The 57,671-nt window shown below is 48.5% G+C and carries 50 protein-coding genes and 1 riboswitch (2 of these 51 running past the window's edge); of the genes, 20 read left to right on the forward strand and 30 right to left on the reverse strand.

Features of this window, described 5'->3' with window-relative positions:
- On the reverse strand, positions 1-729 hold the 5' portion of the coding sequence (locus AC58QG_RS24985) for an MFS transporter (protein ID WP_497364816.1). Its footprint begins 495 nt before the window's first position; 729 of the gene's 1,224 nt are visible here — the first part of the coding sequence; the start codon lies at positions 727-729; its stop codon lies off the left edge, out of view.
- A 242-nt stretch (positions 730-971) separates the two neighbouring features.
- On the opposite strand from AC58QG_RS24985, the gene AC58QG_RS24990 reads away from it, so the two are divergent.
- The gene (locus tag AC58QG_RS24990) at positions 972-1,856 is read left to right on the forward strand and encodes a LysR family transcriptional regulator (protein ID WP_497364817.1); all 885 of its coding nucleotides are present in this window, start codon (positions 972-974) and stop codon (positions 1,854-1,856) included.
- 45 nt (positions 1,857-1,901) lie between these two features.
- Here AC58QG_RS24990 and AC58QG_RS24995 read toward each other — a convergent pair whose 3' ends face one another.
- Both AC58QG_RS24995 and AC58QG_RS25000 read right to left on the reverse strand, forming a co-directional pair.
- Complete coding sequence (locus AC58QG_RS24995; RefSeq protein ID WP_497364818.1) at positions 1,902-2,531, reverse strand: LysE family translocator; 630 nt, start codon at positions 2,529-2,531, stop codon at positions 1,902-1,904.
- A gap of 21 nt (positions 2,532-2,552) precedes the next feature.
- The gene (locus tag AC58QG_RS25000) at positions 2,553-3,476 is read right to left on the reverse strand and encodes an ornithine carbamoyltransferase (RefSeq protein WP_497364819.1); all 924 of its coding nucleotides are present in this window, start codon (positions 3,474-3,476) and stop codon (positions 2,553-2,555) included.
- Between the two features lie 248 nt (positions 3,477-3,724).
- Between AC58QG_RS25000 and dgoD the strand changes: the two genes are divergently transcribed.
- Positions 3,725-4,873 carry a galactonate dehydratase gene (dgoD, locus tag AC58QG_RS25005; protein WP_497364820.1) on the forward strand — a complete coding sequence of 383 codons (1,149 nt, stop codon included), beginning with the start codon at positions 3,725-3,727 and terminating at the stop codon, positions 4,871-4,873.
- 373 nt (positions 4,874-5,246) lie between these two features.
- Here dgoD and AC58QG_RS25010 read toward each other — a convergent pair whose 3' ends face one another.
- The 4 genes from AC58QG_RS25010 to AC58QG_RS25025 form a co-directional block, all read right to left on the reverse strand.
- Positions 5,247-7,022 carry a glycerol-3-phosphate dehydrogenase/oxidase gene (locus AC58QG_RS25010; protein ID WP_497364821.1) on the reverse strand — a complete coding sequence of 592 codons (1,776 nt, stop codon included), beginning with the start codon at positions 7,020-7,022 and terminating at the stop codon, positions 5,247-5,249.
- Positions 7,023-7,156: 134 nt separating this feature from the next.
- A complete protein-coding gene (gene glpK, locus AC58QG_RS25015; RefSeq protein WP_497364822.1) occupies positions 7,157-8,665 on the reverse strand; it encodes a glycerol kinase GlpK in 1,509 nt (502 codons plus the stop codon).
- Positions 8,662-9,243, reverse strand: coding sequence for a glycerol-3-phosphate responsive antiterminator (locus AC58QG_RS25020; protein ID WP_497364982.1), 582 nt, complete (start codon positions 9,241-9,243; stop codon positions 8,662-8,664). The genes glpK and AC58QG_RS25020 overlap by 4 nt, the downstream gene beginning before the upstream one ends.
- A gap of 170 nt (positions 9,244-9,413) precedes the next feature.
- A complete protein-coding gene (locus tag AC58QG_RS25025; protein WP_497364823.1) occupies positions 9,414-11,411 on the reverse strand; it encodes a GTP-binding protein in 1,998 nt (665 codons plus the stop codon).
- Positions 11,412-11,560: 149 nt separating this feature from the next.
- Here AC58QG_RS25025 and AC58QG_RS25030 point away from each other — a divergent pair, with 149 nt between their 5' ends.
- Positions 11,561-12,247, forward strand: coding sequence for a DNA-3-methyladenine glycosylase family protein (locus AC58QG_RS25030; RefSeq protein WP_497364824.1), 687 nt, complete (start codon positions 11,561-11,563; stop codon positions 12,245-12,247).
- A 534-nt stretch (positions 12,248-12,781) separates the two neighbouring features.
- Here AC58QG_RS25030 and AC58QG_RS25035 read toward each other — a convergent pair.
- Positions 12,782-13,360 (reverse strand): TetR/AcrR family transcriptional regulator, encoded by a 579-nt coding sequence (locus tag AC58QG_RS25035; RefSeq protein ID WP_497364825.1) that lies wholly within the window; start codon positions 13,358-13,360, stop codon positions 12,782-12,784.
- A 16-nt stretch (positions 13,361-13,376) separates the two neighbouring features.
- Positions 13,377-14,102 (reverse strand): MBL fold metallo-hydrolase, encoded by a 726-nt coding sequence (locus AC58QG_RS25040; RefSeq protein ID WP_497364826.1) that lies wholly within the window; start codon positions 14,100-14,102, stop codon positions 13,377-13,379.
- 179 nt (positions 14,103-14,281) lie between these two features.
- On the opposite strand from AC58QG_RS25040, the gene AC58QG_RS25045 reads away from it, so the two are divergent.
- The 4 genes from AC58QG_RS25045 (at position 14,282) to AC58QG_RS25060 (ending at position 17,166) form a co-directional block, all read left to right on the forward strand.
- Positions 14,282-15,358, forward strand: coding sequence for a M42 family metallopeptidase (locus AC58QG_RS25045; protein ID WP_497364827.1), 1,077 nt, complete (start codon positions 14,282-14,284; stop codon positions 15,356-15,358).
- A gap of 53 nt (positions 15,359-15,411) precedes the next feature.
- Complete coding sequence (locus tag AC58QG_RS25050; RefSeq protein ID WP_497364828.1) at positions 15,412-16,083, forward strand: DUF1961 family protein; 672 nt, start codon at positions 15,412-15,414, stop codon at positions 16,081-16,083.
- 212 nt (positions 16,084-16,295) lie between these two features.
- A complete protein-coding gene (locus AC58QG_RS25055) occupies positions 16,296-16,739 on the forward strand; it encodes a GNAT family N-acetyltransferase (protein ID WP_497364829.1) in 444 nt (147 codons plus the stop codon).
- A gap of 55 nt (positions 16,740-16,794) precedes the next feature.
- Positions 16,795-17,166: a DUF2500 domain-containing protein gene (locus tag AC58QG_RS25060; protein ID WP_497364830.1), complete on the forward strand. Its 372-nt coding sequence runs from the start codon at positions 16,795-16,797 to the stop codon at positions 17,164-17,166.
- Positions 17,167-17,713: 547 nt separating this feature from the next.
- On the opposite strand, the gene AC58QG_RS25065 is transcribed toward AC58QG_RS25060, so the two are convergent.
- The 3 genes from AC58QG_RS25065 to AC58QG_RS25075 are packed head-to-tail and all read right to left on the reverse strand — an operon-like array spanning position 17,714 to position 21,159.
- Positions 17,714-18,856 (reverse strand): HAMP domain-containing sensor histidine kinase, encoded by a 1,143-nt coding sequence (locus AC58QG_RS25065; protein ID WP_497364831.1) that lies wholly within the window; start codon positions 18,854-18,856, stop codon positions 17,714-17,716.
- The gene (locus tag AC58QG_RS25070; protein ID WP_497364832.1) at positions 18,853-19,527 is read right to left on the reverse strand and encodes a response regulator transcription factor; all 675 of its coding nucleotides are present in this window, start codon (positions 19,525-19,527) and stop codon (positions 18,853-18,855) included. Before AC58QG_RS25070 ends, AC58QG_RS25065 begins: the two co-directional genes overlap by 4 nt.
- A 51-nt stretch (positions 19,528-19,578) precedes the next feature.
- Positions 19,579-21,159 (reverse strand): MDR family MFS transporter, encoded by a 1,581-nt coding sequence (locus tag AC58QG_RS25075; RefSeq protein ID WP_497364833.1) that lies wholly within the window; start codon positions 21,157-21,159, stop codon positions 19,579-19,581.
- Between the two features lie 168 nt (positions 21,160-21,327).
- Between AC58QG_RS25075 and AC58QG_RS25080 the strand changes: the two genes are divergently transcribed.
- Entirely contained in the window at positions 21,328-21,813 is a 486-nt protein-coding gene (locus AC58QG_RS25080; RefSeq protein WP_497364834.1) for a hypothetical protein, read from the forward strand.
- A gap of 12 nt (positions 21,814-21,825) precedes the next feature.
- On the opposite strand, the gene AC58QG_RS25085 is transcribed toward AC58QG_RS25080, so the two are convergent.
- Complete coding sequence (locus tag AC58QG_RS25085) at positions 21,826-22,365, reverse strand: PadR family transcriptional regulator (RefSeq protein WP_497364835.1); 540 nt, start codon at positions 22,363-22,365, stop codon at positions 21,826-21,828.
- A gap of 117 nt (positions 22,366-22,482) precedes the next feature.
- Between AC58QG_RS25085 and AC58QG_RS25090 the strand changes: the two genes are divergently transcribed.
- Positions 22,483-23,970, forward strand: a complete 1,488-nt coding sequence (locus AC58QG_RS25090) for an MDR family MFS transporter (protein WP_497364836.1) — start codon at positions 22,483-22,485, stop codon at positions 23,968-23,970.
- A gap of 66 nt (positions 23,971-24,036) precedes the next feature.
- On the opposite strand, the gene AC58QG_RS25095 is transcribed toward AC58QG_RS25090, so the two are convergent.
- Positions 24,037-25,020 carry a Gfo/Idh/MocA family protein gene (locus tag AC58QG_RS25095; RefSeq protein ID WP_497364983.1) on the reverse strand — a complete coding sequence of 328 codons (984 nt, stop codon included), beginning with the start codon at positions 25,018-25,020 and terminating at the stop codon, positions 24,037-24,039.
- A 189-nt stretch (positions 25,021-25,209) separates the two neighbouring features.
- On the opposite strand from AC58QG_RS25095, the gene AC58QG_RS25100 reads away from it, so the two are divergent.
- Positions 25,210-25,821, forward strand: a complete 612-nt coding sequence (locus AC58QG_RS25100) for an FMN-binding negative transcriptional regulator (RefSeq protein ID WP_497364837.1) — start codon at positions 25,210-25,212, stop codon at positions 25,819-25,821.
- A 61-nt stretch (positions 25,822-25,882) separates the two neighbouring features.
- Here the strand turns inward: AC58QG_RS25100 and AC58QG_RS25105 are convergent, their stop codons facing one another.
- The 3 genes from AC58QG_RS25105 to AC58QG_RS25115 form a co-directional block, all read right to left on the reverse strand.
- A complete protein-coding gene (locus AC58QG_RS25105; RefSeq protein WP_497364838.1) occupies positions 25,883-27,703 on the reverse strand; it encodes an ABC transporter ATP-binding protein in 1,821 nt (606 codons plus the stop codon).
- 211 nt (positions 27,704-27,914) lie between these two features.
- Positions 27,915-28,310: a VOC family protein gene (locus tag AC58QG_RS25110; protein WP_497364839.1), complete on the reverse strand. Its 396-nt coding sequence runs from the start codon at positions 28,308-28,310 to the stop codon at positions 27,915-27,917.
- Between the two features lie 2 nt (positions 28,311-28,312).
- Positions 28,313-29,365: a GGDEF domain-containing protein gene (locus tag AC58QG_RS25115; RefSeq protein WP_497364840.1), complete on the reverse strand. Its 1,053-nt coding sequence runs from the start codon at positions 29,363-29,365 to the stop codon at positions 28,313-28,315.
- A gap of 226 nt (positions 29,366-29,591) precedes the next feature.
- Here AC58QG_RS25115 and AC58QG_RS25120 point away from each other — a divergent pair, with 226 nt between their 5' ends.
- From AC58QG_RS25120 to AC58QG_RS25145, 6 genes are all read left to right on the forward strand, one after another.
- Positions 29,592-31,817, forward strand: a complete 2,226-nt coding sequence (locus tag AC58QG_RS25120) for a helix-turn-helix domain-containing protein (RefSeq protein ID WP_497364984.1) — start codon at positions 29,592-29,594, stop codon at positions 31,815-31,817.
- 245 nt (positions 31,818-32,062) lie between these two features.
- Entirely contained in the window at positions 32,063-33,019 is a 957-nt protein-coding gene (locus AC58QG_RS25125) for an ABC transporter permease (protein ID WP_497364841.1), read from the forward strand.
- Between the two features lie 17 nt (positions 33,020-33,036).
- Positions 33,037-33,915, forward strand: a complete 879-nt coding sequence (locus AC58QG_RS25130) for a carbohydrate ABC transporter permease (protein ID WP_056622320.1) — start codon at positions 33,037-33,039, stop codon at positions 33,913-33,915.
- A gap of 71 nt (positions 33,916-33,986) precedes the next feature.
- Positions 33,987-35,519: an extracellular solute-binding protein gene (locus AC58QG_RS25135; protein ID WP_497364842.1), complete on the forward strand. Its 1,533-nt coding sequence runs from the start codon at positions 33,987-33,989 to the stop codon at positions 35,517-35,519.
- 55 nt (positions 35,520-35,574) lie between these two features.
- Complete coding sequence (locus AC58QG_RS25140) at positions 35,575-36,300, forward strand: SDR family NAD(P)-dependent oxidoreductase (RefSeq protein ID WP_497364843.1); 726 nt, start codon at positions 35,575-35,577, stop codon at positions 36,298-36,300.
- Between the two features lie 191 nt (positions 36,301-36,491).
- The gene (locus AC58QG_RS25145; protein ID WP_497364844.1) at positions 36,492-37,655 is read left to right on the forward strand and encodes an iron-containing alcohol dehydrogenase; all 1,164 of its coding nucleotides are present in this window, start codon (positions 36,492-36,494) and stop codon (positions 37,653-37,655) included.
- A gap of 144 nt (positions 37,656-37,799) precedes the next feature.
- Here AC58QG_RS25145 and AC58QG_RS25150 read toward each other — a convergent pair whose 3' ends face one another.
- The 4 genes from AC58QG_RS25150 to AC58QG_RS25165 form a co-directional block, all read right to left on the reverse strand.
- Positions 37,800-40,148: an ATP-dependent DNA helicase gene (locus tag AC58QG_RS25150; protein WP_497364845.1), complete on the reverse strand. Its 2,349-nt coding sequence runs from the start codon at positions 40,146-40,148 to the stop codon at positions 37,800-37,802.
- A gap of 527 nt (positions 40,149-40,675) precedes the next feature.
- Positions 40,676-42,142: a M23 family metallopeptidase gene (locus tag AC58QG_RS25155; protein ID WP_497364846.1), complete on the reverse strand. Its 1,467-nt coding sequence runs from the start codon at positions 42,140-42,142 to the stop codon at positions 40,676-40,678.
- A 127-nt stretch (positions 42,143-42,269) separates the two neighbouring features.
- A complete protein-coding gene (locus AC58QG_RS25160; RefSeq protein ID WP_028555205.1) occupies positions 42,270-42,497 on the reverse strand; it encodes a cold-shock protein in 228 nt (75 codons plus the stop codon).
- Between the two features lie 90 nt (positions 42,498-42,587).
- On the reverse strand, positions 42,588-42,788 hold the full coding sequence (locus AC58QG_RS25165) for a cold-shock protein (RefSeq protein WP_047679716.1): 201 nt from the start codon (positions 42,786-42,788) through the stop codon (positions 42,588-42,590).
- 307 nt (positions 42,789-43,095) lie between these two features.
- Here AC58QG_RS25165 and AC58QG_RS25170 point away from each other — a divergent pair, with 307 nt between their 5' ends.
- From AC58QG_RS25170 to AC58QG_RS25185, 4 genes are all read left to right on the forward strand, one after another.
- Positions 43,096-44,064, forward strand: coding sequence for a hypothetical protein (locus AC58QG_RS25170; protein WP_497364847.1), 969 nt, complete (start codon positions 43,096-43,098; stop codon positions 44,062-44,064).
- Positions 43,983-45,251 (forward strand): multicopper oxidase family protein, encoded by a 1,269-nt coding sequence (locus AC58QG_RS25175; RefSeq protein WP_497364848.1) that lies wholly within the window; start codon positions 43,983-43,985, stop codon positions 45,249-45,251. Before AC58QG_RS25170 ends, AC58QG_RS25175 begins: the two co-directional genes overlap by 82 nt.
- A gap of 24 nt (positions 45,252-45,275) precedes the next feature.
- Positions 45,276-47,393, forward strand: a complete 2,118-nt coding sequence (locus AC58QG_RS25180; protein WP_497364849.1) for a multicopper oxidase family protein — start codon at positions 45,276-45,278, stop codon at positions 47,391-47,393.
- 128 nt (positions 47,394-47,521) lie between these two features.
- Positions 47,522-47,621: riboswitch (purine riboswitch) on the forward strand.
- A 71-nt stretch (positions 47,622-47,692) separates the two neighbouring features.
- Complete coding sequence (locus tag AC58QG_RS25185) at positions 47,693-49,027, forward strand: 5'-deoxyadenosine deaminase (protein WP_497364850.1); 1,335 nt, start codon at positions 47,693-47,695, stop codon at positions 49,025-49,027.
- 1,089 nt (positions 49,028-50,116) lie between these two features.
- Here AC58QG_RS25185 and AC58QG_RS25190 read toward each other — a convergent pair.
- From AC58QG_RS25190 to AC58QG_RS25230, 9 genes are all read right to left on the reverse strand, one after another.
- Positions 50,117-50,317, reverse strand: a complete 201-nt coding sequence (locus tag AC58QG_RS25190; RefSeq protein WP_028555213.1) for a cold-shock protein — start codon at positions 50,315-50,317, stop codon at positions 50,117-50,119.
- A gap of 169 nt (positions 50,318-50,486) precedes the next feature.
- Positions 50,487-50,705, reverse strand: a complete 219-nt coding sequence (locus AC58QG_RS25195; RefSeq protein ID WP_497364851.1) for a helix-turn-helix domain-containing protein — start codon at positions 50,703-50,705, stop codon at positions 50,487-50,489.
- Positions 50,706-50,717: 12 nt separating this feature from the next.
- Positions 50,718-51,116, reverse strand: coding sequence for a pyrophosphohydrolase domain-containing protein (locus AC58QG_RS25200; protein ID WP_497364852.1), 399 nt, complete (start codon positions 51,114-51,116; stop codon positions 50,718-50,720).
- A 78-nt stretch (positions 51,117-51,194) separates the two neighbouring features.
- On the reverse strand, positions 51,195-51,737 hold the full coding sequence (locus AC58QG_RS25205; protein WP_497364853.1) for a C40 family peptidase: 543 nt from the start codon (positions 51,735-51,737) through the stop codon (positions 51,195-51,197).
- Positions 51,738-51,894: 157 nt separating this feature from the next.
- Positions 51,895-53,091 (reverse strand): response regulator, encoded by a 1,197-nt coding sequence (locus tag AC58QG_RS25210; RefSeq protein ID WP_497364854.1) that lies wholly within the window; start codon positions 53,089-53,091, stop codon positions 51,895-51,897.
- A 9-nt stretch (positions 53,092-53,100) separates the two neighbouring features.
- Positions 53,101-54,939, reverse strand: coding sequence for a sensor histidine kinase (locus tag AC58QG_RS25215; protein ID WP_497364855.1), 1,839 nt, complete (start codon positions 54,937-54,939; stop codon positions 53,101-53,103).
- Positions 54,940-55,021: 82 nt separating this feature from the next.
- Positions 55,022-55,903 carry a carbohydrate ABC transporter permease gene (locus tag AC58QG_RS25220; protein WP_497364856.1) on the reverse strand — a complete coding sequence of 294 codons (882 nt, stop codon included), beginning with the start codon at positions 55,901-55,903 and terminating at the stop codon, positions 55,022-55,024.
- A gap of 17 nt (positions 55,904-55,920) precedes the next feature.
- Complete coding sequence (locus AC58QG_RS25225) at positions 55,921-56,811, reverse strand: carbohydrate ABC transporter permease (RefSeq protein ID WP_497364857.1); 891 nt, start codon at positions 56,809-56,811, stop codon at positions 55,921-55,923.
- 101 nt (positions 56,812-56,912) lie between these two features.
- Positions 56,913-57,671 carry the 3' portion of an extracellular solute-binding protein gene (locus AC58QG_RS25230; RefSeq protein WP_497364858.1) on the reverse strand. 582 nt of this gene lie beyond the right edge of the window, so the window shows 759 of its 1,341 coding nt (coding positions 583-1,341); its start codon lies beyond the right edge, outside the window; its stop codon occupies positions 56,913-56,915.

A 57,671-nucleotide genomic window follows, 5' to 3' on the forward strand; every position in this document is an offset into this window, starting at 1 on the left:
CGTAAACGAGGACATAAAGCCGGATAACGAGCTATAGGCAAAAGCTAAAATAAACCCCACCACCGAAATGGGCAGCGCCTTGGGTTCAATAAAATCACTCCACTGCAAGCGTCGTTTCTCCCGCTCTTCAGGATCCACTGGCTGCAACGCTTCTTGGCTTTGCTTCGGCACTCGCATACCTAGCGTGAAAAGGAGCGAGAGCGCGGCAATGACGCAAATTGCCAACAGCAACACATGGATGTCCTTATCTTTCCATAAAAATAAACCCAGCGCAGGGCCTATGACCATACCGACACTCATGAACATGCTGAAATAGCCCATTCCCGTGCCCTGACGTGAATTGGGCACGAGTGACGATGCAATCGTACTCGTCGCTGTCGAAGCAATCGCATAGCTCATGCCGTGAATGAGGCGAATCACCAGAAACATGAACATCCCCTTCGCACCGAAGTAGCTGATGCAAGCCAATAAGAAAATGACCATTCCGATGATGGCCATTTTCTTTTTACCATATCGATCCACCCATTGCCCTGAGAAAGGCCTAATCAACACGCCTCCGATGACGTAAATCGTAATCGACAATCCCATCTGCTGCTGATCACCGTGTAAGCTATCCTTTACATATAGAGGAAATGCGGTAGCTAGAATATAAAAAGTGAGAAACATGAAAAAGCTGCTCATACATACAACAACGAAATTTTTTGTCCAAATTCTCTCTCTAGTCAACATATGTGCTCCATTCTCCACTTAGGTTTTCTGTATGTTGAACTAGTATAAGAGGGAAAGTCAATAAAGTATAATACATATTATATGATAGAATGATCACATCAAAGTTATGAGAAAACCTCTATCGAGGCCATTCGAAGATGGACGACCGCGTATAGATGTAAATTTTATCGCCAATCAGAAAACAGTTTTCGGTAACCGAAAACTTATACTTTCTGATGTGGTAAGCAAAGCGAGGATTCATCATGGAATTCCTACAGCTTCATTATTTTCAGACTGTCGCACGCCTTGAGCATATGACCCAAGCTGCCAAAGAACTCAATGTCTCACAGCCCTCACTCAGCAACTCCATCCAGCGGCTTGAGAAGAAGTTAGGTCTCCCTTTATTCGAGCGTCAAGGACGGCATGTGAAACTGAACGCCTTCGGGAAGACATATCTCCGCCGCGTTGAGCAAGCTTTCTTAGAGTTGAAAGAAGGCGAACGGGAGATCAAAGATATGGCTGGACTCGACCATGGCGTCGTCTCCCTTTTTGTATCGCTTCCGCATGTGCTGCCAACCCTGCTCAAGGAATTCCTGACCCTTCATCCCCAAGTAAGAGTCGTCCAGCGTCAGTTGGCTTCTGCCTTAGAGATGAAAAATGATCTCGAGAATGCCGAAATCGATTTCTGTATCTCTTCTACCCCGGTAATAGGCCCGGATATTGAATGGCTTACACTCGTCGAAGAAGAGCTGTATTTGACTGTCCCGAAGGGGCACCGATTTGCGTCCAGAGACAGTATTCGTTTAATAGAAGCTGCAGATGAACCCTTCATCTCCCTATCCTCTCAAGCGAACTTCCGAGAAATTACGGATGGCTTCTGCCGTCAGGCTGGGTTTGAACCTCGCATCGCGTTTGAGCTTGAGGAAATCAGCGCTATACAAACTTTAGTCGAAATGGGGCTCGGCATCACGTTCACACTCCCGCTATCCCTAGGGAGGAAAGCTTCTAATCCTGACATCGTTCAGTTAAAAATAACAGAACCCTACTGTCACCGCACCTTCGGCATCGCTTGGAATCGCAAGCACTACCTCTCTCAGGCAGCCATTCATTTCCGTGAGTTTGTGATTGCTTTTTTTAAGCGTGGTTAGGGACGAGAAAAGACCCGCGGCAAATTGCTACGGGTCTTTATCGTTTTATTGTCTGCGCTCGAAAGCGAGACGCACTGCCAACCCCGTCAACACACTGCCCATCAGCCACCGCTGGATCTGCAGCCATAGCGGACGCGTGCCAAACCATCCGGCGATGCGGCTTGCCGTTAGCACGATGACGAGGTTCACCGTGAAGCTCACCGTGATTTGCGTGAGTCCCAGTGTTGCGCTTTGCAGCAGTAAGGAGCCTCTAGCAGGGTCCTCGAACTGAGGCAGAAGCGATACATACAGGACCGCAGCTTTCGGATTGAGAAGGTTGGTCATGAAGCCCATCAGAAATAACTTCTTGGGCGGGTCCACGGGTAGCTCCCGAGTGGTCAGCACTGATCTAGCACCAGGTTTTACAGCCTGCCAAGCCAGCCAAAGTAAATAGGCAGCTCCGGCCAGCTTTACAGCGTCGAACACAAAGGGTGCCGCCAAAAACAACGCCGAAAGCCCTAACATCGTGGTCACGATGTAGACTAGGAAAGCAAGTACAATGCCAAACAGTGAGATGATCCCCGCCATCCGCCCCTGCGTGACCGAGCGTGAGATTAAGTAGATCATGTTGGGTCCGGGCGTGCACACCATGCCTAGCGAGACTAAGGCAAAAGCGAGAAGCGTCGTGAATGTCATGTCGTGGTATTCCTCCTTCAGCTATAGGTTCAGTAGGTGTAAAAGCAAGCTTTTTTGAACATGCATCCGATTCTCTGCTTGCTGATAAATGATAGACTGCTCCGATTCAATCACATCTTCTGCGATTTCAAAACCTGGATGAATGGGCATATCATGCATAATATAGGGTGAATACTTCCCAAGACTCCGCCTGTTGATCTGAAAAGGCATCATGATGTCAATTCGTCTATGTTTCTCTTCTTGATAATCGACATCCGAGAAAAATTCCATATCAACCCACGTATCTGTGTAGATAAAATCAGTCTTTTTCATTGCTGTAGACAAAACTTCCACCTCTTCTACCCAGCCGCTTTGATAGGCCCCCTTCATTAGTTCTTCGTCCCACGAAGCTTCATTGACAATAGGCGTGACTAGCAGAAGTTTAATTCCCAAAGTCACACAACCCACTACTAAAGAATTGACAACGTTATTGTGAATCCCAACATAGGTTAGGGTTACACCCTCGAAGGTTCCTTTCTTTTCATAAATGGTCATTAAATCAGCCAGCGCTTGGCACGGATGATACTTGTCACAGCATCCATTAATCACAGGTACCTGAGAATAGGTAGCCAATTCTAGTAAATCTGAATGCTTTTTGAGCCTAGCCATGATCACATCGCAGTTCCTTGATGCATAACGAGCTTCGTATTTAATCGGAGAGATACTAAAGTTACTAGAATCCCAATCCATATTCACCGCATAGCCGCCCATTTGATGAATCCCTGAATGAAAGGAAAGCGCCGTTCGAGTCGATGATTTCTGGAAAAGCATGAGCAGCCCTTTGCGCTCACAGTGATGGTAGTAGACCTTGGGATTGTTTTTGATCTCAATGCCTTTAATGATAATGGATAACAAGGTAGCTTTGTCGAGTTCTTGTAATGATAAAAGGTGTTGCAATTTCGTCACCGCTTTCGCATATTTATTCAATTATTTGTATTTTTATACATTTTAGACGGAGTAGAGTTATGTGTCAATAGTTAGCGCCCCATGATTACTCCCATGGTTAGGAGACCCGGTTATGTCACCCCGATTATTGGGAATCATCCTATTACACCGTGCTTTCTCGGCATGTATAGCAGGAGTTTGGCAGCGCTTCACGAAATTCAACATGTGAACTGTCAAACATTCTAGGGTAACAGGAAGAGGGCTATTCCGTGAAAATTACAAAATTAGAATTGTTTAAAGTGCCGCCAAGATGGTTGTTTTTGAAAATCGAAACGGATGAAGGCATCACAGGATGGGGTGAACCTGTCGTTGAAGGAAAAGCGGATACGGTCGCAGCAGCCGTGATGGAAATGAGCGACCATATCATCGGGAAGGACCCGATGCGAATCGAAGATATGTTTCAGGTGCTGTACCGCGGCGGGTTTTATCGTGGAGGGCCTATTCTTACGAGTGCCATTTCCGGTATCGAACAAGCACTCTGGGACATTAAGGGCAAATTCTACAACGCCCCTGTTTACGATTTATTAGGAGGAGCTTGCCGTGACCGCACACGTGTCTATTCCTGGATTGGCGGCGACCGTCCAAGTGACGTAGGTGAATCTGCTAAACAGCAAGTTAAAGCTGGCTTCACCGCGGTGAAAATGAATGCTACAGAAGAACTGCACTACATCGATTCGTTTAGCAAAGTGGATGAAGCCATTGCCCGCATTGCGGCCGTCCGTGAAGCCGTTGGCAAAGACATCGGCATCGGCATCGACTTCCACGGTCGTGTACATAAATCGATGGCCAAAATCATCGTGAAAGAGCTCGAGCCCTATCGCCCTATGTTCATAGAAGAGCCTGTTCTGCCTGAGAACAATGAGGCACTGAAGGAAATCGCTCGCTATACCTCGTGTCCCATTGCAACGGGAGAACGCATGTATACGCGTTGGGGCTTTAAAGAACTAATCGCCCAAGGTATCGTTGATATCATTCAACCTGATCTTTCGCATGCCGGAGGTATCTTAGAAACTCGAAAAATTGCCGCAATGGCCGAAGCGTATGACATTGCCATTGCACCTCACTGTCCGTTAGGTCCTATAGCTTTAGCTTCCTGTCTGCAGCTAGATATCTGCTCACCAAATGCGTTTATTCAGGAGCAAAGTTTGGGCATTCACTATAATCAAGGCAGCGATCTGCTGGACTATTTGAAAGATCCGACTGTGTTTCAATATGAAGCAGGCTTCGTGAAGAATCTAACTGCTCCCGGTCTAGGGATCGAAATCAATGAAGCAAAGGTCCGTGAAATGGCGGCCATCGGGCACAATTGGAAGAATCCGATTTGGCGTCAAGAGGATGGTACGGTGGCGGAGTGGTAGGAGAGGGAATTCACCTCTAACAAGCACAAATAAGTCGTCCTGCAATTCCTTGAGGAATTGTGGAACGACTTATTCTGTTTGAATGAAACTTAGAGGTCTTTATAAGCTAGAATCGACGCAATAGATGGAAAACCTCCAGCTAATTCCTGCGTAATTCCGCCAAATCGCAGATTAACTGGAAAAACTCCAGCTATATCAGCAGAAAGTACCCAATCCGCTGGAAATGGCTCGTTTTATCTGTAGGAATTCCAGTTAATTTCCTAAAAGGGATCATTTCAGTTAAATTAGCTACAGGAATTCCAGTTATTCCATTTGCAGCTCCGCTAACTAATGCATGGAATACGTTTATTTTACATTGGTCTTTACTAACGGCTTAGGCCTCCAGCGGATGAACCGCCTCATGGAGCAGCTGCTCCAGCTCGGCGGTGTAAGCCTTTGCCTGCGCTTCGCTCCAGCCGAAGCGCTCCGCCAGGAAGGCCGACGCTGCAGCCTTCCACTGCCTTGCCCACGCGATATCGAAGAAGAGGGCGCCCGTGCGGCGGATAAAGAAATCCGCCGGCTTCACGACCATCTCGCGCTCGATCGCGTACACGAGCGCAGCGAGCACAGCGGCAGGCATGCCCCGCCGCTCCGCCTCAACCCGGTGCTGCTCCAGCAGCGCGAATACGGTGTCCACGTTGGACCCGTATCGCTGCGCGAGCAGCATCGCCTCAGGCTCGGTCAGCCCCAGCCGCAGGCCTTGGTTGACCTTGCTGCGCAAGAACGGCGCCAGCTGTGCGGAGCCGCCCACATCGCCGCCGGATATCGGCAGCGTCTTCGTGCGGCTCGGCGGGAGCGCCGCCGAGACCTTACCCTCCGCCACCAGCATGGCGGCGATCTGGTTCACGACCGACTCCGCCATTTTGCGGTAGCCGGTCAGCTTGCCCCCGGCCATCGAAATGAGGCCGGAGTTAGACACGAAGATTTCGTCGCGACGCGAAATCTCGGAAGGGTCTTTGCCCTCCTGATGGATCAGCGGGCGCAGCCCGGTCCAGCTCGATTCGACGTCGGCCTCCGTTAAACCGAGGGACGGAAACATCTCGTTCGCGGCACGCAGCACGTAGGCGCGATCCGCTAAAGTAATACGTGGATTGGCAATATCCCCTTTGTAGTTCGTGTCGGTCGTGCCGACATAGGTTTTGCCATCGCGCGGGATCGCAAACACCATCCGCCCGTCCGGCGTATCGAAATAGATCGCCTGCCCCAGCGGGAAACGGCTCTGATCAAAAACCAAATGTACCCCTTTGGTCAAATGTAAGGTTTTGCCCTGCTTCGAGCGGTCCATTTCACGAAGGGTATCCACCCACGGCCCTGCCGCATTCACGATTTTGCTCGCATACAGCGTGTACGAAGGGGTTTGATCTTTCCCGTCTTTCCCGTCTTTCCCCTCTTTCCCTCCATCTGATCTGCCAACTTCCGTCAGCTGATCCACAACCTTCACCCCAACCAACATGCCGTCCTTCACGATCAAATCCTCAACCTTGGCATAATTCACGGCCATAGCGCCAAGCTCCACCGCTTTTTTCATAACTTCAATCGTTAAACGCGCATCATCGGTGCGGTATTCCACATAGTAGCCGCCGCCTCTGAGATCTTTTTTCTTCAACAAGGGCTCGTGCTGCAAAGTCACGTCAGGGCTGAACATTTTACGCCGCTCTGAGCGCTTGACTCCCGCCAAGAAATCGTAAACTCTTAGGCCGAGTGACGTAGACAGCTTGCCGAACGTACCGCCTTTATAGAAAGGCAACAGCATCCACTCCGGTGTCGTCACATGAGGACCATTTTCATACACAATCGCCCGTTCTTTCCCTACCTCTGCTACAACCTTCACGTCCAACTGTTTCAAATACCGCAGACCACCATGCACTAATTTCGTCGAACGGCTCGACGTTCCCGAAGCAAAGTCCTGCATCTCAATCAACGCCGTGCGAAGCCCGCGACTCTGCGCATCCAGCGCAATACCCGCCCCGGTAATTCCCCCGCCGATCACGATCACATCGAATTGTTGCTGCGCCATCGCCTCGAGTGTCTCTTTCCTTTTCAAGCCGTTAAATGGGGTATGCTGGTTCACCTGTCTATGTTGTCCCGCGTTCTCTTTACCTGTTGTCATCCCAATCTCTCCCTTATATGAAAATAGAGAAACCACAACATACCTATCACGTTTGCACGTAAAGGTCCGCTGTGGTTTCTCCTAGTCTCCAACCGAATATGAACTTGTTAGGTGTAGTATAACACTGTATGCATTTATTTAAAAGCAATTGCGGCATTTACCGCCTTTTTCCATCCACTGTATAACTTTTCTTGCAATTCTGCTTCCATTCCCTGCTCAAAAGCCCGATCCACCTGCCACTGCGCCGCAATTTCCGCCTGATCCTGCCAGAAACCAACCGCGAGACCAGCCAAATAAGCCGCTCCTAGCGCCGTCGTTTCATTGATAACCGGACGCTCAACCGTGACACCCAGCATGTCGCTTTGGAACTGCATGAGAAAGTCGTTTTTCACCACACCGCCGTCGACCCGCAGCTTCTTAAGCTCAATACCTGAATCATCTTCCATCGCTTGCAGCACATCTTTCGTCTGATACGCAAGGGATTCTAAGGTTGCCCGGATAAAGTGCTCCTTCGACGTCCCCCGTGTCAGCCCAAAAACCGCGCCCCGCACATCGCTGTCCCAATAAGGCGTCCCAAGCCCGACAAAAGCCGGAACCACGTACACGCCATCGGTTGATACGACGCGTTTGGCGTATTCTTCGGAATCCTTCGCGGATTTGATCATGCGCAGCCCGTCTCGCAACCACTGAATCGCCGATCCTGCCACGAAAATGCTTCCCTCCAGCGCATACTCAACCTTCCCGTTCAATCCCCATGCAATGGTCGTCAAAAGGCCGCTGCGCGATGGAATCGCATGGTTCCCTGTGTTCATCAGCATGAAGCAGCCGGTACCGTAGGTGTTTTTGGCCATCCCTTTTTCGAAGCATGCTTGCCCGAACAGTGCCGCCTGTTGATCCCCTGCCGCACCTGCAATCGGGATCGAGGCACCGAAGAATAAGCTCTCCTGCGTGTGCCCATACACCTCAGACGACGAGCGAACCTCCGGCAGCATCGCTGCGGGGATGTCCAAATGCCCCATCAGCTCCTCGTCCCACTTCAGCTCGTGAATGTTGTAGATGAGCGTCCGCGAGGCGTTCGAATAATCCGTGACATGAGCTTTGCCGCCCGTCAGCTTCCAGATGATCCACGTATCCATCGTGCCAAAGAGCAAATCCCCCTGCTCCGCCTTCGCTCTAGCACCATCGACGTGGTCGAGAATCCATTTGATTTTCGTCGCCGAAAAATACGCATCAATCAGCAGCCCCGTCCGCTCCCGAATCAGCTCATTAAGCCCTTGCGCCTTCAGCTCCTCACAGATGTCTGCGGTCTGGCGCGACTGCCAAACAATCGCATGATACACGGGCATCCCCGTATGCTTATCCCACACTACCGCTGTCTCCCGCTGGTTCGTGATGCCAATTCCGGCAATCTCCGTAGGCTGCACCCCGGTCTCGGATAGAACCGTCGCGATCACACTTTGAATTGACAGCCAAATTTCGTTCGCATCATGCTCCACCCAGCCTGGCTTCGGAAAATACTGCTTAAACTCTTGCTGAGCGGTGTGCACAATACTTCCTTTTTGATCGAATAAAATCGCTCTAGAACTTGTTGTCCCTTGATCGAGGGAAAGGATATATGAGGGCTTGGATCCCGTTGTTGTCATGATTGATTATGCCTCCTTGTCACGCCATCGTAATGCTGCCACAGCTCATGGTTTGAAGTCGTCACAGCCGTCGCACCTGCCGCAAGCGCCTGCTCCACATCATCTATGGAACGAATCAGGCCGCCTGCAAAAATCGGAATACCCGAACGCTCTTTCACCTCTTTAATAATGTGCGGAATGACACCGGGCATAACCTCGATGTAATCCGGCTGTGTGCGTTCGAGCAGGGTGTAGCTTTTGTCCAGCGCAGAGCTATCCAGCAGAAAAAGTCGTTGAATCGCAAGCAAGCCGTTCTGTCTTGTCTTCGTAATCACATTGCCTCGCGTCGAAATGATACCCGCAGGGCGAATGCTTTGGCATAGAAATTCAGCGGCGAACTCGTCGTTTTTCAGTCCCTCGATCAAATCCGCATGCAGCAGCAGCTTCTTCCCATGGGCTCGGCCCAGGTCTACAATACTTTTCAGCTGACCAATATGACTGTCGAGCAGCACGATATACGTGTACGACGACTTCATGAGCTTCTCTAAATCCTTCATCTTGCGAATGGCTGGTAAAATACACTGATCCTGCAGCGACATGCGCTTCACCTCGATTTTCTGAAACAAAAAGACTCACCAAGATTTGCCTTCTCTTATTCAAAGGGCAATCCGAGTGAGTCTCCTGTTCTCCGTCACATGTTATTAACTTACTTGTATTTTACTCAAAGGAGGGACGCCCTGTCAATGATCGGTGGTTGCTCCCCGAGGGCTTAATTAGATAAAGCCTTTCGTACGGCCAAAATATACTTCGACTGATCGAGCGGATTAACACCGCGCCGTTTGCGCTCTGCATGAACATCAGGAGGACTTGGCTGATAGCCTGCAAAAGAGGACGTAATCACGCCGCGCCCACCCGACATCGCGCTTAGCTTCACGGGATATTCCAGTGATGTTGCCACAGGAAGTCGCCCTTCCAAGACGAACCGTCCGCCTGCTATGCTAGGCGGCTCGAAGGTCGCCCTCATCTGCACGAGGTCGCTCAGCACCTTGCCGCCGAACTCTTCTGGCACGGTAATACGCACCTGGAGCATCGGCTCCAGCAGCGTTGTGCCCGTCTGCGCCAGCCCTTGCATGATGCCCATCGGCGTGGCGACAGCAAAATCAAGTGGATGGGTGTGCCACACATGGTGCTCACCCTCGACGAGCGTCACCTTCACATCGGTGACCTCCCAACCGAGCAGCCCCTGCTGCAGCGCCTCCGGCACGCGGCGCGCCACCTCATTCTGGTACTGCACGAGCAATTGCTCGCCGCGTACCTGTGACTCATACACGAGCCCGCTGCCCGGTGCACCAGGCTCGATGCGAAACCGTAAGATCGCCCAGCACGGCTTGGGCATCGTATAAGCAATGAAGCCTTCGCCCGCTTGGGAAGGCGTTTCTTTGTAGATGACGGAAGGTTGATCGAACCTTACCGCGAGGCCGAAGCGCGAGCTTAAGAGACTCGTCAGAATCTCGAGCTGGATCGCGCCCATGACCTTGACGTGCAGCTCACGCTCGTCCTGCAGCCATTGCAAATCGAGCAGCGGATCCTCGTCCGTGAGCTCCTGCAGCGCGGCGACGAGCGCAGGATACTGCGCAGCGCTCTCGGCGTGCACCTGCACGGTCAACAGTGGCACCGCCATGCGCGGCGCAGGCGGCACGCTGTCCGGCCGACCGAGCACATCGCCGATCCGCACCTGCGTCAAGCCGCACACGGCCGCGATGTCACCCGCCGCTACAACACCGAGATCTTCGGCTTTACGGCCGTCGATGCGACGAATCTGGGTCACCTTCTCCTCCACGCCCTGCGTGGCATTGACGACGGTGTCCCGGTTACGGATCGTCCCCTCGTAGAGGCGGACGTACGCCATGCGCCCCATGGTCTTGTCGCGCTCGACCTTGAACACCACAGCCGAAAGCGGCTGCTCGGCATCACCGCGCGGCTCAGGCAAGTAATCGAGGATCGCTACCAGCAGCTCCTCGATACCGAGTCCTTTGCTGGAGGCTCCAACCAGCAAAGGAAAAGCCTTCCCCTGCCGCGCGTACCGCTGCAGGGCGGTTCGGACCTCGTGCGCCGCGATGGGCGCACCTTCGATGTAGCTCGTGAGCATCGGCTCATCGAGCTCGGAGAGCTTTTCGACCGCGGCTGCGAGGTCGAATCCACGGAGCGCGCCGACTGCCGGCGCGTCGTCCAGCACGTTCTGCGCTCCACGGAACGTGTCCTCAATACCGAGCGGCGCATAGATCGGCACCGCCATCCCCGTGAGCTGCTTTTGAATCTCCTGCAGGACTCGTTCAGGGTCTGCGCCGACGCGGTCTAATTTATTCATATAGAGCAGCGTCGGGATGCGAAGAGATTGCAGCGCATGCCAGATCATTTCTGTCTGGGACTGTACACCCTCCACGGCAGAGATAATCAGAATCGCTCCGTCCATCACACGTAAGGAGCGCTCTACCTCCGACAAGAAATCGACGTGACCTGGCGTATCTACCAGATTGATCCACGTATTTTGCCAGACTAAGCTCGTCGTTGCACTCCGAACCGAAATCCCCCGCTCACGCTCCACCTCCAGGGAATCCGTCTGTGCCGTCCCGCTATCTACACTGCCTAGCGCGCGAATACGCCCACTTAGATATAGCAAATGCTCCGTAGTTGTCGTCTTCCCCGCATCAACGTGCGCGAATATCCCCACATTCCTTCTCGACACTATGCGTTTCTCATCTGTCATTCCGGCTCCGGCCCCTTTGGCTTTCATTCTTTCTTCTATTATACTCAAAGAGAGTCGATTTGGATAAGTCAACCAATTCTCTCTTCTTGAGAGAGTATGTAGCGAGAATGCGCCCGTTTTGGAAATGATTTTTCAGAGGAGGAATTATTATGCACCAGCCTACTGTGCCTACTACAACCATTAAACTTCATAACCAGCACCCTGCCATCATCGCCCTATCTCAAGCTGACCCGAAACTAGCCCGTCTAATCGAACTCATGGGAGAGCTCACACTTACACCCAGTTTTCGTCCCTATGAGTCTCTCGTCATGTCGATTATTTCACAACAGCTCTCGGCCAAAGCCGCATTAACTATTAAAACGAGAGTTAAACATATCATCCCCTCCATTACGCCAGAGGACGTTCTAGCCACAGATGAGGAAGCCATCCGCCAATGTGGGGTCTCTTATCCCAAAATCCGCTATATCCGCGACCTTAGCACCAAGGTGCTGAGTGGTGAAGTCATGCTGGATCAGCTGCAGGATGTAGATACCTCAGAACTTCTTAAGCAGCTGACTAGCGTCAAAGGAATCGGCATCTGGACCGCTGAAATGTTCCTTATCTTCACCTTAGGCCGACCCGACATTCTATCGCTTGGCGATGCCGGTCTACAGCGTGCAGCCCGCTGGCTGCATGCGCTTCCCGAGCGTCCGGATAAAAACTACTTAACCGTCGCCGCCGAAGGCTGGGCACCTTATCGCAGCTTCGGCTCCCTCTATTTATGGCGCGCCATTGACACAGGACTTGTTGATTCCGGCTTGCCGGTGGAGGCTTGCGAGAAACCGGAGCACGGCTAGAACTGCTTAGTGCCTGCTACCCAATTTGCATCCTATCCTCGAGCCAACTCACACTTTCCCATAAATACTAATTGGCAGCCTTATTTGCTGCATGAACTTCGAATCGGGGGAGTATTGCGACTTAGCTCGCCTCCCCAAGGTTCAAATACTGAAAAAAGCGCAAAGCAGCCCAGACAGGACGCTAGCGCTCTCATTAACTTATACTTACTTCTCCCCTTACTCCTACTTATAACTTTACTCTCTTCCCCAGCCGTCCCCGACACAGTTCAACAAATTTAACTGGATTTTATGCAGCTAATTTTACTGATTTTCACCCAAACGCAAGAATAGCTGGATTTCCTACAGGTAATTTCCGCCCAAAGCCGCACTATCACCAAACCCGGCCATAATAGCTGTATTTTTTCCATCTAATTGTCCGGCTTCATGCCATACAGCTAAATTAACTGTATATTTTCCATTTAGTTGACCTCATAGGCGGCCAGTCAGTTCACACTACATATACTTCTACTGCACCTTAATTCCAACCGTATCCCACTACTTGTCACGACCTGCATCTGCACGCAGCCCCCGCAAATACGTCTGCAACAACCGACGCAAACTCTCGTCTCGGTCTAGCCCCATGCGAAAGCCATTCCGATGCTCGAGCGAAGCGAAGCCATGCACCATGCTTCGAAACCCTCGCACAACATGCAGCGCGTCTTCTTCGCTAAGCCTATAAGGCTCAAGAATACGAAGCAAAAAGCTCACAACCCCAGCACCAACCTCTTTCAGTTCGGGATCTTCATAATCAGGCAACGCTGAGATCGCCTCGTACAAACCCGGCTGCTTCCGGGCAAAATCCACATAAGCCACACCCGCAGCCAACAGGGCGTCATCCTCAGCTTTACCAATCACAGCTTCGATCATCGCTTCTTTCACGAGAAGAAGGCCTCGCTTAGAGAGCTGCTTTCTCAAATCAGGTAAGCCCTTAATGTGATTGTAAAGGGAAGGTGTTTTGATATGAAGTTGGGCCGCCAGCGCTGCCAGCGAAAGCTGCTCAACCCCCTGTTGATTAGCAAGTTCTATTGCCGCTTGCAGGACCGTTTCTGCATCTAACCCTTGTCGAATAGCCATCTTGTGCCCCTCTTTTCTAAATTGTCACTGATGCAACTTGGAATTTCGCTGTCGCTTCTTCGAGCGCAGCATCCATGATGCCAACCGGCTGAACAATCATCCGTCCATGTCCAACTGCCAGTAAGCTGGGCTCTAGCTGTCTCAATTTGCGCGTACTCGCCAAAGAAGCTTCTTTACTCCACGTCGCCATCGCTGGGAACGGGAATCTCCATTTCACTACACCTGATACTGCTACCCCGCCTCGTACCTGAAAAGCATCCCCAGCAATCAACGCACGACTCCGTACGTCGAGGAAAGCCATGGAACCTGGTGTATGACCAGGAGCAGCAATAGCTTGCAACGAACCGATTCGATCCCCGTCGGCCAGCAGGACATCCGGTTTTGTCTGAACCCCTTTCGGGATGCCACCCTTAATCGGCGTTTGAGGCTCATCCGCCTCCAGCTCCACGTTGCCTGCCAATAGCTTCGCATCCCTTCTGGAGATATAGACTTCTGCTTGCGGCAATTCTTTTTTCAAACCGTCTAGTGCACCGATGTGATCCCCATGCGCATGTGTCAGAACGATACGTGTAATCGGCTTCCCAATTTGCTTCGCCGCCTGCAGGATACCTTTCACACTGAATGGCAAAGCCGCATCAATCAAGGTTAATTCGGATTCTTCCTCCACCAAGTAACAATTTACTGGGAAGAATCTCGGCATAAAAGCCAGTTGGTACAAATGTCCGTTTCGCGTTATTTTCATTTCCAACGCCTCCTTTTAACTACTTATATTAGTATAATAACTAATGTCATTAGTTTTGTAAAGAGGCAATTTCCCTCTATTTGAAAACTGATCAATTGTCTGAGTGTTCTTTATTAGACTGTGGTAAAATAGTTCTCATATTTGTCCAATAGTCTATATAAAGTGAGCGAGGTTACCTAATGAATAATGACACATTAGCACTTTTTAAAACATTAACTGAGATGCAAGCTGCTCCTGGCTTCGAACGAGAGATCCGTGCCTTTGTACGCGGCGAGCTAGCCAAATATACCGATGAGTTCGTGCAGGACGCGCTCGGCAGCCTCTTCGGGGTTGTGCGCGGTGACGAGACAGGACCTCGCATCATGGTGGCGGGCCACTTCGACGAGGTAGGCTTCCTCGTAACTGGCATCACCGAGCACGGCACGGTCAAGTTCCAACCGCTTGGCGGCTGGTTTAGTCAAGTGCTGCCCGCGCAGCGCGTGCAGATCATGACAGCGAACGGACCGATCATCGGTGTGATCGGTTCCGTGCCTGTGCACTTGCTGGACGAAGCTGCGCGCAGCAAGCCCGCAGACATTAAGACGATGTACATTGACATCGGCGCAGAAGACAAGGCCGATGCCATCGCCATCGGCATCAAGCTCGGGCAGCAGGTCGTACCGATCTGCCCGTTCACGCCTCTGGCCAATCCGAAGCGGATTATGGCCAAGGCTTGGGACAATCGCTACGGCGTAGGCCTCGCGATTGAGCTGTTGAAGGAGCTTCACGGCGGGCCGAAGCTCCCGAACGTTCTGTACGCCGGTGCCACCGTACAGGAAGAGGTCGGCGTGCGCGGCGGAAGAACGGCTGCGAATATGATTCAGCCGGACTTGTTCTACGCGCTGGATGCAAGTGCGGCCGGGGATATGACCGGCGACCGCCAAGCTTTCGGGCAGCTGGGGCGCGGAGCGCTGCTGCGGATCTTCGATCCCACGATGATCACCCACCGTGGGATGGTCGAGTTCATTCTGGATATGGCGGAGACGCATAAGATCCCGTATCAGTACTTCATCTCGCAAGGTGGTACAGATGCCGGGCAGGTGCATGTACAAGGCAGCGGGATTCCATCCGCTGTAATTGGGGTATGCGCGCGCTACATTCACACGTCCGCGTCGATTCTTCACGTGGACGATTACGCCGCGGCGAAGGAATTGCTAATCAAGCTGGTACAAGCCAGCGATCGCACGACATTAAACACCATACTTGATCGGGCATAAGCTAGAAAGATAGTAGAAACGTCAGATAGAACTGGTAATCGAGGAGGTTTGCAATGATCCCTGCAGGATGGAAACTCATCTACCAAAACGCGCTCTCATCGCCACAGGATGTGGAAGGATTTCGTATGGAAGGAGACGGCGCGGTCTCCTTCCCCCTAAACAAGATGAGGTTGGAAGGAACGCGAAGTTTGGAGGACGAATACAAGGCTAACATCGTATTTTGGTGTCCGCAGATATTCCCCGCTGACGTTGCCATCACATGGGATTTTTGGCCGATTCGGGAGCCGGGGCTCGCCATCTTATTTTTTGCGGCTACAGGAACAGAAGGCTATGACCTGTTTGACTCTAAACTGCCGGCGAGAACAGGCGAGTATGATCAATATCATCACGGAAAGATGAATGCACTGCACGTCTCTTATTTCCGCAGGCGCTATGCATCAGAGCGAGCCTTTCATACTTGCAATCTCCGTAAGAGCTACGGCTTCCATCTCGTGATTCAAGGTGCGGATCCGATTCCAGACGTGGCGGATGCTGTCGGACCTTACCGAATCACCGTCCTTAAGCAAGGCGCGCGCGTCACATTCGCTATTAACGAACTTCCTATTTTTACATGGGAGGATCCCGGTACCACTTACGGCCCGATACTGGGAGAAGGACGCATCGGCTTCCGGCAGATGACTCCGTTAATCGCCGAATACGCGAACCTTGCCGTCTATACTCCTTAGAATAGTTTCATTTAGATGACACCGACGAGATGTTCGAACAAACGCAAAGACCTCTAGCGCAGCTAATAGCTCTAGAGGTCTTTTGGCGTTCATAAAAAACTTTTTCTTCCTGATGTGGTAAACTTTTTACATTTTTTTCATAATTATAGAACTAATGTTCCAATATATGGTACAATTAACAGCATAACTTGTTTTTAGAAAGAAGGATACCCATGACCTCAATCATTCGTGAAGCAACACCCCAGGATACATCAGCGATCAGCTCACTCGTTTCTCATCTTACCGGCAAAGTTATTTCTCCTTTACATATTGAAAACAGGCTGCATAACATGCGAGATAATCCAGATGAATTGCTATATGTCTATGAAGAGAAGAATCGGATTCTCGGTACATTAAGCTTTCGAATTCGCAGAGATCATGAAGTGCATAATCTAACTTTTAGCGAAATTTCGGTGATCTCCTTCAAGCAAGATCCCGATAGTAACCAAGCCCCCATGGAGCGATTGAAGACATATGCCGAACAGCTTACATGTGATCATAATTGCTCTGGGATGATGTGGCTTACAGACGTTGAATCTACTGACAAATCCCGAACAGCCCAACCTCCGATCGGTTTTCATGAATCCGGCTACCGCTTTGTCAAGCGTTTCCTCTAACTTGGAGAACGTGTACTCATCTTAATCTATTAATTCTACGAAGGAGTGCTTACATGTGTTGACTGGATTTAATGAAGGAGCTTTAAGTACTCTTGTTCTTATCCTCTTCATCATCATCCTTATTCTCGTGGTTGGCATCTTTCTGTCCATTATTATTAAATCCCTTTCGGCCTGGACCTCCAACAACAACGCACCTATTCAAGATCGAGCCTGTAAGGTTGTCGCCAAACGGATACAACTCTCTGGAGGCTCCGGTAATTTAAGTTCGAACACCTCTTATTACGTTACTTTTGAGTTCGAGGACCGGAGCAGAATGGAACTATGGATAGGACGTCAGCAATTTGGCTATATGGTAGAGGGTGACAAGGGAAATTTAACATTCCAAGGTACTCGTTTCAAAGAATTCGAACGCAAAAAAGCGATATAAGCAATTCCACGCATACGCTAGCATTTAGAAGAAAATACAAAAAAATAGACATATTAATGCCGATATTTGAATAATCTGAATATTTACAATATTTTAATAATGGGCTATGATGAATCCAAGGCAGACAGGGAGGACAACCCGCACCAGAAGGTGCCGAATCAACGAAGAGCCTAACAATCTTCTATGAGAGGGGATAGTCCATTGGACCACGTTAGCGAAGCATGCTACTCACTTGCGCTCTAAACGACAGGAGCCACGTGTTGGAACGTCCCACTCGTTCAACCAGCATGCGGGAAATCAGATTAGGCAGGTCATCATTCGAGGAAAGGAACTACAGTGAGGGACTTGTCGTAAGTAGGATAACAAGGAAGATACACTTTGAGGAAAGGACACTTTAACTTTGAGGCTTACTTATCGATTTCAACAACTGACTTGCGAATTTTCGGGGAATGGAGTGTGCGGAAGAACAATTGAATAGGCAAAATGACTCATAGAGACCTCCGGTTATCATGGATAAGCGGGGGCCTCTATTTGCGTTCACACGATGTTATTTATTAGGTTGCTGTGCCTTCTGTACAATCGGTAATCGGACGATGAAGGAAGTCATCTCCTCCACCCCGCTTTCCACTGTGATCGATCCGTGATGCATCTCTACAATCTTCTTTGCGATCGACAAGCCAAGCCCATTGCCGCCAGCCGTTCGATTCCTAGACTTATCCGCTTTGTAAAACCGTTCAAAAATATGCGACTGATCCTCTTCTGGAATGCTAGGTCCGTTATTCGAGATTCGCGTTACCGCCTCTTCCCCGTTACTGACCACACGAACACGAATCGTGCCACTAACTGGCACAAATTTCACCGCATTGTGGATCAGATTGATCCATACCTGACTGAGCAAGTCCTCATCGGCCTCAATGGTTACACCATCCAGCTCGACGTCCATTTCGATATCTTTGTCCACCCACTGCGGCTCACAAGCGAGAATATGATTGCGCAGCTGTTTATCCAGACGGTAGCTCTTCGGTTCAAAAGGGTGATGCTGCGACTCCAAGGAGGTCAGCTTCAGCAGACTTTCACTGAGCTTGGATAAGCGTACGCTTTCGGTTTCAATGATTTTCAAATAGTGCTTACGTTCCTCAGGCGACAGCTGATCATTCTGCAGCGCGCGGGAGAATCCGCTAATGGACGTTAAGGGCGATTGGATCTCATGGGAGACGTTCGAAATAAACTCCTGCCTCATTTTCTCCAGTTGCCCGAGATCGGTCGCCATTTGATTGATGGATTCCGCTAACTCCACGAAGGGGCCATTCCGCGGGTTATTATCTACCGACACATTGAAGTCCCCTCTCGACATGCTGCGGATCGCTTGATTCAAGCTTTGAAAGAATATCAATTGATGTTTACGCAAAAATTGGCCAAGGATGGCCATGGTGAGCCCCCACAGAAACATACCGCCGATGCAGTTGATCAGCTGCACCAAGACTTCCGGAGGGCGCTTCCCCAGATGCGTGTAGAGATGTTCCGTGCCATAGAAAGCACCTAGCCAATACACGATTATTAGAACAAATATCCCTAAGCCAAAAAAGAAACCGCCTATTCGCTGGAGAATGGTCTGATTCTTGTTGTTCATTCGCCGCCGTTTCTGTCTTTCTCTTCGTTCTCTTCTCTCTGCTTTGCGCTTATTGTTCACTTCAGCACCTCCAAGCGGTAGCCCAAGCCTCGAATTGTAGCGATGCGAAAAGCATGCCGCTCCTCAGGGAACCGCTCACGCAGCCGATTAATATGCACATCAACCGTACGTTCATTTCCTTCGTAGTCAAATCCCCAAATCTGCTCGATCAATTGATCGCGCGAGAAGGTTTTGCCCGGATAGCTCGCGAGCTTATAGAGCAGTTCGAATTCCTTGAGAGGCAGCGTGATGCTCTCTGCGCCAACGGTCGCTTCATAGGTTTTGCGATTCATACTTAAATCGCCAGCTTGAATCGTTTGCGAGGAAGCGATTCTGTAGCGCTTCAGCAGTGCTCTCACCCGCATCGCCAGCTCAAGCGGCTCGAAGGGCTTGGTGAGATAATCGTCTGCACCAAGCTCGAAGCCTTTGACCTTTTGGGCGGTTTCACCTTTGGCCGTCAGCATGAGTATCGGCAAATCATAATGCTCCCGAAGCTCCTTGCATACTGCCCACCCGTCCATATTCGGCATCATCACATCGAGGATGACCATATCGACTTGGACGGTTTGCAGCTGCTTGAGGGCTTCGACGCCATCCGCGGCCTCGACAACATCGAAGCCCTCGTTCAGCATGAAAACACGGACAAGCTCACGAATATACGGATCATCATCTACGATCATAATGGGTGCCATGGTTCATTCATCCTCACTTCTTGAAGTTCTTATTTGCACATACAAAACTATCTATGCTTGCAGCGGAGTATCCTTGTTCGCACCTGTATCCTTATCCTGCTTTTTCATTGCATTCGGCAGCATTCTAGCCTTCCCAAGGAAGATCGCCGCGATAACACCCGTGAATACAATTAGGCTTCCCGTAATAAATACGCCACTCAGTGAGTGAGCAAATACATGCTGCAGCTCGGTTAAAATATCCGCAGGAAGCTTTGCTCTAGCACTAGGATCCAATAATAACTGCGGATTGGCAAATTGCTTTAGCTGCTCTGCAGGGACTTGCTTGAATTTCTCACCCATGCCGCCAAGGCCATCTGTCATACGATTCGTCATCAGAACCCCCATGATGCTGACCCCAATGGTTGCACCGATGGATCGGAAGAACTGCACGAGTGAGGTCGCGACGCCGCGGCTCGCAGGTCCTACTTCTCCTTGCACCGCAATGTTGAGAGTTGGCATAATGAGACCCATGCCCAGCCCGGCAACGATCATATCCAGAATAATCACTAGTTTATTTGTTCCAACATCCATGGTCGACATAAACGTAAAGCCTAATCCTATGAGGAACATGCCCGTGATAATTAATGTACGGTAGGACACTTTACTCGACATTCGTCCGCCGATAATTGCCGTAGCTACCACTGACAGCATCAACGGCGTTAGAATATAGCCGCCGATCGAAGGACTCACGCCAATGACCCCTTGCACGAATAATGGAATGTACGTAATGGCACCGAACATCCCCACACTCATGAGGACCGCGATAATACTCGTTACGGAAATCACTTTATTTTTGAATAAATGCAGGGGAATCATCGGTTCTGATGTTTTCGTTTCTACCCATAGGAACAGCGCAAGCATTATCGCACTCACGGAGAAAAGACCTACGATTTGTGGAGAGCCCCACGCATAATGTGTACTTCCTGCTGCTTGCGGATCGCCGCCTAATACGAGACCGAGCAAGCCTGATACAATTGCACTGCTTAGCGTGAGTGCACCTAGCCAGTCAATGGCGCGCTTCACTTGTGTACGGCTTTCCTTCAGCATAACTGCGATCATCACCATCGCCGCGATACCGAAAGGCAGATTTACATAGAAGATCCAGCTCCAATTCAGATGTTCCACGATGAAGCCACCGATTGCAGGGCCAATAATACTGGACAAGGCCATGACACCACCGAACATCCCCTGCATTTTACCTCTTTTCTCAATAGGCAAAATATCACCAATAATCGTAAACGCAATTGGCATAAGCGCACCCGCACCAATCCCTTGCAGGCCTCTGTAAATAATTAATTCCGTCATATTCGTTGCCAAACCACATAACGCAGAGCCCACGATGAAAATCCCGATACCCGTGAGGTAAATACGCTTCCTGCCATACAGATCGGCTAGCTTCCCGAAGATTGGCATGCTCGTTGTTGACGTCAGCATATAGATGGAGAACACCCAGCTGTACATGGCGATTCCGCCTAGATCACGAATAACGGTCGGCATGGCTGTCGAGATGATCGTTTGATCTAGTGCACCCAACAGCATACCTAGCATGAGTCCAATTATGACCCATTTTACATTTTTTTGCTCACTGCTCATGTTCAATTCGCTCCTTTGCTGCTTTCCTTGATAGAAATTAGCATAAGCGCATAATATAAACTGAATTTAAACCAACTGAGCTTTTTATAAATGAAAGGGCTTTATTTGGAAAAAAATTTATGATAAATTTGGGGAAGGAACAGTCTAGTCTAGGGGGTTGTGGCCTGTATGACAAATAACACATTGGCGGATTTCAACAAGCTGACTACCGAGGAAGCGGAAGCCCTGTTTCAACGCGAGGTGCTATCCGAAGGTTTTGCAGGGTTCAGGCGGTTACTGGACACGCTTACGGATGCGATCAAATTTGCAGGAGACACCGAAATGGAAGTGGTTGAGCAGTCGGTCGCGAAAGCAAAACGTCTCTTTCCAGAACCCGTTGATTTCAGTCCCTCCTGGGAGAAAGTTTGGCCCGAGCTTGAAAACACAATAGCTGCCAAGAAACACATTTTCGCAAACATTCCCCTCGCAGAAAGAGCTGGCGAATGGCAGGTGATTATGGATAATCCGCTTGTCGTGCAAGAGGTTGTCTGTTATCCGGCGTTGACGTTTGATGCTGCTGCTTACCTTTATGCCTATTTCCGACCTCAATTGGAAAAGTCCGAATACATTCGTCTTCAGAAAATCCAAACGGTGATTCAGGAAATCGGCGGTTAGCACCACTTCAAATCACTTCAGTTTCTCCTTCATCCACTCACACCAAATCAAATCTGTATCTACCTTCATTGTGGCTTTATGCACGAGGACGTACATGCCAAATGCATCATCACCAATCTCTAATTGATCGAGCGGTTTCTCACTTCCTTGTTGGATCTTATCCATCAGGAGGTTGAATCGCTCTTTTTTCTTCTTATAATACACTTCTCGTACCGCGAGCATCTTCCTCGCCTGCTCTTTATCCACGAGACCGATGCAATACACCTTCAGAGCAAGCTCATCCCTCGTCACAGGTTCATCCGTTGGTTCAGCGATCCACCCCCGTAAGGCATCCTTCCCTTGCTCTGTAATGGAGTAGACTTTCTTGTCCGGCTTATCAGATTGAGGAACATGTACGAAAGCAACGTGTCCCTTTTGCTCTAATTGTGCTAAGAGTGGGTAGATCTGGCTATGTTTGGCTGACCAAAAAGGCTGTATATGCTGCATGAGCTCATACCCCGAACGGGAGTTTTTGGTTAAAAGGCTTAATAATCCATATGAAAGGGTATTCATTGCCACTCCTCCTTTATGTCATTATTGACATATAAACATATCGGTAGTATGATGATTTTCATTCAAAATTATAGAGAATACTATCGTCAAGATCAATGATAGAGTGGAGGCATTATTTTGAGTAAGGATGAGTTACAGCAAGTGCGCTTCTGGCCAATCATGATTGCTATCTTCTTCGGATCGTTCGTATCGATTCTAAGTATGAGCACAATTAATATCGCCATACCGATTCTTAGTGAACATTTCCATACAGATTTGAGCAAAATCCAATGGACGATTACCGGCTTTATGCTCGCAAGCGGTACGATTGCTCCGATTACAGGTTATTTCGGGGAGAAATTTAGCTACAAGCGTTTATACGCCATCGCGCTGATAGGTTTTACTGTATTTTCACTATTATGTGCGCTAGCATGGGATGCCTCATCACTGATTGCATTCCGTATTATTCAAGGGGCTTTCAGCGGTCTTATCATGCCGGCTACGATGACCATTGTCTATCAGGTTATTCCGCGTGATAAGCAGCCGATTGCGATTTCCCTCTGGTCCTTATCTGCGATGATGGCGCCTGCTATTGGGCCAACATTAAGCGGTTGGTTGTTGCAAAATTGGAGCTGGCACTGGTTGTTCCTCATGAACATACCTGTCGGTGTTGTCGCTATTATTCTCGTTTTCAAACTTATCCCGTATTATCGTCTTTCGGTTCCAAAACGATTTGATCTCATCGGCTTACTCACTGTCGTTGTCAGCAGTCTTGCCTTGTTGGTTGGTTTCTCACAAGGCCATTCTTGGGGATGGACATCAAGCCGTGTCATTGGTCTTTTTGCAACAGGTTTCCTAGTCCTTCTGCTTTTCATTTGGAGAGAGCTTAAGGTCGATTCACCTTTATTGAACATCCGTGTGTTGAAAAACTCACGTTACACGTTATCACTCATTATCTCAAGTATTGTTACCATAAGCTTGTACTCAGGAACCTTCCTGACACCGATTTTCTTGCAAAATATTCAACATGTTACCCCGTTGGATACAGGATTAATTTTGCTGCCTGCCTCCTTAGTGATGGCGCTCTGTATGCCCCTCGTAGGCAAGCTCTATAGCAGTGTGGGACCACGCATTCTTATTTTTATCGGTATTTCCTTAATTGCCGTCGGTACGCTCACACTGAGTTGGTTGAGTACAGACGTGTCACGAGGCTATATTGTGTTCTGGATGATCGTTCGGAACGTCGGGATTGCCTTCGCTACGATGCCTGCAAGTAATGCAGGGATGGAACAAATTCCGAGAACTCTTTCTGGCCATGCAACATCCATTAATAACTGGGTTCGTAACGTTTTCGGGTCCTTTGCGATTGCCCTATTTACTTCCGTTTTATCGTCCCAAACCGTTACACACAGCAAGGATTTAGCTGCTGGCGGGATGACGGACAAAGTTCAAATTGGTTCGCACGCATTCACAATGAGTGTTAATGACGTGTACTTGCTCGCAACATTTATTGTGCTAGTGGCTTTGCCGTTAAGCTTGTTCATTCGCAAGCGTACCTTAGCACCAGACAATCCTTCTGCGTCAGCACCTGCTCCTATCGTGGCAACGCCACAACCGAAAGCCTAAAGCCAATTAAAGAACCCCAGACAGTTGTGTTAATTTACACATCGGTCTGGGGTTTTTGTTTTCTTCTTAGCTGCGGTAGAAATCACGCAGAAGCTCATCCATCACACGATTCGTACGCGCTGCTGTGAGTCCTGTGCTTGGGCTTTGCCCGATGCCTCTGAGATCGTCAACCATCATTTGAATCAGCGGTTGTTGAACATGGGGAGGATTAGGAATCGTCAATTCTTGGAGGGCACCATCTGCGGTTTCAATGCGCAGATCGCCACTGAACGTAGAGAACGATAGTTTGCCGCGGCTGCCGACAATCTCATTCAAATCTAGGTGTTTGTAAGCATTGAAACTCCACACCCCTGTACCCATCACACCCGATTCGAAGGCGTAGCTTGTGGTCACGATATCTTCAACTTTCTGCTTGCCTGTTTGATTGCTTGCGAAGCCTTTCACCTCTCCAATCGGCCCCAGCAAATAATCAAGAATATCCAGCGCATGACTTGCCAAATCCACGAACAGACCGCCACCCGACAGCTCAGGCTGAATGCGCCATGGTTCTAGTCCTTCTTGATACTCCCTCATCGGTTGCAGGTAAGTCGATTGTACAAAACGCACATCACCGATCACTCCGCTATCGAGCAGGCGTTTAATTTCAACGAATTTCGGGAGTCCTCTGCGATAATACGCCACGAACAACGGCACGCCGGCTGCTTCACAGGCAGCAATCATCTCCTGACACTCTGCGTGATTTCTTGCCATGGGCTTCTCCACGTAGACAGGCTTCCCTGCTTTTGCCGCGAGTAACGTATACGCATGATGAAAGCCTGGCGGCGTTGCGACGTAGACCGCATTTACATCCGGATCGTTCACTAACGCCGCGGCGTCATCGTACCATTTTGCCACACCATGCCGCTTCGCATAGTCCTCTGCTAGTGCCCCATTGCGGCGCATAACCGCAACTAGCTCTGAGCCTGCTGCCTTCTGCAAGGCGGGGCCACTTTTGACCTCCGTCACGTCACCGCAGCCGATAATTCCCCAACGTACCTTTTCCACTGTTATTGCCTCCTTTTATATGCTTAGTTAGGTAGGTATTCGACGTGAAGGTTGCGACCTCCTGTACCTTGTTAAGGATGAATGTTTTGGCTAAATAGTTCGTTCATAAGTGGTCTACTCAAAATCATAAGAATTGGCACTTTGTATATACCATATTGCTTGCTATTCTATACCTAAAACAAAGCAGGTGAAGCCATGTACACGCCCTCGCATTTTCAAATAGAAGACCGATCGAAGATGTATGACTTTATAGAGGCGCACAGCTTCGCTACGGTCGTTTCGCATCATCAAGAGCGTCCCTTCGCGACTCATATTCCCTTATGGCTGGATGTTACGGATCATTGCTTATATGGGCATTTTGCCCGTTCGAATACGCAGTGGATGGATATCGAGCAACAGGAAGTTTTGGTCATCTTCCAAGGCCCTCACTGCTACATCTCACCTTCCTGGTATGAAACACCCGCCGCAGTACCCACGTGGAATTATACGGCCGTTCATGTCTATGGTCAGGTCGAACTCGTTCACGAAGATCAGGAAGTTTTACGCGTCTTGCGGCAGCTAACACGCAAGTACGAGGAATCCGATAGCCCGTATGATCTAGATAGCGTTGACCCTGACTTTATAGCAGGGTTGAGCAAAGGTATACAAGCATTTAAGCTGCCGATATCGAGTATCGAAGGTAAAGCCAAGCTGAGCCAGAATCAGCCGATGGAGCGCCAAGAACGGATTATTCGAGCCCTTGAGCAAAAAGGGGATCCTGAGCGGCAGATTGCCGCGCTTATGAAGGAAAACCTGGGCCAATCTTAAGCCTGCGAAATGTGAAAATGCCTCCACACCCGTCATTTCACGGGGGTAGAGGCATTTATCTTTACGAATGAACTTGGGCTGTCGGCGTGGATTCGGACGCCATTGGCGAATGCTCCGCAATCAGCTGCTCTTGTATCTGCAACTGCTGTGTTGCAAATTCACGATACATCTCGTGGGACTCGATGAGTTCTTGATGCGTGCCGCGGCCTGTGACAACACCTTTGTCAAGGAACACGATCTGATCCGCGTCTACGACCGTGGATAAGCGATGAGCAATGACTAGCGTTGTACGTCCTTGCATCAAGTTCTGCAATGCCTGCTGCACCACGACCTCGGACTTGCTGTCCAAACTGGACGTTGCTTCGTCCAGCATGAGAATCTTAGGATCGCGCAGCAGCGCTCTGGCGATGGCAATTCGTTGACGCTGTCCGCCTGACAGCTTAATCCCGCGCTCTCCGACTTCCGTGTCATATTTCTGCGGAAGCTCTTCGATGAAACCATCAGCGTAGGCCATCTCGGAAGCCCGCTTCAGTGCCTCTTCCGTCACCTCATGCTGTAAGCCATAGCAGATATTATCTCGAATCGTCCCTGCAATGAGTGGGCTCTCCTGCGACACATAGCCAATCTGACCGCGCCAAGAGACCAGCGAATACTGACCGATACTTTCATTGCCCAATGAAATATTGCCTTCCTGCTGTGAGTAAAACCGTTCAAGCAAAGAGAACATCGTCGTCTTCCCGCTTCCGCTCGGCCCTACAATCGCGGTAACTTTACCCGCTTCCATGGTAAAACTAACATCCTTGAGAACCGACTCGCCCTCTTTATAACCAAACGAAACGTGTTCGAAATGCAGAGATTGGGAAGCATCCTTGACGGGTAAACCTGCGTGCGGGTCCTCCTCTTCATGATCCAGCACCTTGAGAATGGTATCCGTTGCACCCATCGCTTTCTGAGTTTGCGTAAAGAATTGTGTAATCTGCGTAATTGGCATCACGATTTGGAATAAATAAAGCATGAATGCCACCAGCTGGCCCGCTGAGATGGCACCTGACGCCACCCGTGTGCCGCCATACCCGAATAGGACGACGAACATCATCAGCATGACAAACATAATCAGAGGTGACATCAGCGCTTGAATCTTGCCTTCTTTAAGTCCAAATTTGAACAATGTCTGGATCCCTGCGCTGCCTTCCTTATATTCCACAGGCTCTGCATTTGCTGCCTTCACCAAGCGAATTTCAGATAGCACTCGATTTAAAACAGACGTGAAGTTTGCCGTCTCGGCCTGCATGCCTTTAGATATTTTGTACATTTGCATACCTAACGGAAAAAGGATAAGAAACGCGATTGGGAATATGCTAAACATGATAAGTGTCATTTTCCAATCCATATATAAGAGCACAACGATGGAACCAATAATCGAGATGCTGCCTGTAATAAAGCCCGCCGTATGCTCGGCGATAAGTCCTTTAATAATCGCGGTATCGTTCGTCATTCGGGAGATGGTATCTCCTGTTTGATGATTATCATAGTAGCGAACCGGCAGCACGAGCAGCTTCTTCCATAAGCGATCTCGGATTCCCGCCACTACGCGTTGACCTGAATAGTTAAGCAGATACGTAGCTACGCCGGAAGCCACTGCAGATGCGATGAAGGCAACCGCCATCCCACTAATTTGCAGCCAATTCAGTGAGGAGATGTTGAAATTATCGACCACATTTTTCGTGAAAAGTGGGATCACCAAGGCCACCAGTGTGGCAATCACGCTTAACCCTAATGCAATACCCAGCAGGAGCTTGGGCGGATTTGCCCCCATTAATAAGCGGATGAATCCCCGCCAGTTGTTTTTTTGTTTCGGTTGTTCACTCTTCGTCACTGCCATCTATCTCTACTCCTTTACCCGATCGGATGTAATTCTGTTATTTATGAAGGAACGTCTCTAACACTGATATGATCATACTCTCCTATTTTAAACAGAATATAAACGAACTCGAATCGGTCCGCAGGTTGAATAGCAGCACAAAAAGCTCCCTCACGAAGCCGCATGGCTTCTAACAAAGGAGCTTTCTCAATGTAAGTATCTAGATAAATGACTAGGATTCTGTGGCTACCTGCCACATCACACCGTACCGATCTCGCACACGACCTAGCATCGTGCCCCAAAACATGCGTTCAAACGGCATGATCACATCACCATCGGCAGCTAAACCGCCAAATATCGCTGCAGCTTCCTCCTCATCCTTGAAGGTGAGCGCCAGATCCATGCCAGTACCGCGATCATTTGCCTCCGTACCTGCATCAGCCATGAAAAATCGCAGGCCCAGCGCTTGTATTTCCAAATGCATGACGAGGTGTTTCTTGGACTCTTCCATTCCTGGCAGATCGCCATACGATTGAATACTGACGATTTCTCCGCCAAACACACCTATGTAAAATTCCGCTTGTTTTCGCGCGTCGGCGCTATAAATATAAGGAGATAAGGTTGCCATTGCTATTGCTTCATCCCTTCTACACGACCCCATAGTAACTGATCCTTGCCATGCGTCTTTGCTTCATATAGTAACTCATCGGCCGCGGCGACCAGCTCCGACTTACCTTGTCCCCGATCACGGAGTGTCGCCCCGAAGCTCATCGTAACTTGAAACGCATCTTTGCCATGCTCAAACACCTTTGCTTTCAACTTATCCATAAATAATTGGAAGAGCTCCGTCGCCCTTTGCTGACTATTGGTATATAAAATAATCGCAAATTCTTCACCGCCATAGCGGAAGGCCCGGCCTTGTGTATTTGGAATGGACGTATCCAATAAATTGCCGATCTCCCTCAAAACCATATCCCCCGCTTGGTGACCATAGCGATCATTGATCTGCTTAAAAGAGTCAATATCCCCCATCATCAACGCAATCGGTTGTTTACCTGCAATCGTTTCTCTCATCTGTTCTTGAAAGCTTCGATGATTATAAAGTCCCGTTAAGTAATCCTGTTTGGCTAAATTTTCAAATATTCCTTTCTCGACAAAATGCTTTCGCTCCCTTGCTACAATGATGCCCCCAATGACACCAAACATAAGCAGAAAGGCAAAATTAAATAAATGCCGGGGTAGATCGACGATATAAAACCCGCCATCCACCAGCACAACCACAAAGGAATAACCGATGATAATCATACCCGTCGCCACCATGGCTCCACGGAAGCTCCAATACAACGAAGCGTGAAGAATAACCAAGTAAGCGATTGGGAGAAGCGGACTGTGCGTCCCGTCTGTTAATGAGATAATGGCGATGAAGGAGAAATAATCCATAATCACGCCTATCCGCGTCATAAAGCGATAAAACCCCGTCGCTATAGGGGTACGATGCAAAGCAATCTCCGTAGTTGTCATATACAGAATAGCAACCCCAATTAAACAGAGAAAAAGAGATAGATTCTGTGAGTCGCTATAATAATAGTTCAGATACAAATAGGATGAAGCAACGAGAAGGAACCAACGTACACAGCTATATGCAATTTCTAAGATATGGTCAGACTTTCTTATCTTCACCATGCTGCAATCACATCCCTACAAGATGACATTCTCCATACTCATTCTATAAATTGACTGGAATGTCCTTCTTATGGACTCCTTCGCCATTCGTCCACATCGAGATTAAGTGGTAATTTTATCCTAAAAAGCATTTCCTGAATACTCGCTGGATATGTTACAATGGGAGGCATTATATCAACGTACGGAGGAAGCTATGCTCCCACGATATTCCTTTTTCATCAAATTGATGATATTCACGACATTGGTCAGTACGATTCCCTTACTATCACTTGGTATCTACTCTTTCTTCCAATCGACCTCGAAGGTCCAAACCAAAGTTAATGAAGCAAACGTTTTCATTTTGCAGCAGTCCCAAAACCGCGTCGAGCAGATTCTTAAAGTCATTGATCAAGTATCCGGGCGCTACGCCGAAACACCCTTAGTTGTTAATTCGGTGGCGAAGCGACTCGAAATTGAAGATTTTCAAGATATTGATTTGCTAGTCAAAGGTCTGTTGGGTGTACAAACGTACGAGCTAGGCGTTAAGAGCGTTGAATTGCACAGTCTTCAGAATGGCTGGTATATCAAAGATGGCGGCTTTTACTTTGGGACGGATAAGACAAAAGAAACTAGCAATGTGAACGCCGCTTATAACTCACGTTGGGTGCCGGATGTGGGTCCGTCCTTCTCAGGCATTAAGCTAGTCAAGAGTATTCCATCTACAGCATCGGAACAGAAGGGCTATTTGTCCGTCCATGTGTCCAATTCAGAGCTGGCTAAGCTGTTGACCGGCGGTTTTTCGACGCGCGAGACCATGATTCTAGACGACAAAATGAATGTCATCATAGACAGTAATCCTAATAAGACGGGGCAAAGCGTTCGATCCGAGTCTTGGTCACAAGAATTACTGAAAACAGGCAGCATGCAGGGCTATTTCAACAGCACTCTGCAAGGTATAGACTATAGCGTAATCTATAATCAATCCAGATATAACAACTGGACTTATGTCTCGATTATTCCTTTGGAAGAAGCCAAAAGAGAATCTGCCTCGATCGGCTGGGCCACGTTAACAGCTTGTCTGCTTTTGCTTCTTTTTACAGCATTGCTAGCCTATTGGGGTTCCAAACGGATGACAGTTCCTATACGCAGCTTAGTAGAATTTACAATGCGTCACAGCAAGCCAGCTAACGGCGGAACGGTTGTTAAGGATGAATTACAGTGGGTTGGGACTCAATTCGCATCCTTGCATCAATCCAAAGAGCAGCTGGAAGGTCAAATGAAGAGCCAATTCGGCCAGCTTGTTGATTATTTCATGTTAAAACTGTTTCAAGGTGAGATGCATCGCGGGGAGTTGCAGGAAAAAGCAAGTCAGTTTCATATTCCCGTTTGGCGGCGCTATGCGGTCATGGTTTTGCAGATTGATACGCTGGAGCAAACGCGCTACAAGCCCGGTGAGCAGGACCTACTCTTGTTTGCGATCAACAATATCGCCTCAGAGCTCATCCCGCATCCCCACCGCATTCACGCCATGCCGATTGGTAACTATCAGGTGACGCTGGTGGGCAGTGAGATGGATAATCATCGGGATTTGCTTAGCCAGTTGAGTGAATTTGCTGAGTCTGTGCAGAAGGCGGCAGCCGATTTTCTGGAGCTTAAAGTCAGCGTCGGGATCAGTCGCCCGTATGAAGCCATTGATGAAACGCCGCAAGCGTTTCTTGAGGCCAAAGAAGCGCTGCAATACCGGATTCGTCTCGGGGAGAAAGCAATTCTGCATCTAGATGACCTGAAGCCGCAGCAAGCGTCCCGTCATTATTATCCGCATCATCTCGTTTCCGAGCTTACGCAGGCCATTGCCTTTTTGGAAAAGGACAAAGCGGGCGAGCTGCTCCAGCAATTCATTCAAGAGGTGCTCCGCGTGGAAACCGATCCTAACCTGTATCGCATCTCCTTCGCGATGCTGTTGACCGATCTAGCTCGTATTGTTTATGAGATGGGGGATACAGGAGAGCTCTTCTCCCATGATCGTCGTAATGAATATGAGCAGCTTTTCAGCCTCAAAACGCCTCAAGAAATTGAAGGATGGTTTAAATCACACATCATTCATCCGATGATTGAGCTAGTGCGCAAGCGCCATGAATCGTCTGGCAAAAGCATTTCCCGCTCGGTCATGGATTTGGTCCATGAGTATTATGACAGCGACCTGACACTTGATCAGTGTGCCTTGCGGATGAATTACAGCACGCATTATATTCGCCGCATGTTCCGGAAAGAAACAGGGATGAACTTCAGTGATTATCTAGCAAGCTACCGCCATGACATGGCGATAAGCTGGCTCAGTGGTACAGAAATGAAAATTACAGAAATTGCTGAACGCTTGCAATACACGAATGCGCAAAACTTCATCCGCAACTTCCGAAAGCTGGAAGGCATGACACCTGGTCAGTATAGAGAGCTCAAAAAGACAGCGCAATAATCACTCCTTCATACGCAATCCTATATAAGTAGATAAGAACCTGGCCACTCGCCAGGTTTTTTTGTGTTGTTGTGCAGCATGGGATCGATTTCAAATGATTATGGAAGAGGTCGCTAATGATTATAAACCGAGTAATTGCACTTATTTTCGCCCCGTCTTGCATGTGGAGCGCTGCTGATTATTGAAGGCAATTCTGGGCTTCGATATGCTAACGCTGTCACAACAATCAAGGAGGACGATGACTCGTGGAACTGACTTCTAAACCGTTAAGATCAGATGCGGTTGCTAAGAGCAAGGCGCGCCTCAGATTAAACCGTCTGTTGAAAAACAAATGGCTTTATCTTATGGCGTTACCAGGTATGCTCTACTTCATTATTTTTCGTTACTTTCCAATGTGGGGGCTGTTAATTGCTTTCCAGGATTATCAACCAGCACTGGGGATGCTCCATAGCAAATGGGTGGGTCTAAAGCATTTCGAGCGCTTCTTTTTCGATGCCTCCTTCGCCATGTTATTTAAGAATACGATTATTATGGCCGTCTATAATTTGGTATTCTTCTTCCCGCTTCCCATTATCTTGGCCCTGTTATTAAACGAAATTCGCCGAGAAGTCTTTAAACGAACGATCCAAACGATTGTTTATATTCCTCATTTTGTATCGTGGGTCGTAGTCGTAGGGATTTCCTACATCTTCTTCACGACAGAAGGCGGCATTGTGAATGACGTGCTAGCCTCCATCGGACTTCCCAAAATCGAATTCCTAATTTCCAGTGAGTGGTTCCGAACGATGATCATTTCGCAGGTCATTTGGAAAGAAACCGGTTGGGGAACTATCATCTTTCTCGCCGCATTAGCAGGTGTTGACCCTCAATTATATGAGGCAGCGAAAATCGATGGGGCTGGCCGTTTTCGGCAGTTGTGGCACATCACGCTTCCAGCCATACGAAGTGTCATCGTGATTCTGTTTATTTTGCGACTAGGTTCATTCCTGGATACAGGCTTTGAACAAATCTTCCTCATGCTGAACGCCATGAACCGCGACGTAGGCGAGGTATTTGATACATATGTCTACAATGTCGGTATTCAGCAAGGCCAATTCAGCTATAGCACAGCAGTCGGCTTATTCAAATCCATTATCGGATTGGTATTGGTCGTTGGCGCTAACCGGATGGCCAAAAAAATGGGCGAAAGCGGTCTGTATTAAGGGGGGAATTCTGCAAAATGATCAACAAAAGCTTAGGCAGCCGCATCTTTGACGGCTTCAATTATACCTTTTTAACTGTATTTGCCCTGATTACGTTACTTCCGTTCATCTACATTGTGTCCGTCTCGTTCGCAGAGCCGGCAGAGGTGCTCAAACGCGGCTTCATCCTGTTCCCAACCTCTTTCTCATTGGAAGGGTATCGCTATATTTTCTCCACACACATCATCGTCAACAGCTTATTCGTTACCATCGGGATTACGGTTGTCGGGACATTCATTAATCTGTTGTTCACCACACTGCTTGCCTATCCGCTATCTAGACAGGATTTTGCCGGCAGAAAACTCTTCATGATGATGATTGTATTCACGATGCTGTTCCACGGCGGTATTCTCCCCACATTTCTGGTTGTCAAATCGCTTGGGATGCTCAACAGCTACTGGTCCCTGCTCATCCCGAATGCGATCAGCGCATTCAATTTGATCGTCGTTGTTAGCTTTTTTAGACAACTGCCTGAAGGACTGGAGGAAGCGGCGAAGATTGACGGCTGCAGTGATGTAGGACTGCTCTTTCGCATCGTTTTACCATTATCAGCGCCGGTTCTGGCTACATTCGCCTTATTTTATTCCGTTGGACATTGGAACACCTTTTTCAACGCCATTATGTACATCAACGATTCCAAAATGTGGCCCATCCAAGTCTGGCTAAGGCAAATCGTCATCCTTTCACAAGGCGGAATCGGCGACTCTACGCAGTTTGATCAGAACTACATCGCACCTCCGTCGCAAATCATTAAAATGGCGGTCATTGTGATTTCCACGGTGCCCATTTTGATCGTGTATCCCTTTCTGCAAAAGCATTTTGCCAAAGGTGTCATGCTCGGTTCAGTAAAAGGTTGAAAAGGCTCCCGAGAGCTATTGTGATTGGGATGCATTCATATACAATAAGAATATGGGGAGGCAATACCACGATGAGAACACATGCAGGAATGAGAAAAGCCGGAATTGCAACAATGGGTATGATGGTAGGCGCTGCAGCACTGCTTACTGGCTGTGGAAGCGACGCAAGTCCTGCAACAGGAGGCACGAGTACAAGCGCAGCCAGTTCACCTGCCAATAAAGAGCCGTTGAAGTTGAGTGTCATGACGCTCATGTATGCCGAGCCGCCGAAAGCGGATAGTGAAGTACAGAAGCAGATCGAAGCCTACACGAATACCAAATTGGACATCTCCTGGGTCCCCAACTCCTCCTACAAGGAAAAAGTGAATGTTACGATTGCTTCCGGTGAGCTGCCAAAGGCGCTGCTTGTACAGAACAATAAGGATTCCAATATTTTGAGTGCTGTACGTGCAGGTGTATTCTGGGAAGTCGGTCCTTATTTGAAGGACTATCCGAATCTATCGAAAATGAACCCCTCTGTCTTCGACAACATTAAAGTTGATGGCAAAATTTACGGCTTATATCGTGCCCGCGATTTGGCGACGTACGGCGTTATTTTCCGTAGCGACTGGTTGAAAAATGTCGGACTTAGCGCACCGAAAACCATAGATGATTTGTACAATGTATTTAAAGCGTTCACATTAAACGACCCCGATAAGAACGGTAAAGCAGATACTGTTGGCCTAACCGAAGAGAAAACGATGGACGGCTTTGGTGTTGTAGCTTCGATCATGGGCGCACCGAACAGCTGGGAAGTGAAAGACGGCAAATTAAGCCCGGATTTCTTAGCGCCGGAATATTTTGAAGCGATGAAATTTTATAAAAAGCTGTACGATGAAAAGTTAATTAAACAGGACTTCCCTGTGCTGAACAACCAACAGAAGAAAGACGACATCAACCAAGGCAAGGCTGGCGCTGTGATCTCGAATATGATTGACGGTGCAGGCTATCAAGCAACGCTTGCCAAGTCCTTCCCTGGCTCGGATGTGGACGTTGTGAGTAGAATCACGGGACCTAAAGGCGAAAGACTGCCTGCTGGCGTAGGCTATAACAGTGTGTTCATGTTCCCGAAATCCAGTGTAAAAACAGAGGCTGAATTGAAACAAATCCTTGGCTTCTACGACAAGCTTTCCGATCAGAAAATGTTGGATTTGCTAGGCTGGGGAATCGAAGGCAAGCATTATAAGACCGAAGACAGCAAGCCGGTATTTATTGATCAAAAGCTGCAAGATACTGAAGTAGGCTCCAGCTACCTGCAATTACAGATCGCCAAATATACAGCCAAAACAACAGGTAAAGAAACACCTCTGATGGAGAAGTACGGCAAAATGATCAAAGAAAACGAAACGATCGCGGTTAACAATCCGACAAACCCGCTCGTGTCCGAAACCCAAACAACCAAAGGCACCGAATTGAAGCCGATTATTGACGATGCCCGCACGAAATTTATCCTAGGCAAGCTGGATGAAGCAGGCTGGAAGCAAGCGATTGAGCAATGGAGAAAAGCAGGCGGCGACAAAGTCATTGAAGAATTCAGTGCACAATACGCCAAGAACGGTAAATAAGTTCAGAACAGGAGGGGCAAATTTGCCTCTCTTTTCTATGAAGGAGAGAGACGATATGACTGTTCAGCGGTCCGTATGTATTTCCGGCACAGACAGAGGCATCGGTTTGGCGCTCGTAAGCGAATATCTCTTGGAAGGGTATACCGTTTTTGCTGGAGGTATTAATAAGGAGAATAAAACATTGGCTCAGCTTGGCGTCCAATTTCCTGATCACTTACATACTTCTTTCCTAGATGTGGGCAGTGACGAGAGTGTGAAGGCGTTCGCCGCGTTTATTGCAAGTAAGACCGACAAATTGGAGCTTCTCATTAATAATGCAGCCATTCTGGGGGATATGAAGCAATCCATTACTGATGTTATCGATTTCGATGAAATACAGCGGGTATATAATATCACAGCCATTGGTGCTATCCGTCTAACGAACTTTTTAATTGACCCGATCATGCACGGAGGCCAGCTCATTGTGAATATTTCTTCTGAAGCAGGTAGTATTCGGAAAAGCCATCGAGAGTCATGGTTCGGGTACAGTATGGCGAAAACGGCGTTAAATATGGGATCAACCATTATTCATACTACGATTCGCAAACAAGGTGGGCGTGTCCTTTTGGTACACCCTGGCTGGGTAAAGAGTGCTATGAACGGGACATGGAGTGATGCAGGTACCTATACGCCGGAAGAGGCGGCAGCCAATATCAGGCATACTATCAAGCTAAATAAGGATCACATTCGTGAACAACCACTTTATCTGGCTGCCGATACGGGGGAAGAATTGCCTTGGTAAGCGTATTTCAGGCTACTTAAGGGCAGTTTAGAGGAAGAGTTCAAGGCATAATGGAGAGCACGCTGCTTGGTTACAAAGACTACTACGCCTCCATGAGTCTGCACCTCTCGCTAGTTTTGTATTTGTCAGATGGTTACTATACAATAGTAAGAGGGGAACCAATCCCTAGTTATGTTCGAGGAGGTATGATCATGAATAATTTCACATTCCATAATCCAACTACCCTACATTTCGGTCAAGGACAATTAGACAAACTAACGACCGAAGTACCGAAGTATGGGAAAAATATTTTGCTTGTCTATGGTGGAGGCAGCATCAAAGCTAATGGTCTCTATGACAAAGTTGTTAACCTCTTGCAAGGTCTCGAAGCAAACATCGTGGAGCTTAGCGGCGTTGAGCCCAATCCGAGATTAACGACCGTTCACCGGGGCGTTGCCTTGTGCCGTAATCACAACATCGATCTCATTCTTGCAGTGGGTGGCGGCAGTGTGATTGACTGCGCAAAAGCGATTGCCGTTGGCGCTAAGTTCGAGGGCGATTTCTGGGATATCGCAACACGTAAAGCCGTAGCTACAGGAGCACTTCCACTAGCAACAGTACTGACGATTGCGGCGACAGGCTCCGAAATGAACTCCGGCTCTGTCATTACGAACTGGGAAACCCAAGATAAACTTGGCTGGGGCAGCCCATTTTCATATCCGAAATTCTCTATCCTCGACCCGGCACATACAACTTCCTTACCCGAAAACCAAACGGTTTACGGCATGGTGGATATTATGTCTCACGTATTCGAGCAATACTTCCATCATGGCACGAACTCCCCTGTGCAGGATGGGTTCTGTGAAACGATTCTACGCACCGTTATCGATACCGCTCCACTTTTGCTGCAGGATCTGAACAATCTTGAACACCGTGCAACCATTCTGTATAGCGGCACAATGGCGCTTAATGGCACATTAAGCATGGGCATTCGCGGGGATTGGGCGACACACAATCTGGAGCATGCGGTTTCCGCTGTCCATGATATCCCGCATGGCGGCGGTCTGGCCATCCTTTTCCCGAACTGGATGACTCATACCCTCGATGCCAACGTGGGACGTTTCAAGCAGTTCGCGCAGCGTGTCTTCGGTATTGATGCCGCAGGCAAATCCGACAAGCAAGCTGCCGAGGAAGGCATCGCGGCACTGCGTGCGTTCTTCACCAGCATCGGCGCTCCGAGCCGATTAGCGGATTACAACATCGATGACTCCACCATCGAGCTCATGGCCGATAAAGCCATGATTTACGGCGATTTCGGTAATTTCCAGAAGCTGACTCGCGCGGATGTCGTGAAGATTTATCAGATGTCGCTATAAGCATAACGAGCATGACAGAGCTGTCCCCCGAGGTGAATTCACCTTGGGGGACAGCTTTTTTATTTGAGTTTATAAGCCACCCAGCATGCTCATTCAACAGCCCAGCCCTTCATACGAATGCGGCGTCCATCGGGTGCACAATGCTTAGCGCTGCAAAGGCAGCACCGTGTAGTCGCGCCATTCCTCCGGCAGCAGTCGCTGATAGCGAGGCTGCAGGTACCGATCGTCGATCAGCAGCAGCACACCGCGATCCGTTTCGGAGCGGATTAGCCTGCCGCCAGCCTGCTGAACTTTGTTCATGCCGGGGTAGACATAGGCGTAGTCGTAACCGTTCTTGCCCGTACGCTCCATGTAATCCTTAATCAAGTTGCGTTCCGGTCCCAGCTGCGGCAAACCAACACCCACAACGACGACGCCCGTTAGGCGATCGCCGACAAGATCGATGCCCTCAGAGAAGATGCCGCCCATCACAGCAAAACCGACCAACGTCTGCTCAGCTCCCGCCTGAAAAGCCGATAGGAAGTGCTCACGCTCCTCCTCCGTCATTTTGGCCTGCTGAACGAGGACGTTCAGTTCACTGCCATGTTGCCCGCTTTTCCCCTCCTCCTGTTCGCCAACAAGATCCGTAAAAGCCTCATACACGCTGCTCATATACGCATAGGAAGGGAAAAACACCAAATAATTGCCCGCTCGTCCCGCAACCAGCTCATAGATGGATCGCGCAATCCGCGTTCGACTATGCTCTCGATCCTGATAGCGAGTCGACAGCGGCTGCACGAAAACCTCCAGCTGCTCCTTAGCAAAAGGCGACGGCACCGTCACGGAATAATCGTCCTCCCCTGCCCCTAACATGTCCATGAAATAGGACAATGGCGACAGCGTCGCCGAGAAAAATACGTGCGCTCGATACCCCTTCCCCATTTGCCGCAGCAGGTGGGATGGATCTAGACAAACGAGTTTCACGCTGACCTCGTTCCGATCATTCACGGCCAGCGTTACATATCGCTCGTCGTATAGCTTGGAAATGCGCATGAAATTTTGCGCACCGAAATAAGCATCCAAGAGTACCGCAGCACTTGTTGCGTTAACACCGGCCGATCTTGCTAATTCTTTTTCAGCTACCGCTATAAATGCCTCCACATGCACCAGTAAAGATTCCGGCATCACCGACTCCACCATCATCTCCCGGTCCCCCACCTGCTTGCGGAGCGCAATGAAATAAGCGTTTATGGCCTTTGCCGCGTCATGGACGTCTTTACTAACACCTTTGAACTCCCGCTGCAGCGTAAGGAAGACCGATTTATGTAGCTCGCTTGCGAACATTTCCCGTGCTCGATCTACCAAATTGTGCGCCTCATCAATAAGCAGCGTTGTTTTGCGCTTTTGCTCCTCAAAAAGCCTTTTCAAATTCACTCGTGGGTCAAAAATATAGTTATAATCACAAATCACCGCATCCGCCGCGTAAGCCACGTCCAACGAGAACTCAAACGGGCACACCCGATGCTTCCGCGCATACGTCTCAATTACAGAACGCGTCATCACCGTTTCCTGCCTGAGCAGATCCAGCACCGCCCCGTTCACCCGATCATAGTAACCATCCGCGAACTCACAGTGTGCCGGGGTACACCTGACCTCGTCCTTTAAACACACTTTCTCCTTCGCCGTTAGCGTAACCACTTGTAGCTGCAAGCCTTGGTCCTGCAAAAGGTAAAAAGCTTCCTCAGCCGCCGTACGTGTTATCGTCTTTGCCGTCAAATAGAAAAACCGCTGTAGCAACCCTTCTCCCATCGCTTTCACCGAAGGAAAAAGGGTCGACATCGTCTTCCCAATCCCTGTCGGCGCCTTGGCAAACAGCTTGTGCTCATCTTGGATGGTTTTGTACACCGCCCCAACTAGCTTACGCTGCCCTTCACGATACTGTGGAAAAGGGAATTGCAGCTTCTTGATGCTCTGATTTCTGCGCTGCTCATGGTCATACTTCACTCGTGCATACGGATAGTAGTCCCGAATTACCCCATGCACAAACTGCTCAAGCTCTTCGTACGTAGCTCCCCTCACAAAATGCCGAGTCTCCTCCGTATCCACCTGCGTATACGTCAGTTGAATACCCATATGGTTGAGTCCGCGATCATGGGCCACCATGTACGCATAACACATCGCCTGCGCCCAATGCACGGGGTAGGAATTCTCCTCAATGACGGCGATATCCGAGGACGTTGATTTAATTTCATCCACGGTTAGCGTATGGCCATCGGCTTGAACAAGCAGCCCGTCACATCGTCCGTCTATGACAAATAATAGCCCCTCATATGCGATCTCCGCAGACACGTAGACTTCATGTTGATCCGCTTCTCCGTATTGTTTTTGCAGTCTTTGATGTGCCTTCGTGCCATCTCTCAGTGGCTTGCTTGATCGGAATTCCGAGTCAATACTTCCGCTGCTAAACACATACTCGACAAGTGAACGAACCGACAGTTGAACAGAAGTTAGCATGCCACGTCTCCATTTTAGAACATTTGTTCCTTATTATAACATGCGTATAGGTGAAACACTACTTACCACACTGCCCGGTTGCTCTTCCGTTTATCAGGTTACTATCCCATCCATGGCTTCTTCAAAAATAACTGGATTTGTTACAGCTAATTTCACCGCTAAATAGCGTTATAGTAAAATAACTGGAATTCACCCATCTAAATTTGCTTATATGTAAGGAAATCATCGAAAATCGCTGAAATAACTGCATATTTTCCATTTAATCGTTGATTTTAGTGGAATACCGAGGAATTAGCTGTATATTTTCCATTTACTTGAGCGTGGCGGTGCACATCTAGAACCCGCAGGCGATTCTTATGTGTGATGTTGATTGGTGAGTGCAGTGGTATTGAGGGTGGTGTGAGTTGTTTTGGCATGGGGGTGCAGGTGGGTGTGGATCACACAACTCACTGCCAACCGCCCTCCCCCTTTGAGCACAAAACTCAGGAAGAAGGACGGTTAGATGAGGTTGATCTATCACGCTACAATCATTTCACCCACTGAAACGGGGTTGTATTGAAAAATAAGTCCGGATTGGCCTGGATATTATGCGCCCAGAAGGTAAAATGCAGATGCGGCCCGGTCGAGAAACCCGTCGTGCCGACAAGCCCAATAATGTCACCCTGCTTGACGCGGTCGCCCGTTTTCACGCGCAACTCGGAAAGATGCGCGTACTGCGAGAACAGCCCCATCCCATGGTCAAGATAGATGGAATTGCCGGTCAAATACAGGGGTTCCGCGAGCGCGACTACCCCATCGTTGGTTGCCTTGATCGGTGTGCCTTCTTTGGCGGCAAGATCAAGGGCCATATGCGCGCTGTCGTATTTCCCGTTTACATAACGGGTGTACCCATACGGCGTGGTCAAAATCCCCTCTATCGGCTTCACGAACGGTCCGCGGAACAAAAATGTTAGCTCCGACTTGCTGCGCGCCAGATCAATCTTCTTCTGATCGGCATTGATGCGCGCCGTATCCTGTTTCATACTTTCCATTTGCTCGGTGACCTTCAAATACTGTGTCTCGAACTTCTTTGCCTTGATGGTCAACGTCTGATCACCAATCGGATACGTGCCTACTTTCACACTCATCGAGATTGGCAGATAGGTGAAATATCCCGCTTCATACGGCTGAAGTGTATACGTCTTGCCCTGCCAACTAATACTGCCTGGCTCCCTATGACGCACAAGCACGATATCACCCGGCGAAGCCTGCTCCGGAATGAGCTTCCAGCTAGAACCGATGACCGCTTTAGCGCCTGCTTCATCTTTATATAAAGAAGCTTCGGCTTTGAGCTGAGCCAAATGCGCTTTCTCACCTGTCATCATCGCCTTCGCGTCCTCCGTCATGCCGTCTATCCAAGTTTGTCCGCCATCCACCGTTAAAAGGAGAGGGCTCTTGCTATCCGTCGTTCGGGATAAAAGCACCCAGCCAATTTTTGGCGTCACGAATTGGGACTGCTTCACTGCATAGGAGGTCCCGTTCAGCGTAACGGAAGCCACGCTCTTTTGGACTGTCGCTGAACCCGCCACTGTTGCGCTATCTCCAGCGATCGCTGCCCCTGAACTACCAACAGTACTTGTTTCAACAGCACTTGCTGGCCCTGCTTCCAAGCTTAACAGCTTAGCAATCGTGTCCATGCCCATCGCATCAGCTCCTCCGTCCGTTGGGGGAGCTTCCGAGCCAACAGCTTCCTGCCAATGCGCACCGCCGTCTGTCGTTTGAACCAGCCCGTCGGCATATTTCACCCAGCCATGATCGAAATCAATCATTCGGAATTCCAAAGCAACACGCGGTGCTGGCGTTGGTACTGGTGTTGCTGCCACCGTGTCAGGTACATCCGTTTTCAATATAGGAGATGACTCAAAAGGATATTTCCCAAAAAGAATCACTGCACAAGCCGCAAGGATGCAAGCGCTGGCCAACAGTGGCCACTGACGCCTTTTTCTTGGTCTCACAGACGTTTCTACCTCCCTTGAATGACGACGGGTTGTCCAGCTGCTGGACGACTTCGTCTTCTTACTTTGCTCTTCTCATGGTAACACAAAAAACCCGAAAGCAGCTATGCCTCCGGGTTTTACGACGCTATATTTGTACGCCCTTTTTGAGCGTTTTTTGATCACTATTCGTGTTATTAACTAATGGAAGTAACTTGACACTTCGAATCATTGTGGACTGACATAAATGACATGTCGGCACGTGATCGAATGCAAAATTATCTCGCATCCAGCCTTTACAGCCTTCATTTTCACAAGACCATACCGTCACATTTTCTAGAGGCATCTCTTCAAGCGACTTTTTTCTGGAATACATGGATAAACCTCCTTAGAGTACTAAGCGTCAGCTAGCTTTAAATTGAAAAAGACTGCCATTACTTAAGTAAAGGCAGTCTTTTTAATTATATTACAGTTTTACAACGTTTTCTGCTTGTGGTCCGCGGTTACCTTGAACTACGCTGAATTCAACGGATTGACCTTCGTCCAAAGTTTTGAAACCGTCACCTTGGATTGCGGAGAAGTGAACGAATACATCGTTGCCGCCTTCAACTTCGATAAAACCAAAACCTTTTTCTGCGTTAAACCATTTTACTGTACCAGTAGCCATTGTGAAATACCTCCAAAAATTATTAACATGTTTTTTATTCTTCAAAGAGAAAAAATTCACACATTGTAAAAGGTTCACTAACAAAAATGAAAACCCTTTACAATATGTGAATTCAGGTTCTATTTGTCGATTGAATTTATCATAACACACCAGTTATGAAAACGCAAACTATTTCCAGACTTTACAAGTATAAAAAAATAAAAATCAGCCCCAACTTTAGTCTAGGTTGCACCTTGGTCTACAGACGGTTTGATGCTTGAAGGAGGCGGACTATACTTGATGTATTGAGTCTGGGAGGGTTTTGATCATGTATAACGCAAGTATTCAAACGATATTATCCGTTAGTGTTTTATTCGTCATTTTCACATGGATCGGAAGCGTCAAGGCGTCCCGACTATTGTACAGCGGAAGCTTAGAGAAGCTGCATCGCAAAACGGGCAAGCTGCTATTCTGGGCATGGTTTCCTATCATTCCTGCGGCTGCTATTGTAGCTGCCATCGTCTGGCTGCAGATGAACATGGACCCGATTTTCTGGAAGGACCGCATCTTCCTGCAAGCGCCGCTAGTCGTTGTTCCTCTTTTGAGCATATGGTTCGTGGCCGTTCCTAAGCTCCTGAAGCTTCGCTCTCTAATCAAGCAAAGTTTAGCCGAGAGTGGCACCGCAATTGAGCCTGCTATGTTTCACAGGGCCGCTAGTCCTGGTCTTATATTTCCTTATCAATTAACCGCGCTTAGCGCAGTAACGTCACTTTATTTCTCATTTGTACCGCCAGTTCCTTTCCAATGGATAGAGATTGCCATTCCTCTCGCTGTCCTTATAGTCCTTTCAGCGGGAATGTGGTGGAGACATGAACTTCGTTCTAAACAAGTACGTAAAGCCCAAAACTATCAAGCACCGCGCATATGGACACGTATTGGTATCATGACGGGCGTTCTCGTCGTGATCGCGGGAGTTGGCTTCTATTTGATTACATTCGCAATGGACAAAAGCGTACTGCCAGCCGAGATCGACATGGCGAGCGGAACGCATGATTACGGAGGCGGCGCTGCAAGTGAGCATGCCGGTCACGATATGGCCGCAATGGCAGGCATGATGTCTGTCGCTGACTTAACAGGCCCGAAAGAGGGGACGCCGGATCGTCGTTTTACACTCGTCGCACAGAAAAAACAGTCACACTCAGTTCCGGTAAAACAGTGGATGCTTGGACCTATAACGGTCAAATACCAGGACCAGAGCTTCGTATTAAAGAAGGCGAGCTTGTTGAAGTCACTTTAACGAACCAAGATATTGATGTAGGTGTTACAGCACATTGGCACGGCTTAGATGTGCCGAACGCCGAGGATGGCGTTGCTGGTGCCACGCAAAATGCGGTTATGCCAGGTGAAACCTATACGTACCGTTTCCGCGCCGAGCAGGTGGGCAGCTTCTGGTACCATTCGCATCAGGATTCACAAGAAGCTGTAAGCAAAGGACTTTTCGGAGCGTTGATCGTGGAGCCTAAGGCGGCTGCCCAAGTCAGCACCACAACTGAATCGACTGGAGCATCTACAAATAATAGTACAGCAATCACTGCAGTTACATCTATTCAGCCGCTGAAAGATATCACAGTACTGACTCACCGTTGGAAAGGAGCTTTCGCGATTGGAGCCAATGATGAACTTGACCGTCAGTCTGTAGCCCCAGGGACACCTGTGCATATGCGACTCATCAACACCGATGACTGGGTCGATCAAGTGTACACTTTAGTTGGCACGCCGTTTCAAGTAGCCGCTATTGATGGAACGGACTTGAATAAACCTGATCTACTGACTAATTCGCATATCATCGTTCCTACTGGAGGTCGATATGATCTTACTTTCATCATGCCTGAGCATCCTGTTTATTTGAACGTTGAGGGCAATAAGGATGGCGGCATTCTCTTATCCGCTGATGGCCAAGGAAACGTCCCTGAGCTTCCGCAAACCGTAGCTTTCGATCCGCTTACTTATGGAAGCCCGGCGGCAACGCCCTTTGATGCAAATAGCAAATTCGATCGAAACTTTACACTGATTTTAGATAATAAATTAGGCTTCTATAATCGAAACTTCGATTTTCTCTATACATTGAATGGAAAAGTATTTCCAGATGCGCCGATGTTTATGGTGAAGGAAGGGGATCTGGTTAAAACGACGTTCATTAATCGTGGAAATGTGGAGCATCCGATGCATTTGCATGGCCATCATGTCCTTGTACTTTCTCGGAATGGGAAGCCCTCCACAGGCAGTCCTTGGTGGTCGGATACGCTAGACGTTCAGCCTGGGGAAACGTATGAGGTTGCTTTTATCGCAAACAATCCAGGCTTATGGATGGATCACTGCCATAATCTCGTGCACGCTGCCGCAGGGATGTCCATGCATCTGATGTATGAAGGCGTTACATCGCCATTTTCGGTGGGAAGCGGTACCCAGAATCATCCGGAATAACTTAGGCATGGGGGAACTACAAGCATGACAGAAGATCTATTCGGAGCCGCAGGATTTAGTTCCTTCGGACTCCTTGTTTTAGGGTCCATCGCTGCATATTCGAGCAGTCTATTGGCCTATAGTTCGGGGTATAAACAGCTGAAAGTCAGGTCTTTTGGTCTGCTTTTCCTCATCCTGCTAGGTGAGATTCTTGCCTTTACTAAGGCAGCGATCATCCTGACCTCCTGGCCGACAGGTTGGCCAGCGCTGCAAGTGAAACTGGGGCTGGAACTGGGGTTGATCGGTATCCCAGCGCTAGCGACGCTGGCGTGGTCTGTGCCGAGGCTTTGGCGGATGACTCGGCTCAGCTTTAAGGAGCAGCTGGGCGAAACCCTGCCTGCGGAAGTACGTGCGAGCACCACGAGTATCGCGGTGGCGCTGCCCGTGCAATCGGTCATGCTGGGCGCGATGACCGTGTTCTTTTACACCTTCTTCACCGCGGTTCCGCTGCCGGTGAAGCTTATCGTAGTGCCGACGCTGCTAGCCGCAGCCGGCACGTTGTTGCAGGGGTATCGGCTGCACCGCCGATACCTGGCCATGCGCAGCCCCGCGTGGACGAAGCCACGGCTCGGGGTGCGGGTGGTGCGCGCTGCCGCTGGTGTCCTAGCGGCGGCAGCTGTGCTCTGGATCTGGCTGAGCGCAGCTAGCCAGATAAGCCGTTTGCCCGCCGAAATGAACATGGCGGCGGGGGTCATGGACTATGGCGGCGGCGCAGCGCCGGCGGATGCCGTGCACGCCCACCACAGCGTGGGCGGGACGAGCGTGTCGTCGCTGAAGGGTCCCCGCGAGGGGACGCCGGATCAGCGGTTTACGCTCACGGCTATGAAGAAAACCGTAACGCTCAGCTCGGGTAAACAGGTTGAAGCTTGGACGTTTAACGGCCAGCTGCCAGGCCCAGAGCTGCGCGTGAAGCAAGGTCAATTGGTGGAAGTCACGTTGGTGAACGCCGATATTGCCGATGGCGTTACGCTGCATTGGCACGGTCTTGACGTCCCTAACGCAGAGGACGGAGTCGCTGGCGTGACACAAAATGCCGTCATGCCAGGTCAATCCTATGTATATCGATTCATAGCCAGCGATGCGGGCACTTATTGGTACCATTCTCACCAGCAGTCGTATGTGGGCGCTGGTAAAGGTCTGTTCGGAGCATTATTGGTTGAACCTGCTATAGCTGACACCAAGTCTAAGCCCAATGAACTAGAAATCCCGATTGTTGCACATACCTATTCAACCCTAGATGGTTCGTCGAACACGATCTCTTTTGGAGCTTCGGATTCACGCCAAATCCAGCAGATTTCGCCGGGTACACCGGTTCGCTTGCGTCTAATTAATACAGATAATTCACCATTGACGTTCAAGTTATTAGGAACTGCTTTTCAAGTGGCCGCTATTGATGGAACGAACCTACATGGGCCCACAGATCTAGTAGGCAAAGATCTTCTCCTCGCAGCAGGCGGACGTTATGACGTGACGTTTACGATGCCAGAGGGGGCAGTTCTATTAGGTCCAAAGACCGAGAATGAAAGCGGCAGTTACGCTGCCTTGATAATGAGCCCAGACGGTCGAGATTGGGATTTCGGCGATGCGATGAGTAAGCGAGGAGATATTTGGGACCCCCTGAGGTATGGCAGCCCCGATACCAAAGCTGTTGCCGCATTCACCGGACCCTATAACCGCGAATTTCAGCTTATTTTAGATAAAAAATTAGGCTTCTTCAACGGAGCCTTCACGTACTCTTTTACGATCAACGGCAAGTTATTCCCCGATACGCCTATGCTAATGGTGAAAGAGGGAGACGTTGTGAAAACGACGATCGTCAATCATAGCAGCGCCAGTCATCCGATGCATTTGCACGGACACCACATGTTAGTGCTGAGTCGCAACGGGCAGCCTTCAACTGGAAGTCCATGGTGGGTGGATACGTTAAACGTTGCTGCAGGTGAGACGTACGAGATTGCTTTTATTGCGGATAATCCTGGCCTCTGGATGGATCATTGCCACAATCTGCAGCATGCGACGGCGGGAATGACCATGCACTTGATGTATGAGGGGATTACAACGCCATATTCTGTAGGAAGTTCAACGGCAAATCATCCGGAGTGACGGTTTTCACCTTTTCGACAAGATTGGAAGCCGTTTTTTCAAAAAAGAGGGAGGGCATGTCACATTAACTTACACACGGTTGACAAAATTAACCTCGACGGTTTACTCTGTAGAAAAGCAGGCACGACATAATTGCATATGACCTCTTTCGTATAACCTTAATAATTGGATTAAGGGTCTCTACTTAGAAACCGTAAATTTCTAGCTACGAAAAATGTGCGCTGACAGGCATATTTTTCATGGCTAGTTTTTTTATGCCTACATTTTCATATATTAGGGGAGTAGGAGGTTTTCGAACGATGACAACAATTTTAATCAAAGATGCACAGATCGTGACCATGAACCGGGGAGGAGACATACTAAACGGGGATATTTTGATCGAAAATGACCGTATTACCGCAATGGGGCCAGATTTGAATCCCGTACATGCAGATAAAATCATCAATGCCAAGAATCGTACCGTCATTCCCGGCTTTATCCAAACTCACATTCATCTATGTCAGACGTTGTTCCGTGGGAAAGGGGACGATCTGGAGCTGATGGATTGGCTGAAAAAGCGGATCTGGCCACTGGAAGCCGCTCATGATGAGGAGTCGATCTACTACTCTGCGATGCTCGGTATTGGGGAGTTAATCCAAAGCGGCACCACAACGATCGTGGATATGGAGACGGTGCATCACACCGATTTTGCTTTTCAGGCGATTGCAGAAAGCGGGATTCGGGCATTGTCTGGCAAGGTGATGATGGACAAAGGGGACGAGGTGCCTTTCGCCTTACAGGAAAATACGACAGAATCGCTTCAACAAAGCGTTGATTTGCTTGAAAAATGGAACGGACACGACAACGGGCGTATTCAATACGCGTTTTCTCCTCGTTTCGTCATTTCGTGTACGGAGGAGTTGCTGCGTGAGGTACGCAATTTGTCCGAACAGTACAAAGTGAAGGTGCACACGCATGCGTCCGAAAATCGCGGTGAAATCGAGATTGTTCAAGCAGAAACGGGCATGCGCAACGTCGTCTATCTCGATCATCTCGGCTTAGCTAATGAACGACTGATTTTGGCCCATTGTATCTGGCTCGATGACGAAGAGAAACGCATCATCCACGAGCGTGGCGTGCATGTCAGCCATTGCCCTGGCTCCAACCTAAAGCTGGCCTCAGGCATCGCTGAAACGCCAGACCTTCTGAAGCTGGACATCTCTGTCAGCTTAGGAGCGGATGGTGCGCCGTGCAACAACAATCTCGATATGTTCAACGAGATGCGGCTCGCTGCGCTCATCCAGAAGCCCATCCACGGACCGACGGCGATGAACGCGCAGACGGTGTTCCGCATGGCAACTATCGGCGGCGCTCGCGCGGTCGGGATGGCTGATGAGATCGGTTCGCTCGAAGTCGGCAAGAAAGCCGACTTAGCGATCCTCGATCTCAACAACTTCCACACGTATCCGTCTTACGACGTGGATCCGATTTCGCGCATCGTCTATTCAGCGACACGCGCTGATGTTGAAACGACCATTATTAATGGTCGGATCGTCATGGAAAACCGCATCCTGCGAACGGTTGATAAGGACATCGTCCTGCCTGAAGCGAACCGCTCCATTCAGCGGTTGCTGAAGAAGGCGAATCTGCGATGAGTTTCATCGTATAGGTCAAAAACCCCCACCATATCCTTATGTTGCATAGGACTTGGTGGGGGGTTTGCGTCTTGCGGGTCGACCACCATTTCCCCAACATAAATGGGAAATGTACAGTTAATAAACAGTAAACCACCTATAAATTTGAAATAGTTGGAGAATGTACAGTTAATTTCGGCAGTTTCGCGAGAAAAGAGCAGATTTCATAAAATTAGATGGAGGTTTTCCATCTATACAACGTTCCAGCTAGTTTCACAAGAAATTACCTACATGTTTTACAGGTAAATTTGCTGTGGCGCCAACAGCACCTGAATTTATTTACTTGAGCAATCTCCATGCTCACCTCAACTCACCGCAATCCAATTTTGGGAAGGATGACACTACCGGCTGAATTCACAACTAACGAAATCCCCATAATCGCCTAGTAAATAAGCCCATACCACTTCCAGTAAGGCCCACAAAGAGGTACAAGCAACAACACGGCTTTCTGTAAGCACGCGCTGTCGAGACCCCTCCAAAGGCCAGTATGTGCGTGTACGAGCCTGCGAGCGCGAATGATGCTGTGAAGCCGTAGAACGGCATTGTGGGTAAAGACCTAACCAACCGGGATGTGGCTGCATGTTCCGAATCTCAAGAACTCGGACAACGTCTGGACAATCGGCAAGCCGCCACGCCAAGTGATACTTTCGGTGAAAAGAAAGGGATTCTCGGGTTCAGCATGAACCACCGGCCACAACGCCCTTCAGCTGCCCGCGATAGTCAGCAGGGAAGCTCTTGAGGGCATGGAGGGAGACGGCGCTCATCGCCATGCTGAAGATCATGTACAGCCACGTCAGCGAGGCGAAGCACGATCATGGCCACCTCCAGCTTGGACGAGTCCGGCGAGCACCCACAGCATCGCCACGAATGATCTACTCTCTTTGCACGAGACTATGTATACACGCAAAGTTATCAATTCAAAGTATACAGTAAGCTTGATAAGACAAATTTGTCCACAAAAATTCCTCACGCCTCTTAAACGCAAAAAGAAAGACCCTTAACTAAAAGTTAAGGGTCTTTCTAGAGAATGCTATATTTGCAAGCTGAAGCTTACAGTTTTACAACGTTCTCAGCTTGTGGTCCGCGGTTGCCTTGAACTACGTTGAACTCAACGCGTTGGCCTTCGTCCAAAGATTTGAAACCTTCGCCAGTGATTGCGGAGAAATGTACGAATACATCGTTTCCACCTTCAACTTCGATAAATCCAAATCCTTTTTCTGCGTTAAACCATTTAACTGTTCCTACTGCCATGGGTAATACCTCCAAAGTTTTATTAACATGTCTTTTTTCTTGTTTCGAACAAAAAAATTACACATTGGAAAAGGTTTCATTTACTTAAATGATAACCCTTTGCAATACGCAATTCAGGTTTTCCCTTTAAGACTATTAATACTGTACCACACAATATTAGCTATTGCAATTATACCTGAGAGGGATTTATTGCTAAAGCTACAAAGGCTTCTCTATCTTCAATTTTAAGCGCCACAGCTAGTGCTAATGCGACATCTTTCGACGGGACGATTCGACCATTTTCGATCGAATTTAAGATAGAGTAGCTGATCCCCGCTTTCTCGCCGAGCTTACGTAAAGTGAGATTTTGCTGTTGCCGCAACTCTTTGAGCCGAATATGGAAGGCCACGATCGCCTCACCTCAACTTTCTTTATTTTTTTGTCTATCAATTTCAGTTCTAATTTTGTCGAATGGGTCTTCCCAGGCTGGCGGCTTGATGGTTTTGCCCATTTCATTCTTGTGAACCTTACCATCTGGCCATACCTTGGACATGTTCGCATGCTGTACGATATCGAAAATCGGTCCTGGCTCTACACCCATCTCAACAAGTGTCCCCAGCACAAAATACAATTCATCGATCATCGCATCCACTTCATCTTCTAAAGTAGCTGCTTCTTCAAATTCATTCAGCTCTTCCTGCATCCATGCCAGACGCGCGGCTTTACGCTGAGCGGATAGGCGCTGCGGTGATGCGCCCACCGGATGCTCAAACGTCTCATGAAACTTCTTCACAGCTTCGAAGGCTAGCTTTAATGTCATTTTATGTAGCTCCCTTAACCTAATTATAGTTTTCTACTATATACCATTAGGAGGGAGTTATGGTCAATATCCGAAGGACTATTTGAAATGACGTCCCATAATAAAACGGTCTTTCCAATAGCCGGAGTTCATTTCACGAATGACAACGCCGGAACTCGTAGTGTTACTGATAAACTGCCCATTGCCGATATAGATACCCACATGATTAATGCGGCCAGGTGTCGATACGCTGAACATCACTAAGTCACCCTTGCTTAGGCTTGTCTTCTTAGAAACTCGAGTCCCTAATTTCGCTTGTGCTTTGGAACCCCATGGCAGTGAAATCCCATTCTTACTAAATACGAGCTGCGTGTAAGCGGAGCAGTCTAAGATAAGACGGTTCGTGTTTCTCGTACCATAACTATAGGAAACTTTCCCGATGTACGACTTGGCTGTACGTATAATGCTGTCTGCACGAGACATGCTCGTTGCTGTCACTGTTCCGCTAGCTAGGGTTGATTGGGTGGTTGTCGTGGCAGCAGCGGCCGCCTGCGGGCTTAACAACGCAGTTCCCGCGACTAGCAAGGAAAGACTTAGACCTACAACTGATTGATTAAGGCGGTTCTTCTTCACAAAAAGCATGATTGATTTCCTCCTTTGGCATTAAATATGAGCTTGTTGGACCTGCTACTACCATAGCACATACCAAATGCCCTAATATTTAACAAAAAAGGAGGAAAGTCGCGTCACGCTTAATCGTAGGCACTATTCTGAGAATTCAATGAGAATTCAATGAGACTCAATCTCTTGACACCAATGAATCCGCTTTATCGCCAGTATGTTCCTGCCGAAACTCGGACGGGGTCACGCTATACTTCTTCTTAAATACCTGGGAGAAATGCCTCATATCTTGGTAACCCACGCGCTCAGCGACGTCTGCGAGCTTCATCTTAGGATTCAGCAGCAGCTGCTTCGCCTGCTCCAATCGCAGGCTAATTACGAATTCCTTGAAGCCCTGACCCGTCTTCTGCTTAAACAGCTGACTAAAGTAAACAGGGTTCAAATACACAATCGACGCCACTTTTTCTAGTGAAAGGTCGTCTTGATAGTGAGTGCGCATGTATTGAAGAGCAACTTCAACGGAACGATCGCTGCCGCTGGCATGATGCTCATAAACCTGTGTCGTGGACGCCTGCCGCATCCGCTGTACCTCCGCGGGTACGGATTGGAACTGCTCGATTCGATCCGTGCTCATGATCTGGAAAGGTACTTTTAAATATTTAATCAGATGACTGCGAAGCTCTTCAATCAGCTGTGAAATACTTGTTCCTTCTGGCGGGGTGATGAGCCCTAACAGGCTTTTGCTATCATGAACGGTCACAAAGCCTTTTCCGTAGCGTTCAATCAGCTCCAATAGGACGTTTTCAATAATGAAATTTTCCAAGAAAACGGCCTTATCAGTCTCCATTTTGACCATAATCAGGTAGAAATAAGGGTGTTGCTCCACAAACGGCCCCATGTCGATACGCCCCGTATCCAACCCTTGCACCCAGCGCTGGAACACAGCTTCCTGCAGAAATTTGCGATTCGTTTTGAGCAGCTCCGCTTCCTCGCTCAGTTCGGTATCATGGGCGATCTCCTCGCTCAGTTTCCTAATCATTTCAATCAGCACTTCTTTGCCGATCGGTTTCAGCAAATAGTCTTTCGCACCAAGGCGTACAGCTTCTTGCGCATAGGAAAACTCCGAATAGGCGGAAATTACGACCCACTTCACATGAGGATGGCGACTGCGCGACATATTCATAAGCTCTAGACCTGTCATCCCCGGCATCAGAATGTCCGTTAGCACAATATGAATCGTCTGGCCGCGAAGAATACTAATCGCTTGCTCCGCATTCGAAGCCAAATGGATCGTGTGCTCGGGAAAACGATTCTGAATTGTGCGTTGAATGCCTTGTAGAATAATGGTTTCGTCATCAACGATAAGAATATCCATGTTGGTCTGTTATACCCCCTTACGAGGAAGCGGCATCGCTATGATTACCGTAGTTCCTACCTCTTTTTCACTTTGTATCCGGAGTCCATAGGCTTCCCCGAACAGCAACACAATACGACGATGTACATTAGTAAGACCGATACCTCTCCGCGTCATCTTGCTGTCCAGGACGGGCTTTAACTCACCCGCATTTTCATCCGCTTTATTGGTGTACGGATCACCAATCATTCGAGCATCCTCTACAAGTCTTTCCTGCATCTGATGGAGAAGATTCTCTTCGATCCCCACGCCATTATCGGAGACAATGATATGCAGCTCTTGCTCATGCACCTCAGCAAACACGCGAAGCACACCAAGCTCTCGCAACGGCTCAAGGCCATACTTGACGGCATTCTCAATGATGGGCTGCAGTGTCATCTTGGGCAGAACCACATCGAGCCATTCCGAATCAATGTGAATGTCCGTACTCACTCTGCCCTCCAAGCGGTTCTCAATGATCGTCATGTAATGGCGCATCTGATCCAGCTCTTGCTGCAGCGTTGTTTTGGACGCTTCCTGCCAGTCACTGCTGTACCGGAACATATGAGACAACGCCAGAATGACTCTGCCTAAGCGATCATTCTCTCGCTCATCCAGCATCCAATAAATCATATCCAAAGTGTTGTAGAGGAAATGCGGGTTCACCTGAGACTGCAGTGCCTGCAGTTCGGCATTCTTCTCACTCATGGAAGCTAGCGTAATGCGTTCAATCAGTTCATCCATCCGATTCACCATGCGATTAAAGGAGGACACCAGCGAGTTAATTTCTTCAAAGGATTTGACCGTCACCGAACCCTTGAAATTCCCCATCTCCACTTGCTTCATCTCACGGATCAGCAGCTTCAGCGGGGATGCAATGTTCTGCGAAATTAGGCTCGCTAAAGCCGTTGAAAGGATGATAAGGACAACGATGACGACATATAAGTATTCCCTCGTTTTGACGACTTCCGCATTGATGTCTTCTTTAGGAGTTAATCCAAAAACGGTCCAATCCGACATTTTCGCTTTCGCCGCTACAATTAATTGATCTGTGCGATCATCAATAATGATCTCATTCTGTTGCGGGCGAGGAAGCCCACTGAAGGAAGGGAACGACGCTTTATCCTCCGCCGTCGTTGCAATCATTCGATTTTCTCGGTCCACGATGTATACCCGACTATTCGGACTAATCGTTACATTAGAAAGAGCAGCAAGGATCGGCTGCGGGTTCGTCTCGATCAGCATGACGCCAATTACGCGATGATCGGTGAGGTCGTACAGCTTCCTGCCAAAGACGAATAGCGCATCTCGCTGGAACTGGTTAATCACCGAGCCCTGCACCAGACCTAACCAGACCATCTCACCAGAGGAATCCTGCAGCTTCTCGTACCAATCAGCGTTTGCATAATCCGTATTGATGACACTGTCAAAGCCGCGTTCGTAATTATAGTTTTTCCCTGCATTCGTAATGACATGAATGCCTACGATATCATCACGCGAATAATAGATCGCTCCCAAAATATTCGTAATGGTACGCTCATTGAAAATACTAGCAGTCACATCGAGATTGGTATCGCGATCTTGAATTAAGCGAAGCATTTCATAGTTACTATTCAACGATTTCGTAATGCTATCGTATCCCTGTAAGAGCAAATCAAATAAACCTACGGTTTGCGAGATATTTTTCTGCGCCAAATCACTAATCTTACTATGTATAATTTGCGTTGTCTTTTGATAGTACAGCACACTAACAAGCAGCACGAGTACGAGCATTGAAGTAATAAATAGCAAGAATAGCCGATTATGAATGGAATTAAGGCCCCGTTTCACGCTTGTGTGGTCCCCTTTCGACAGGCAGTATTCGCTATTTTACCACACCCATTTCTGAAAACGAAAAAAGAGAGGGGTGAAGTTAACCCTTCACCGCTCCCGCTACCATACCTTTTGTAATTTTATCCGCTAGTAAGAAGTACACGATAATAACCGGCAACGCACCCAGTACAAGGAATGCGCCGATTGCTCCATAGTTTACGGAATACTGACTCACGAAGCTGTTCACCCCGAAAGGAAGCGTCTTAAGCCGCTCGGACGAGATAAATGTCGCTGCAAGAATGTACTCGTTCCAGATGTTGATAAAGGTAAGAATACATACCGTCATCATCGGAGGAACTGAAATCGGAAGAATGATACCCGTGAAAATCTTAAAGATCCCTGCGCCATCCACGACAGCTGACTCTTCAATCTCCGCCGGAATGGATTTCATAAAGCCGCTGAGGATGAAAACCGCAACCGGCGTTTGAAACGCGATATAAGGCAGAATGATCGAAAGATGCGTGTTCAAGATGTGCATGTTTTTAAAAATAATCATAAGCGGCAGCAAGGTTGCCTGCATCGGAACCATCATCCCGATGAGGAAGATGACCAGGACAAGCTGACCATACTTCCATTTGAACCGGGTAATGGCAAAGGCCGTTAAGGAGCTCAAGAAGAGCACACATACCATTGTAATTAAGGTAACGAAGAGGCTGTTCTTCAAGTATTGGAAGTAATGTCCCGACTTGATCGCATTCGTGAAGTTGCTCCATTGGAGCACATGCGGCAGTGAGAAGAACCGCCCGGACAGGATTTCCTCATTCGTTTTGAGTGAATAAATGAACAACCACAGGAGTGGATAAACTTGTGTGACCACAAGTAGAGATAGAAACACGATAACAACAGCTTTTAGGATAGAGAAGCTTTTGCGTCTCCGGATGATGGCAGGTTTAGCCGAAGCTACATCCCTGGCGTTTAACATGGTGACACTCCCCTTCCTTACGTATATTTTTTCTCTAGACGATTGAATATTGAGTTAATAATGACGGTTGCCACGAGACATACCACAACCAAGAAGGCTGCAATCGCGCTTCCATACCCATATTTTAGGGAAAGGAAGGAATTGTTGTACATCAAAGTGGAGATGACATCCGTTGCATGTGCAGGGCCGCCGCCTGTCATGACCATAATCATGTCGAATGCTTGTAAGGAACCGATAAAAGCAAGGACGATCGATATTTTGAAAATCGGAATATTCATAGGGAAAGTGATATACCAGTCGGCTTTAAGGCCTTCTGCTCCATCCAGACGCGCAGCTTCATAAATATCAGCCGGAATGTTCTGAATACCAGTAAACTGGATTAATGTGTGATAACCCAAGTACTGCCATAGGGCTACAAAATAAAGGGAGTACATAGCAATTTTCGGATCCGTTAACCATGATCTCGTCCAGCTATGTAAGTTGAGCAAATCTAGAACTTGATTGAGCATACCGCCCATTGATGCCGGATTGTAAATGGTCTTCCACAATTGTCCAACGATAACTACTGATAAAATAACCGGTAAAAAGTACGCAGAAACAAGAAAATTCGGTTTTTTGATAAAACGATTCAGTAAAATGGCTACACCCAATGCAATCGGGATTTCACACATGGAAAATACAGCAAACATTAATGTACGTTTCACTGATGGCCAGAAAATAGGATCATGGAAAAGCATCGTGCGGAAGTTCTCTAAACCTATGAACTTCGAAGCGCCAATCCCGTTCCATTCCAGTAATCCACTGTACATGGACACGAGAATAGGTACAAACACAAGACCAACATAAATGATCAAACAGGGCAGTACAAACATGGCAATCGTCCACTTGGAGACTCTTAACACATTCACTTGGCTCGCCTCCTTCATGGGGATATACCCATGGGGAACTTACCTTAGCACCTCCGAGGCACTTCAGGTAAATTCCCTATTGGGCTACTACATTTATTTATTTATTTCTTTTTGTTTGTGTCATAAGCTGTTTGGTGCTCTTTCGCTACAGCAGCTGGATCTGCCTTCTGTACGAAAAGGTTTTGAATGCTTGTTAAGTGGCCTTGAGCTGTTCCTGGGTTCATTGTGTTATCGAACGCAAGATCTCCGCCTTTAACTTTCTTGAACAATCCCAGTACTTCCATTGCCATATCAGAGTATCCAGCAGCTTTGAAGTCGCCATCAACTTTTTGTGCAAGACCTACAGCGCCTTTAACTGCGAAAGCTTCTTTAGGGAAGTTCAACATGAAGTAGTTCAAGAAATCTTTAGTTTCTTTCAAGTTTTTGCTGTTTGCGGAAATTGCGAATGCGCTACCTGGAGCCAACATGAACTCATCTGGGTTACCTTTACCTTTAACAGTTGGGAATTGGAATACGCCAACTTTACCGTTAACGGAAGATGTTTCGATACCGCCAGTTGCCCAGCTACCCATGAAGTACATAGCTGCTTTACCTGTTTTGAACAAGTTCTCACCAGCATTGTAGTCAAATGATGTTGCGCCTTCTTGGAATGCACCAGCTTGAACCAAGTCTTGGAAAGAGCTTACTGCATCTGTGAATGCTGGATCATTGAATGTTTTCTTTCCGTCTACAACGGCTTGCAAGAATCCAGGACCGCCGTTCGTGCGAAGCAATACGTTCATGAATAAGAAGGAACCTGTCCATGAATCTTTTTCACCGATCGCCATTGGCTGAATGCCTTTGCTTTTCAATGTTTTAAC

Source organism: Paenibacillus sp. J22P169 (assembly GCF_059691995.1).

Excerpts from the sequence above, each read along its gene's own strand:
- AC58QG_RS24990 (WP_497364817.1), top strand. The coding sequence starts at position 972 with ATGGAATTCCTACAGCTTCATTATTTTCAGACTGTCGCACGCCTTGAG.
- AC58QG_RS24995 (WP_497364818.1), bottom strand. The coding sequence starts at position 2,531 with ATGACATTCACGACGCTTCTCGCTTTTGCCTTAGTCTCGCTAGGCATG.
- AC58QG_RS25010 (WP_497364821.1), bottom strand. The coding sequence starts at position 7,022 with ATGACAACAGGTAAAGAGAACGCGGGACAACATAGACAGGTGAACCAG.
- glpK (WP_497364822.1), bottom strand. The coding sequence starts at position 8,665 with ATGACAACAACGGGATCCAAGCCCTCATATATCCTTTCCCTCGATCAA.
- AC58QG_RS25020 (WP_497364982.1), bottom strand. The coding sequence starts at position 9,243 with ATGTCGCTGCAGGATCAGTGTATTTTACCAGCCATTCGCAAGATGAAG.
- AC58QG_RS25025 (WP_497364823.1), bottom strand. The coding sequence starts at position 11,411 with ATGACAGATGAGAAACGCATAGTGTCGAGAAGGAATGTGGGGATATTC.
- AC58QG_RS25030 (WP_497364824.1), top strand. The coding sequence starts at position 11,561 with ATGCACCAGCCTACTGTGCCTACTACAACCATTAAACTTCATAACCAG.
- AC58QG_RS25035 (WP_497364825.1), bottom strand. The coding sequence starts at position 13,360 with ATGGCTATTCGACAAGGGTTAGATGCAGAAACGGTCCTGCAAGCGGCA.
- AC58QG_RS25040 (WP_497364826.1), bottom strand. The coding sequence starts at position 14,102 with ATGAAAATAACGCGAAACGGACATTTGTACCAACTGGCTTTTATGCCG.
- AC58QG_RS25045 (WP_497364827.1), top strand. The coding sequence starts at position 14,282 with ATGAATAATGACACATTAGCACTTTTTAAAACATTAACTGAGATGCAA.
- AC58QG_RS25050 (WP_497364828.1), top strand. The coding sequence starts at position 15,412 with ATGATCCCTGCAGGATGGAAACTCATCTACCAAAACGCGCTCTCATCG.
- AC58QG_RS25055 (WP_497364829.1), top strand. The coding sequence starts at position 16,296 with ATGACCTCAATCATTCGTGAAGCAACACCCCAGGATACATCAGCGATC.
- AC58QG_RS25070 (WP_497364832.1), bottom strand. The coding sequence starts at position 19,527 with ATGGCACCCATTATGATCGTAGATGATGATCCGTATATTCGTGAGCTT.
- AC58QG_RS25075 (WP_497364833.1), bottom strand. The coding sequence starts at position 21,159 with ATGAGCAGTGAGCAAAAAAATGTAAAATGGGTCATAATTGGACTCATG.
- AC58QG_RS25080 (WP_497364834.1), top strand. The coding sequence starts at position 21,328 with ATGACAAATAACACATTGGCGGATTTCAACAAGCTGACTACCGAGGAA.
- AC58QG_RS25085 (WP_497364835.1), bottom strand. The coding sequence starts at position 22,365 with ATGAATACCCTTTCATATGGATTATTAAGCCTTTTAACCAAAAACTCC.
- AC58QG_RS25100 (WP_497364837.1), top strand. The coding sequence starts at position 25,210 with ATGTACACGCCCTCGCATTTTCAAATAGAAGACCGATCGAAGATGTAT.
- AC58QG_RS25105 (WP_497364838.1), bottom strand. The coding sequence starts at position 27,703 with ATGGCAGTGACGAAGAGTGAACAACCGAAACAAAAAAACAACTGGCGG.
- AC58QG_RS25110 (WP_497364839.1), bottom strand. The coding sequence starts at position 28,310 with ATGGCAACCTTATCTCCTTATATTTATAGCGCCGACGCGCGAAAACAA.
- AC58QG_RS25115 (WP_497364840.1), bottom strand. The coding sequence starts at position 29,365 with ATGGTGAAGATAAGAAAGTCTGACCATATCTTAGAAATTGCATATAGC.
- AC58QG_RS25120 (WP_497364984.1), top strand. The coding sequence starts at position 29,592 with ATGATATTCACGACATTGGTCAGTACGATTCCCTTACTATCACTTGGT.
- AC58QG_RS25130 (WP_056622320.1), top strand. The coding sequence starts at position 33,037 with ATGATCAACAAAAGCTTAGGCAGCCGCATCTTTGACGGCTTCAATTAT.
- AC58QG_RS25135 (WP_497364842.1), top strand. The coding sequence starts at position 33,987 with ATGAGAACACATGCAGGAATGAGAAAAGCCGGAATTGCAACAATGGGT.
- AC58QG_RS25140 (WP_497364843.1), top strand. The coding sequence starts at position 35,575 with ATGACTGTTCAGCGGTCCGTATGTATTTCCGGCACAGACAGAGGCATC.
- AC58QG_RS25145 (WP_497364844.1), top strand. The coding sequence starts at position 36,492 with ATGAATAATTTCACATTCCATAATCCAACTACCCTACATTTCGGTCAA.
- AC58QG_RS25150 (WP_497364845.1), bottom strand. The coding sequence starts at position 40,148 with ATGCTAACTTCTGTTCAACTGTCGGTTCGTTCACTTGTCGAGTATGTG.
- AC58QG_RS25160 (WP_028555205.1), bottom strand. The coding sequence starts at position 42,497 with ATGTATTCCAGAAAAAAGTCGCTTGAAGAGATGCCTCTAGAAAATGTG.
- AC58QG_RS25165 (WP_047679716.1), bottom strand. The coding sequence starts at position 42,788 with ATGGCTACTGGTACAGTAAAATGGTTTAACGCAGAAAAAGGTTTTGGT.
- AC58QG_RS25170 (WP_497364847.1), top strand. The coding sequence starts at position 43,096 with ATGTATAACGCAAGTATTCAAACGATATTATCCGTTAGTGTTTTATTC.
- AC58QG_RS25180 (WP_497364849.1), top strand. The coding sequence starts at position 45,276 with ATGACAGAAGATCTATTCGGAGCCGCAGGATTTAGTTCCTTCGGACTC.
- AC58QG_RS25185 (WP_497364850.1), top strand. The coding sequence starts at position 47,693 with ATGACAACAATTTTAATCAAAGATGCACAGATCGTGACCATGAACCGG.
- AC58QG_RS25190 (WP_028555213.1), bottom strand. The coding sequence starts at position 50,317 with ATGGCAGTAGGAACAGTTAAATGGTTTAACGCAGAAAAAGGATTTGGA.
- AC58QG_RS25200 (WP_497364852.1), bottom strand. The coding sequence starts at position 51,116 with ATGACATTAAAGCTAGCCTTCGAAGCTGTGAAGAAGTTTCATGAGACG.
- AC58QG_RS25205 (WP_497364853.1), bottom strand. The coding sequence starts at position 51,737 with ATGCTTTTTGTGAAGAAGAACCGCCTTAATCAATCAGTTGTAGGTCTA.
- AC58QG_RS25210 (WP_497364854.1), bottom strand. The coding sequence starts at position 53,091 with ATGGATATTCTTATCGTTGATGACGAAACCATTATTCTACAAGGCATT.
- AC58QG_RS25220 (WP_497364856.1), bottom strand. The coding sequence starts at position 55,903 with ATGTTAAACGCCAGGGATGTAGCTTCGGCTAAACCTGCCATCATCCGG.